Origin of the sequence: Micropruina sp., assembly GCF_047602085.1 — a bacterium.
Classification (GTDB): domain Bacteria; phylum Actinomycetota; class Actinomycetes; order Propionibacteriales; family Propionibacteriaceae; genus Micropruina.
Genome location: NZ_JASGID010000005.1, coordinates 113869 through 171539 on the forward strand (window position 1 = coordinate 113869; position 57671 = coordinate 171539).

Consider the following 57671-nt stretch of genomic DNA (forward strand, 5'->3'; position numbering starts at 1 on the left):
CCGTTGAACTCGAGGAAGCCGTCGAGCCGGGCGGCCCAGTCCTGCATCGACATCGGGATCTTGCGCATCGCCTGGAACTCCGCGAAGTCGAGGTACATCGAGACGAGGCGGTTCAAGAACTGAAGCTCGTCTTCGCTGAGATAGTTTTTCGCGATCGACACATCGGACTTCACGATCTTGCCGCCCGGGGCCGATGCCCATGTGGTGAGCCCCATATGGGGCACGTCAGCGTCGGCGCGCTCCACGATCAGCTCGGCCGCCGTGTGACGATGAACCGCCCAGTGCAGCTTGTTCTGGACCATCGCGAAGAAGTCACGCGTGGTGCGAGCCGACGCGTCGTAGTCGAACGCCGTCGCGTAGATGTCGGTTACCTTCTGGTAGAACAGGCGCTCCGACGCGCGAATCTCGCGTACCAGATCGAGCTGTCGAGCGAAGTACTGGTCGGTGAACAGGTGACCGGCCTTCAGACGCTCGGCGTCCATGACCCAACCCTGGATCGTGTAGTCCTTGACGATCAGGTTCGCCCACTTGCGGAACTGCACGGCGCGTGGGTTGTTCACCTTGAAGCCGACGGCGATTGAGGCCTGCAGGTTGTAGTGGGCTACGGTCCGTGACACGTCGCGAGTACCTTCTCGTTGAACTATTAGAAAATCTCTAATAGTTGCCCCGTCGATCTCGCCATCCTCACGAAGAACCCGCAGGTGTCGGTTGATCGTCGCGACGGAGACACCGTAGAGCTCGGCCATCAGCTTCTGAGTCAGCCAGATGTTCTCGTCCTCGTAGCGCAACTCGACTGCATCACCGCCGTCGCCCGTGGCAGCGACGAAAGTCAAGTACTCCGCAGCGGACGATCGGACGAGCCCCCGGTGCTCGTCAGACTGCTGGCCCTTACTCATAGCGGCACCCTACTCACGACCGCCGACACTACGAGGTGCCCTCAAGATCGGCCACGATGGCGTCGATCGAGGTGCGCAGCTCGGCTTGGCGGGCGACGATGCGCGCGATCTCGGCGTTCAGCGCTCGGATGTCGATCACCTCGCGGGTGTCCTCCTGTTCGACATAAGAGGACACGGCGATGTTGTAGTCGTTCGCGGCGATGTCCTCGTTCGGCACGAGCTTGGCGACGTGGTCGACATTGTCCCGCGTGGTGAAGGTACCGAGGATGTGCTGCTGGTGCTGGGGCAGCAGCTTGTTCTTGTTGCCGACCCGGGTGAACTCGGCCGAGGCGTCGATGAACAGCACCGCGTTGTCGGTCTTCGACTTCTTCAGCACGATGATGCAGGTCGCGATCGTCGTGCCGAAGAACAGGTCGGGCGGCAGCTGGATCACGGCGTCCACGTAGTTGTTGTCGATCAGGTACTGGCGGATCTTTCGCTCGGCACCGCCCCGGTACAGCACGCCGGGGAACTCGACGATAGCGGCCGTTCCGTTCACGGCCAGCCACGAGAGGATGTGCATCGTGAAGGCTAGGTCGGCCTTCGATTTCGGCGCCAGCACACCCGCCGGTGCGTAACGCTCATCGTTGATCAGCAGCGGGTTCGCGTCGCCCTCCCATTTGATCGAGTAAGGCGGGTTGGAGACGATCGCCTCGAACGGTTCGTCATCCCAGTGCTGCGGATCGACGAGCGTGTCGCCGTGCGCGATGTTGAACTTCTCGTAGTTCACGTCGTGCAGGAACATGTTGATGCGGGCGAGGTTGTAGGTGGTCAGGTTGATCTCCTGACCGAAGAAGCCGCCGACGTTGTCACGTCCGAGCACCTTCGCAAACTTCAGCAGCAGCGACCCCGATCCGGCGGCTGGGTCATAGACCTTGTTCACCCGGGTCTTGCCGACAACGGTGATCTTCGCGAGCACCTCGGAGACTTCCTGCGGCGTGTAGTACTCGCCGCCGGACTTGCCTGCCTGTGAGGCGTACATCTGCATCAGGTATTCGTAGGCGTCACCGAACAGGTCGATCGCGTTGTCTTCGAAGTCTCCCAGCGGCAGATCGCCGATCGCATCGAGCAGCTTCACGAGCTTCTCGTTGCGCCTGGCGACCGTGTTGCCGAGCTTGGAACTGTTGACGTCGAGGTCGTCGAACAGGCCCTTCAGATCGTCCTCGCTGTCCGTGCCGACCGCCGATGCCTCGATGTTGTTGAAGACCCGCTCCAGTGTCTCGTTGAGGTTCGCGTCCCGAGGCGCACGCTCGCGCACGTTCTGGAACAACTCGGACGGGTAGATGAAGAAGCCCTTCTCCGCCACCAGTTCTGCACGAGCCACCTCGGCCTCTCGGTTGGACAAGAGCGGATAGTCAAACTCGAGGTTGCCCGCCTCGTGCTCGCCCCGGTTGACGTAGGAGGTGAGGTTCTCGGAGATGAAGCGGTAGAACAGTGTGCCGAGCACGTAGGTCTTGAAGTCCCACCCGTCGACGCTGCCGCGCAGGTCGTTCGCGATGCGCCAGATCGTCTTGTGCAACTCGGCGCGCTGGGCCTCTTTGGTAGTCGGTGTCATGTGGTTCGTCTCCTGCGCCGAGGGGCGTCTTCAGTTGTGCCCTGAGGACGCGCCCTACGCTATCGATGACCTCTGACACCGCTTGGATACCGCGCCGGGACGGTCTGCAAGCATCTCGCAGGCGGGACGAGGACGCCGCAAGCACTCAGATCTCTCGCTACGCCTAACGCCTTCTCCCCGTTAACAGTCTTGCGTCGGCGGTCCCTCATCTTGAAGAGATCTCGGAGCGCTGGCCCATGATCCACCGAGTACCCGGATGCGGCCCAGCGCGCCATCACCCGCCGCTGGCAGTTCGGGCAGCGAAACGACGACCGGTTCATGAACGGCTCTCGTTTGATCGGATGTCCGCGGCGCAGGCAGGGCATGCCCTCGCGGCCGTACGCAGCCAGGGAGCGCTCGAAGTAGCCCGACTCGCCCAGCCATCTGCATCCACCAACTGCGAGTCGAGTCGCAACTCGACTCGCAGGCATACAAGCTGTTGATACGCACTCGGAGTGCGATTGAAGCGGACGTAGGGCTGTTCACCAGGCTGCAGGCCCAAGGGTTGACGCTTGGATACGTCTGAGTCGCGTGCCACGGAGGTCGCGTTCTCAACCAGCGGGCACTACGGAGTATGCATTGCGCAGCCACGTGCGCATCTCGGTCGCGATGGAGGCTTCGAGCATCTCCTTGAACGGCCCGGACAGGAGAGGCCACAAGCAATGCCTAATGACTTCCGGATGCCTATCGGGATCGGGGCACGTGATCGCGCCGATCAGGCGAAGATGCTTGAACACAGCTTCTTCGCCGATCTCCTTGATGGCTGTCGTGACCGCGCGAACCGCCTTCTTGATCAGTGCCACCAGGAACGCGTACTCGGCGACTTCGAACGCCGCGACGATCCGGTACCGGTGCTGGTAGATGTCCCGAGGCTGACTCTCCTCGCCCCTGTCGGTCGAAATGTCTTCTCGCAGGGCCTTCATGATGTTCTCGACGAAATCATCAAGGGCCCCGTTGACGAGGTTGATTCCGTGGTCGTAGAGGCGGCAGAGTGTCGCCAGTACGACGCACCAGAGGTGCCGGGAGCTGCGATGGTCAGGGCCACCGCCGTCGAGATGCCGTTCGAACTCGTCGCCGATCTCGTCGGAGATCTGGTGCGCCAGTGCAGCGACGGCGTCGACCTCGCCGTCGGTGCGGGCCTGTTCGACGAGGGTGATCACCAATTCGCTGACGATTCCTGTCACCGCGGGATGGCGGTCGGCGACTCGGTCTTTGATCGTCGTCGCCCGCGTCGCCTCCGGCAAACGAATCCAACGGCGAGGCTCGGCCCAATTGGTGGCCTCGACCTGGTTTGCCGGGTCAGAAGTGGCGATGCCCCTGATCAGGATCGCGCCATGTCGTGCCCCTCCGCAGGGGCACACGCAGGTGTACGTCTTCGCGGTCTCGCAGTTGGTGGCGTGTCCCATGGTGAGTTCACGCTCCTTGTCGATCCTGACGGGTGCTCTGGTCGAGGGCTGCGGCAAGCTGGTTGAAGTAGTGGTGCTTGGCCCAGGCGGACTGGTCTCCGATGACGTAGAGGCGTCGCTTGGCACGGCTGGCGGCGACGTTGACGAGGTTGACCGTGGCCGCCGCCCACGCTTTCGCCCCGGGCGCTGTCGGGTCGCCGCCAAGGACGAGGAAGACGACGTCGGCCTCACGGCCTTGCGCGGTGTGGATCGTGCCGGCCCTGAGCCCTGGGTAGTCCTGGTCGAGTCGTCCGAGGTGGTCGGCGACCTCTCGGAATGGCGAGATGGCGATCATCTCGTCAGCCGCGATTCCGTCGTCTCTGAGTGCCTCGATCTGCCGCCGCAGGCGGGCGATCTGGTTGCGCTGAAGATGGGTGCCAGCAGTCGTCGCAGCCTCGTCCAGCCAACGGCTCGCCGGGATGCGCGCACCGTTCGGGCTGTCGAAATGGTCGGGTCGGCGGGTGACGCCGCTGACCATGATGCCGTTGTAAGCGATGTCATTGAACAGGCTAAACATCGGCTCGTCGCAACGGCGGTGCACAGTCAGCGGGGCGCTGACTCAAACCGTCTCCTCGCCGTGGCGTAGTCGAGTCCCATGCGGAGAAACACGATCCGCCAAGGTCTGCACGGACGCGCGCGGAGGGATCCACGTGTCCGAGACGCTATATGCGGACGCGATGTCGCGCTGGGCCTTGGCCGGGATCGTCACGACCGGCTGCAGTTGCAGCGGGGCGAAGGGGGTCTTCGGCACCTACAAGGCCCTCGCCGTCATCGCCCATCTCTTACCATCCATCGAACCCGGCAGCGACTGGGCGGAGCAGATGGCTGCGCTGCTGCGCGACTTCCCGGCCTCTCATGTCCTGACAATCGAGTCGATCGGCGCGCCTCGGAACTGGGAGTCGCTCGACCTCTGGCGCGGCTGACTCCCTGGCGCCGATCCACGTCTCGCAACGCAGTTTGGCTGAGCACCAGGCCAACGAGACAGTGTTCCCAGACCCACCCTCATGCGTGATCGCCGCGGTGACGCCCCGTCGCGTCTAGGAGGCGCCTACGAGATCCCTGCCGACACGTCGCTCGTGCTGCTGATCGGCACGTCGATCCGGTCCCGTGCAACCACCACCTCGTCCTTGACCACGAAGCACTCGACGACGTGCCCCTTTCCCCCGGAGGTGGTGCACCCCTTCCGGACGTTTGGCTTGCTCGAGCCGATGATCTGCCCGCGGACGTTGTTCCGGCGTTCGGCCTCCGGTCCGCGGTTCAGCACCTTCCACCTCACCTCGTATAGGTGCGCGACCGTGCAGGACGTCACCGTGAACCTGAGATCCTTGTTTGGCATGAGCAGAGCATTGCCGCGCAGTATCTCCCGCAGAGAGGCCGGACGCCATCCGGCCTGCGCGACCCGGATGCCGCTGCACGTTCACGTACAGCGAGTGGACGCGGGCATTTGTCGAGGCTATGTTCACGCCTTCCCCGCGGTAGCGATCACCGTGTTCATCCGCGGTTCGATCGACTCGGCCATCATCGTGATCTCCTGCTCGCGGACACCGTTTCTCCGAGCGGCGTCGCGCCACCCGGCGACCGCTCCGGCCACGCGCGCCATACGCTCGCGGGCCTGGGCGGGCGAGAGGCTGCACTCTTCCGCGAGAGCGAGCAGCGCCTCGGCCTCGTCGGGTGGGGCGTCGGCTCCCATGATCGTGGTCGAGCGGGCCCGCTGCGGGTCGGGGTTCGGGTTCACGTCGAACACAGCGCTCAGCGTCCAGGAGCCGCGATCGGCAAGGAAGCCGTGGTTGCGCAGATGGTCGTCCGTGTTGCCTAAGACGACGGATGCGACGACACGGTCGAAGAGCTCGTGATGGTCAGCCTTGGGCGACCAGGACAGGTCTCGTATCGCTTCGGCAATCTCGACATAGTCGCGGTCTTCTCCGTCGGCCGCGCTCAGCGCGGTCATCGCGCTGATGTAGCCGATCCGGTGCCCTTCGCCGGTCCGGTCGAACCTGCTCAGGATCAGCACGCTGCGCTGCCCCACCCTGGTGAGCCGCCGCCGCGGCGTCCTGATCCCGGCGGCCTCCAGCAGGTCGAGCGCCGTCGCCTCCCAGGCCATGGCGTCCCACCGGTCGCTGCCGTGCGGGAACTTCGCGATCGCCAGTGAGCCATCCTCGAGGCGCACCGAGGCCTTGGGCCGCGCGCCTCCCAGGCCAGTCGTGCCGGTGTCCAGCAGCTGCTTCACCGCAGCAGCGGGGTCCTCGTCGGAGACCAGCTCGTCCGATGCGCGCAGCAGCTCTGGCAGCGAAACCAGCCGCGGGACGGTCGCGGGCTTGCCGAGGAACGCCCGTCCTCCCGGTAGCCGGTAGCGCAGCGCGCCCTGCCGCGTGTCGTCGCTGACGCCCAGGAGGAAGTCGAGGTCGTCCAGCCGGCGCGGCCCGCGGCCCTCGTCGCGGGCACGCGCGCGCTCCGCCTTCTCGACGAGGTTGCGGCCCCAGCGATCGGGAGCGCTGTCAGCGAAGGCGCGCACCAGCCCGGACTGGTGCTGCGCGCCCGAGACCAGCGGCAGGGCGGGGTCGATGCTCGTGCCGTCGCTCGACAGGTAGTCCGGGTCGTAGAGGAACGTGGTGGAGATCTGGCCACGCTGCCTGGTGAAGTGCGCCTGGCCCACCACGCGCGCGCCGCCCGCCACGTCGACGAGGACCTCGATGGTGGTCATCGCGCGCGCTTCTTCGCAAGATTCCCAGCGCGCAGGCGACCGATGTCACTGTTCAGCGGATCCACGGCACTGACGACCTGGTCGAGCACGCCGAGAGCGCGCAGCACCTGCGCGACATTGCCGAAGCCCGCGCTCGGGTCGCCGTTCTCGATCTTGCGCAGGGTGTCGCGGGTGATGCCGGCGCGCTCGGACACCTGCTGCGCCGTCAGGCCCAGCACCATGCGCCAGCCCCGCACGTGCTCGCCGAATTCGGCAAGCTGTCGGTCGATCTTGTACCCGGCCATGCGCGCACTCCCTTCAGATATGACAATCGCAATATCCCGATAATGATGATATGACGAGCATGATAGTCATATCATGGGATGCAGATGCTCCGAATGTGCAGCTCTCACCTCCGCAGAGCGTGCCCGTCCGGCGACGATCAGAGCGGAACGGCCGGCACAGCGCCATCCCCGGCTCCCATGGCCAGATCCAACATCGAGAACGCCTGCTGCGAGGCATCGCCGCACTGCCGCCGGCGCCGACCTATCACCGCCCGGTCAGAGAGTTGAACAGCAGGCTCGTCCGTGTGTCCGTCACGCCGGGGACGGCGCGGATGCGCTCGAGTGCCGCGTCGAACTCAGACAGGCTGACCGCTCGCAGGTGGACGACGAGGTCCCATTCTCCGATCGTGGAGTGCAGCTGCTCGACCTCGGGGAACCCGCGGACGGTCCGCACGACATCCTTCCCCCGGTTCGGCGCGATTGAGAGCATCGACACCCCGCGGATCGCGTCGCGATCGACGTCGTTGCCCACCCGCACGGTGAACGCCTCGATCACCCCGTCGGCGACCATTCGCTCGATCCTCGCCGAGACCGTCGAGCGGTTCACCCCGACCTGCCGCGCGAGTTCCGCGAGCGGCGTGCGCGCATCCGCCCTCAGCAGGGCGAGCAATCGGTGGTCAGTGTCGTCGAGCACGGCACATAGCCTATCGCAGGCCAGCAGATCGCTGGATGCCACCGCAAAACGGTAGCTTTATGCCAGTTGATTCACCAACTCGCTGAATCGTAGCGTGGTTGATGACCACGCAGAACGAATATCTCAGGAGCAGAGCATGAATGACCGGGCAGCCGTCGGAGCGAGCGTCGCCGTCACTCACTTCGCCGGGCGCGCAGGCGACCACAACGACCGGGCGATGGCCGCTTCGCCGCGCCTGGCCCGTGCGCTGGCCGACCGCTTCGGCGCAGCGCCGACAGTCATCGGCTCGCCCCGCCCAGCCCTGTCGACCGGCTGGGAAATCGAGCTCGACGCCGCGCGCCCGGAGCTGGAGCGGCTGGCGGCGCACTACCGGGACCTGTTCGAGCGCGGCGAGACACCAGTCACCGCGCTGGGGCGGTGTGCCGTCGCCCTGGCCACACTCCCCGTCGTCGCACACCACCGCCCGGACGCCGTCGTGGTCTGGTTCGACGCCCACGCCGACGTCAACACACCCGAGAGCACCACCACCGGCTACCTCGGCGGCCTCGCACTATCCGGGCCTCTCGGTGCATGGGAGTCTGGCCTCGGCGCGGAGGTGGCGACGGAGAACGTCATCCTCGCCGGCGTCCGCGACATCGACCCGCCGGAGACCGAGTTCGTCGGCTGGTCCAGGCTGCTCCTCGTCGCTCCCGGCCCCGACTTCGGCCCGCGCCTCGGCGACGCCGTCGCGGGCCGACCGGTGTACGTCCACGTCGACTGCGACGTCCTGGAGCCTGGCATCGTGCCCACCGACTACAACGTCCGGGACGGGATCAGTCTGGCGGAGCTGCACGACGCGGCGACCGCGCTCGCGCGCAGCGAGATCGTAGGGATCGAGATCGGAGAACTGGAGACCATCACCGGCGACGAAGCGCTCTCGCCGCTGCTCGACGCCCTCGGCCCCGTGTTCGACTCCCTCGGGTGACCCGGAGCCGCCCCGCATCCCACAAGATCCGTGGTTGTGATGGCGGCCGGTGCTGACGAATCGAGGTGGGCACACCTCATCGCCGCGGTCTGGGCTGGCACCGCGGACAGAAGTACGACGAGCGATTCATGAACGGCTCGCGCACGATCAGAGCGCCGCAGCGGAAGCAGGGCTCGCCAGCGCGGGAATATGAGCGTAGAAGACGTGAGAAGTAGCCCGAGGAGCCGTTGACGTTCACGTAGAGCGAGTCGAAGGACGTGCCGCCCTGGGCCAGGGCGTCGGCCATCACGTCGCGGGCGTGGCCGAGTAGTTCGCGGACCTTGGCGGCGGTGAGGGTGTCGGCCGGACGGTCGTAGTGCAGCCGGGCCCGCCACAACGCTTCGTCGGCGTAGATATTGCCGATGCCCGAAACCACCGTCTGGTCGAGGAGCACCCGCTTGATGGCGCTGCGCTTGGCACGGATCCGGGCGACCGCGGCGGCGAGATCGAACTGTGGGTCGAAGGGGTCGCGTCCGATGTGGCGGAGTTCGGCGGGCAGGTCGGCGCCGTCCGGGCTGAGCGAGAGTCCGCCGAACATGCGCTGATCGATGAACCTGAGCTGCGTTGCGCGGGTCGCGCTTGTCGAGACCCGATCGGCTGGGTCGGCTGGCGACGTGGTTTCGACAGGCTCAACCACCGGGTCGGACGACGGGCCCAGATCGAACAGCACCCGGGTGTTCCGCAGCAGCGGGGCGTCCGAGCAATCGAACCGGAACTGGCCGCTCATGCCGAGGTGTGCCAAGAGGGCGTCGCCGTCGGTGAAGGGCAGCCACAGGTACTTGCCGCGTCGCCGGGGCTCGGCGAAGGTGCGGCCGGCGAGGGTGGCGGCGAAGTCGTCCGGACCGCCGGGGTGACGGCGCACCGGCCGCGGATGCAGCACGGTGACCGCGGCGATGCGGCGTCCGGTGATGAGGCCGGCCAGGCCGGCGCGGACGGTCTCGACTTCGGGAAGCTCGGGCACCCGGCGATTCTGCCACTCCGCCCGGCGCTACTCGGCGGTCGTCACCGCCAACTCCGGCTCGGACGGCGTCCGCTTCGACGGACTGGCGAACGGGACCCGGGACAACACGACCAGGGCGCCGATCATCATGACCAGGCCGAGCCAGTACGGCAGCGCGTGAGCCACGCTCGCGTAGAGCACGCCCGCCAGAACCGGCGCGAGCACATTGACACCAGTGTTGAGCGACTGCATGACGCCCGCGATCCAGCCCTGCTCGTCGTCACCGGCCTGGGTCGAGATGATGCCGTCCATCGCGGCGGTCGCCGGGCCCTGGCCGGCACCGAGCGCCAGCGTGCCGACGATCAGCAGCCAGGGTTGCGCCAGCACCGAGGCGACGATTGCGAGCGCCAGCAGGCCGAACGCCTGGGTCGCGACACCGGCGACGATGACGCCGCGCTCGCCGATCCGGGGCAACAACAGCTGCATCAGCCCGCCCTGGATGATGATGTCCAACACGCCGATGGCCGCGGTGAGCAGGCCGATCTGGGTCGCGCTCCACTGCACCTCATCGATGGCGAGCACGCTGAAGTTGTTCACGAACATGGAGAACGGCACGCCGATCAGGATCAGGGCGGTGAGCAGGCCACGCAGGTTCGGCCGGGCGAACGCGGTACGGAACACCTGCACCGGATGGAGTTGCTCGAGCTGCAGGGTGGGCGTCCGATTCTCGGGCTTGAGGCTTTCGGGAAGGAAGAAGAGGCAGAGGACGGCGACCAGCAGCGCGATGCCGGCGGTGACGAAGACCGGCAGGTCGATGTCGATCGCGGCCAGCAGCCCGCCGAGCGCGGGACCGATCATGAACCCGATGCCGGAGAGTGCGCCGAGCAGCCCGAACCGCTTGGCGCGTTCCTCGGCCGGGGTGATGTCGGCAGCGTAGGCGAACAGGGCGGGCATGTCGCCGGCGGTGACGCCTTGGATGATCCGGCCGGCCAGCAGCACCCAGATCGAGCCGCCGATGCCGAAGGTGGCGAAGCCGATCGCCGCCCCGAACGCCGCCAGCACGATGACCGGACGGCGTCCGTACCGGTCGGAGAGGCCGCCGAACAACGGGGCGACCAGGAAGGCGCACAGCGCGTTGATCGTCTCGAGGACGCCGACCCAGACCGCGAGCTGGGACTGGTCGGGCACGTAGCGGGCGACGACGAAGGGCAGCACCGGCAGCACGACGGTCATGCCGATGACGTTGAGCATGGTGATCGCGATCAGCATCACCCAGGCGCGGCGCGATCCCGCTGCCTGAGGAGTCCGGTTAACTGAAGTCACACCATAACTGTACTTACACCAGTTTTGAAGTCAACCCAGTTGTGTAGTCGTACCGCTATGGTGGATGTGTGAGTACGATTCCCAGCCCCCAAGGCCGGCGCGAGCGGAAGAAGGCCGCCACTCGCAAGGCAATCTCGAACGCGGCCACGCTGCTCTTCCTCGAGCGCGGCTTCGACAACGTCAGCATCCGCGAGGTCGCCGAGAAGGCGGACGTATCGCCGACCACCGTTTTCGCCCACTTCCCACAGAAGGAGGCGCTCGTCTTCGACGAGGACGACGAGCAGCGCGAGCAACTGGTGGCGGTGGTGCGTGACCGTCCGGCGGGGACGTCGATCTCGGCCGCCCTGCTCGACTACTACCGCGCCGAGCTGCTGCCCCCCTTCGACCACGACGGGGCGCAGCGCCGCGAGTTTCTGGCGTTCATCGATCGGACGCCTGCGCTCGGCGACTACGCCGCCCGGATGTGGCTGCGGCACGAGGACGCGCTGGCCGCGGTCATCGCGGCCGAGCACGGCGAGCCCGAGCCCAGTGACGAGGTACGGGCCTACGCCCGCTTCGTGCTGCAGATCCAGCTGCTGGTCAGCGGCAGCGAGAACCCGATCCCCATGCTGGAAGCGGGATTCCGCATCCTCGATCAGGGCTGGGAGCACTACGAGGCCGAACTGAACGGCTGATTGGAGTCAGCCGCTGACCGTCATTGGTCCAGCTCATCGAGACCTTGGGAGATCCGGCGCTGGCAAGGTGTTTCGACGTACGCAGCCAGCGGCGGTTGCGTTGATCAGTGCTTCCCTGAGCGTCGTTGGTCGAGCATGTCGAGACCCTTGCTCACGTTGACAACGATTCCGACGCGCTCAGCCCGCCGTGATGCCTCAATCAGCACTCCCCTCACCAGCGGTTGGTGCGTTGAGCGTCTTAGCCGGCGAGCGACTCGAAGGCCGCCTTGGCGGCCCCCTGTTCGGCCTGCTTCTTGCTGCGGCCACCCGCGGCGGCGAAGACCAGGTCACCGATCACCGCAACCGCCTCGAAGCGCTTGTCGTGGTCGGGCCCCGATTCGCTGACCGCATAGCTCGGGGCCACGAGTTCCAGGGTGGCGCAGAGTTCTTGCAGCGAGGTCTTCCAGTCCAGACCTGCACCCAGCCCGTCCGCGGCTTCGACGAGGTCGTCGAAGAGCGTGTGAACGAAACGGTCGGCGGCGTCGCGTCCGGCCGAGAGGAACAGCGCCCCCAGCAAGGCCTCGAACGCGTCGGCGAGAATCGAGGACTTGTCGGCCCCACCGCTGATCAGCTCGCCCTTGCCGAGTTTGAGCAGCGCGCCGAGTTCGAGACCCCGGGCCACGTCGGCCAGCGCGTTGGCATTCACCACGGCGGCCCGCAGCTTCGCCAGCCGTCCCTCGGGGTAGTCGGGAAACCGCAGGTACAGATGAGCGGTGATCACCAGACCCAGCACCGAGTCGCCGAGAAACTCAAGCCGCTCATTGTGCGGAATGGCCCCGTTCTCGTAGGCGTAGCTGCGATGGACGAGGGCAAGCTCGAAAAGCTGGGGATCGATGACGATCCCCAGCTCGCCGAGTTGGTCGTGAATGCGGCTCATCGCCGCTGATGTCAGGGTTCGAGAATCTGACGCCGGGCGGCACGCGGGCCGTACTGGCCGCACGCGGGGCATGCGGTGTGCGGCAGGTGCTTCTCGCGGCAGGCTGCATTGGCGCAGGTGACCAGGGTGGGCACGGACGCCTTCCACTGGGAACGGCGGTGCCGGGTATTGCTCCGAGACATCTTCCGCTTGGGGACGGCCACGGCTCACTCCTTGTTCTCGGCCTGCAGCGAGGCCTGTTCGTCGTCTAGGTCTGTCGTCCACCCGGTCAGGCCGGCCCAGCGCGGGTCGACGCGATCGTCGTGCCGATGGTCGGGTGCTGCGTTGAGGTCGGCCCCACAGTCGGGGCACAGGCCTGCGCAGTCCGGCCGGCACAGTGGCGTGTACGGCAGGTCGAGCACCACCGTGTCGCGCAGCAGCGGCTCAAGATCGAGCAGCTCGCCGTCGAGGCGGCTGGCATCCTCGTCGTCGGGTTCCTTGTCGGGGTAGAGGTACAGCTCCTGAAGATCGACCTCCTCGTCAGAGGCGATTCGCTCCAGGCAACGCGCACACTGCCCCGTCAACGCAACCACGGCGGTTCCGGTGACCAGCACCCCTTCCACCACCGACTCGAGCCGAAGGTCGAGGTCGACGGGGGAACCGGGTGACACTCCGATCACATCCATGCCAATGCCGTCCGGCGCCTCAGCGATCCGTTGGATCTCTTTCATGGCTCCGACCCGTCGCCCCAACTCATGGGTGTCGATAACGAGCCCGGAGCGAGGATCTGGATGGCGATACATAGTCATGACCGAAGGGACACATTACCGGGCCTCGCGCGCGGGCGCCAATCGCAGACCTGTGGACGGTTTCCGCTGGCTCAGCGGGCGCCAATCGCGGGCACAGGGACCGTTCCCGCTTGGCTCAGTGGACGCTTGGCTCTGGTTCAGGGACGTTCCAGATGGTTCTTCCTCTTCCCCTCTGAAGCATCTGAAAACACCACCTGAACCATGCGGAACCGTCCCCTGAACCAAATCAGGCGGACGGCTCACCGTCCAAGCCGGAACGGGCAGCCAGACGGGCCCGCATGGTCTGGATCTGACTCAGGGTCTTCTGCAACCCCGCCTCCAGGGTGGCCATTCGTCCGTCGACGTAGACGTCGGCCTCGCGCCGCAGTCCGTCGGCCTCGGCGATCGCCTTCGACTCGAGTTCGCCGGCCCGCTCACGGGCAGTGGTAAGCACCGAAGCGGCCTCCACAAGCTGTTCAGCCTTGGCCTCGGCGGCCTGCACGATCTGTTCGGCTTCGACCCGTGCCCGCTGCAGGACCGGTGGACTGGCGTTGGCCTCGTCCTTGGCTGCGCTCAGCTCGTCTGCGTGTGACGTCAGGGCCTGCTCGATCAGGGCCAGCACTTCGGCCCGGTTGACCATGCACGTCGCCGACATGGGCACGGCCTTGGCCTGCTCGACCAGTGCCTGCAGGGCCAGCAGCCGGTTTTCGGTGGATTCAGCCATTCGCGGTGTTCCTCTTCTGTTCGATGCGTTCGGCGACCAGCTCGGGCACGAACGCGCTCACGTCACCGCCGAGGCCGGCGACCTCGCGAACCATCGTGGACGACAGCGTGCCCCACCGCGCCGAGGCGGGTAGCAGCACGGTCTCGAGACCGGTCAGGGAGTGGTTGATGTGCGCCATCTGCAGTTCGAAGTCGAAGTCGGACGCGAACCGCAACCCCTTCACGACGTAGCCGGCATCGCGGTCGCGGCAGAAATCGACCAGCAGACCGCTCAGCACCTCAACCCTCACTCCGGGCAGGTCGGCGACCGCGGCCCCGACCAGCTCGATGCGCTCGTCGGTGTCGAACAGGTACTTTTTGGCCGAGTTGCGGCCGACGGCGACGATCACCTCGCCGAACAGGGCAACGGCCCGGGTGATCACGTCGAGGTGACCGTGCGTGATCGGGTCGAAAGACCCGGGGCACACGGCTCTCATGCCTCCCCTTCCATGGCGAAGTACAGCGTCGTCTCACCGTAGCGACGATGCCAGCGATCCCCCAACCGCGCGGGCCATTCGAACTCGCCGCCGCGGCTGCTGCGTTCGACCACGACGATGCCGCCGGTCGTCAGCCAGTGGTCGGCGAGTCGTTCGACCACCCCCGCGACCGTCGTTCCGGGCACCGTGTAGGGCGGGTCGAGCCAGCACAGGGCGAACTCGCTCGGCGCACCGGCCAGGTACCGCTCCACGCTCGTGTTGACCACCCGCACCCCGAGCCGGGTGTCGGCCACGTTGCGGCGAATCACCTCCGCCGCCCGACGATCACTCTCAACCGCGACCACCGAGGCTGCCCCGCGGCTGGCGGCCTCGAGCGCCACGGCCCCCGAACCGGCATACAGATCGAGAAAGCCCTGGCCGCTGAGCATGACCGCCGGGTCACCCACCCGCCCCAGCTCGGACGCGAGCACCCCGAACGCCGCCTCACGCACCCGATCGGAGGTCGGACGGGTTGCGTCGCCGGCCGGGGTGTGCAGCCGATGGCCTTTGCGACTACCGGCGATGATGCGCGACATGGACTTGACCGTAGCCCACCCCGGGCCGTCCGCCGAGTGCGAGAATGGGATATGGCTCTTCACTCCCCGATCGTTGCGTTAACAGCCGACGAGGCCTGGCAATTGCTCGGCACGGTGTCGGTCGGACGACTGGCCACGGCGGTCGGCGGGCAGCCCGACATCTTCCCGGTCAATTTCGTGGTGCACGACGGTTCGATCGTGTTTCGCACCGCGGAGGGCTCAAAGCTGGTGCAGGTGATCCTCAACGCCGCTGTGGCCTTCGAGGCCGACAGTTGGAGCGGCGGCACCGGCTGGAGCGTAGTGGTCAAGGGCACGGCACACGAGGTGACCGGCAGCGACGAACTGGCCGAACTGGAGCGATTGCCGTTGCGGCCCTGGGTGCCGACGGTGAAGACGCACGTCATTGCGGTGGTAGCCGACGAGATCACCGGCCGCCGGTTCGCCTTCGGTGAAGAACCCGAAGCCGAGCCCGAGTACACCAGTTGAGCCCTGGTCGAGCTCGCCGAGACCTCCCCTGCCGAGGCCCAGTGCAGCAGGCTGAGCGCTGGTCGCGACCTCACCTGCCGAGCCCGAGCACAGCAGGCTGAGCGCTGGTCGAGCATGTCGAGAGCTCGCATATGGCCCTCCGGCAAGGGGTTTCAGCCTCGCTCAAGCAGCGGTGATCGCGTTGAGCAGCGCTTCCCTGAACGATCGGACCCGCTGGCGCTGGCCAGAGCGCTGCCACCCGAGAATGGCCGAGTAGCACTCAGAGCTCGTGAGTGCCTTGGTGAAACAGTTGCGTCCAGTCGCCATGGTCGCGCACCCACAACGAACTGCGCAGCGCTGAGCCGGACGCGCCGAACGAGCGCCAGAGCAGCAAAATCGCCTCAGGCGCCACGCGGGTGACCCGCACCACCTCGAGTTCCAGCGGCTGCCCCAAGGGTGCGATGTGCGCGAGCAGCTCGGGACGCGTCCAGAGCCGTCCTGACGCGCCGACCTCACGAAAATCGGGGTGCAGCAGTGCAGCCACTTCAGCGGGATCGCTGCGCACGGCATCGGTCAGCAGGGAGCGTTCCAGGGCGATGACGCGCTCCTCCTCGGTCGGTTCCGGCCCGCCAGCGGCAAATTCGTCGGCTGCGAACAGGTCATCTTGAACCGCCGAGTCACTACCTCCGCCAGTCGATCCCGACGAGGACCTGCCCCCGCCGGTCGAGGCCCTGCCCCCGCCGGTCGAGACCCCGCCGGTCGAGCTGGTCGAGACCCCGGGTGCGGCACACGCACCCGGCGACCCGATTTCGACGGGTTGATCCGGCGACCCAGTGCCGACCCGCTCGCCCGGCACAACCGAGAACCCCGGGCCTGGTTCGGGTTCCCGGCCCTGCTTGAACGCCACGGCGGCGCCGTTGGCCAGCCGGTCGGCCTCTTCATTCAGCGGGTGGCCCGAGTGACCCTTGACCCATTGGAACCGTACCCGGCGGTCGCGCATCGCCTCGTCGAGTTGCTTCATGATCTCGACGTTCAGCACGGGCTTGCCGTCGCCCTTGCGCCACCCTTTGCGCTTCCAACCCGGCATCCACTTGGTGATGGAGTTGATCGCATACACCGAGTCGCAGTAGATCAGCAGGTCGTCGTCGTGGCCCGCGGTCTGCCGCAACAAGTCGAGCACGGCGGTCAGCTCGCCCATGTTGTTGGTGCCGTGCGGCCAGCCACCGCACGCCCAGCGGTGCCCGTCGATGTACCAGGCCCAGCCGGCCGGGCCCGGGTTGCCGAGGGCAGATCCGTCGGCGGCAGCGATCAGGGTCACCGAGTCATCGTGCCAGACAGTGCCACCTGTTCGATCGATCGTTCAGCGGGCGCCGATCAAGACCACGACGGCCCAGGACGCGCTCAGCGCGCTGAGCGGAAGCCCTTAGGTCGAGTGCGTGGGTACGGGTCATCCGGCGCAGCCCCTGGAGGCGCGGTTCACCCGCCCGGTGCACCGCAGCCGGAGCATGCTCGACGAGCGCATCACTCAGGAGAGCTCAAGCCAGTCGCCGGCGGCCAATAATTCGATGGACGCCACCGCGTCGACGAACCCCGGCGTCGTGCGCTGTGGATCGCGCTCGACGGCCTGCGCTGCGATGGTCTTCGCCTGGGCGATCACGTCGGCGTGTTCGAGCACGCTGAGCAGCCGCAGGCTGGAGCGTCCGCCCGACTGCTCGGCACCCAGAACGTCACCTTCGCGGCGCTGAATCAGGTCGAGTTCGGCTAGTTCGAAGCCGTCGGTGGTGGCGGCGACCGCCTGTAACCGGTTGCTGACCGCCTCGTCTGCCAATGCCGACGAGATCAGCAGACAGACGCCGGCGTGCGCGCCCCGGCCGATCCGGCCGCGCAACTGGTGCAGTTGCGAGATGCCGAAGCGCTCGGCGTCGCAGATCACCATCATGGTGGCGTTCGGCACGTCGACACCCACCTCGATCACCGTGGTCGCCACTAGCACGTCGAGTTGGCCCGCGGCGAAGGCCGCCATGGTGGCGTCCTTGACCTCGGTGGGCAATTGGCCGTGCAGCATGCCGACCCGCAGCCCGGCGAGTTGCACCGCAGCGAGTTCGGCGGCCAGGTCGACCACTCCGATGCCCTCGTCACTGGACTTGATCCGCGGCACGACCACGAACGCCTGACGCCCCTGCGCCACCTCTTCGACCACCCGTTGCCAGGCCCGATCGACCCAGGCCGGCCGCAGCGCCGCGTCGACCACAACGGTGTTGATCGGCTGCCGCCCCGCCGGCAGCTCATCGAGGGTCGACACGTCGAGGTCGCCGAAGATGGTCATGGCCACCGAACGCGGAATCGGCGTGGCGGTGAGCACCAGCACGTGTGGACGGGCCGCCGCCTTGTCGGTGAGCACGCCGCGCTGCTCGACCCCGAACCGGTGCTGCTCGTCGATGACCACGAACCCCAACTCGGCGAACTGCACCGTGTTGTGCAGCAGGGCGTGGGTGCCGATCACGATGCCCGCCTCGCCCGAGGCCGCCCGCAGCAGCGCGTCACGCTTGGCGGCAGCCGGCATCGAGCCAGTGATCAGCACGACATCGGTGGCCACCTCGGGTGAGCCGAGCAGGCGCCCGCCGGCCAGATCGCCCATCAGCGCCCGAATGGTGGCGTAGTGCTGCTGAGCCAGCACCTCGGTGGGCGCCAGCAGCGCGCACTGCCCCCCGGCGTCGACCACCGCGAGCATCGCGCGCAACGCCACCACCGTCTTGCCCGAGCCCACCTCTCCCTGCAACAGCCGCTGCATCGGACGAGCCCGGTCGAGTTCGGCGAACAGGGTGTCGCTGACCGCGACCTGGCCGTCGGTGAGCACATAGGGCAGCAGGGCGTCGAGGGCGGCCAGCAGCCCGTCGGACGATGCCCGGCGCGGCACGGCGGTATGCGTCGACGCGTCGGCGCGCCGGTAGGCCATGGTCAGCTGGGTGGCGAATGCCTCGTCGAACCGCAGCCGTTGCGCGCCCGCCTGCGCCTCGCCCAGCGAGCGGGGCTGATGGACGGCCGCAAAAGCGTCGGCCATCGGCATCAGGTCGGCGGCCTCCAGCACCCAGTCGGGCCACGGGTCGTCGGCGCCGCTCAGCGTGGCCAGCGCGAGACGGCAGCATTCGGCGACCTTCCACGTGGGGAGCTTGGCGGTGGCCGGGTAGATGCCGACCAGGGCTGCGCTACGGCTCATGGTGGCGATCAACTGCTTCTTCTCCGACGACCCGACGATGGCCCCGGACGCGTCGAGCATGACGAACTCGGGGTGGGTGAGCTGAAGCTGATCGCGAAACCGGCCCACCTTGCCCACGAAGATGCCGCGCACCCCCTTGGCCAGCTCACGCTGCCAGTACTCGACCAAATGCTCGCGGCCGAAAAAGGTGACCGCCAGGTAGCCGTGCCCGTCGGTGAGGCTGACCTCGAGCCGGCTGGGCCGGGTTCGTCCGCCGCTGACAATGTTGGTGCTGCTCACTCTGGCCATCACCGCCACGTGGTCACCGGCCTCAAGCGTGGCCAGGTCGGTCAACTCGGTGCCCGACAGGTAGCGCCGGGGCAAGTGCCGCAGCAGGTCGCCGACGGTGTGGATGTGCAACTTCTCAAGGTCTTTGGCGGTGCGCGCGCCCAGCACGTCGGCCACCGGAGCGTTGAGCTCACCAAACGACTGAGTACGCCAGGTCACCATGCCCGAAGCCTATTGGGGGGCTCGGACACATTCTGAACGAGCCCTCGGTACACCTCGGGGCGGGGCCCGGACGATCGGCGCGGGTGCGATCATCGTGCCCCGGAGCGGGTCTCGACAAGCTCGACCGACCAAGCCCCCCGATGCTCCAGCGGAGCAGGTCTCGACAAGCCCGACCGACCAAGCCCGGCACAGCAAAAGGACCCGCCGCAGCGGGTCCTCAGCAGGCCGGTCGGGTCAGCGGGTGACCTTGCCCGACTTCAGGCACGACGTGCACACGTTGAGTCGCTTGGGGGCACCCTCGACCACGGCGCGGACGCGCTGGATGTTCGGGTTCCACCGACGGTTGGTCTTCTTCTTCGACCAGGGCACGTTGTGGCCAAAGCCTGGGCCCTTGGCGCAGATGTCACACACGGCAGCCACTGGTAACTCCTTGATTGCTTGGGATAGGCCCCACAAAGGGACCGTCCAACAATACCCGAGAGCCGTCCGAGAGACCTAATCGGCGTCGCGAATCCGCCATACAGGCGCTGGCCGCTGGGCGCAGACCCGCCGAACCCGACGCTCAGGACGACACCACCACCGGCAGGATCATCGGACGACGCCGGTAGGTGTTGTTGACCCAGCGACCCACCGTGCGGCGCACCACCTGCTGCAGTCCCTGCACGTTCTCTGACCCGTCGGCCATGGCCTGCTCGACGGCCCTGGCGATCTCGCCCCTGATGCCGTCGAACACCGAATCGTCCTCGACGAAGCCGCGGGCATGAATGTCGGGGCCGCTGACCAGCGTGCCCGAATGCAGGTTGACCACCACGACCACGCTGATGAAGCCGTCGGCGCCCAGAATCTTGCGGTCGCTCAACTCGGCGTCGCCGATGTCGCCGACAGTGGAGCCGTCGACGAAGATGTAGCCGCAGTCGAGCCGTCCGACCGCCTTGGCCCGCCCCTTGGCCAGGTCGACCACGCCGCCGTCCTCGACCACGATGGCCCGCTCGCGCGGCACGCCGGTGGCCACCGCCAGGTCGGCGTTGGCGATCAGGTGCCGAATCTCACCGTGCACCGGCATGGCGTTTCTGGGCTTGATCAGGTTGTAGCAGTAGAGCAACTCCCCCGCCGAGGCGTGCCCCGACACGTGCACCAGTGCGTTGCCCTTGTGCACCACGGTGACGCCGTTGCGGGTCAGCCCGTTGATCACCCGGTACACCGAGTTCTCGTTGCCGGGGATCAGCGATGAGGCCAGCAGCACCACGTCGCCCGGACCGGCCTTCACCACCGGGTGTTCATGGTTCGAGATCCGCGACAGCGCCGAGAGCGGCTCGCCCTGCGAACCGGTCGAGATCATCACGACCTTGTCGTCGGGGTAGTTGTCGAGCTGCTTGAGGTCGATCAGGGTGTTCGCAGGAACCCGCAGGTAGCCCAGTTCTTGCGCCACCGTCATATTGCGCACCATCGAGCGGCCGATGTACACGACCTTGCGGCCGTGCCGAACCGCCGCGTCCATCGCCTGCTGCACCCGGTGCACGTGCGAGGCGAAACAGGCCACGATCAGCTTCTGCTTGGCCGAGCCGAACACCCGTTCGATGGCGGGCTCGATGTCGCGCTCGTGGGTGGTGAAGCCGGGCGTCTCGGCGTTGGTCGAGTCGGCCATGAACAAGTCGACGCCCTCGTCGCCCAACCGGGCGAAGCCGCGCAGGTCGGTCAGCCGATGGTCGAGCGGCAACTGGTCCATCTTGAAGTCGCCGGTGTGCAGCACCAGCCCGGCAGCCGTGCGCATGGCGATGGCCAGCGCGTCGGGAATGGAGTGATTGACGGCGAGAAACTCCAAGTCGAACTCGCCGACCCTGATTCGGGTGCCCTCGCTGACCACCCGCAGGTCGACATCGCGCAGCCGGTGTTCCTTCAACTTCTCGCGCAGCAGTGCCAGGGTGAGTCGCGAGCCCAGCACGGGAATGTTTGGACGCCGGCGCAACAGGTAGGGCACGGCTCCGATGTGATCTTCGTGGCCGTGGGTCAGCACCAGCGCCTGCACGTCGTCGAGCCGGTCCTCGATCAGGTGCAGGCCGGGCAGAATCAGATCAACGCCGGGGTGGTCGTCAGAGGGGAACAGCACACCGCAGTCGATCATCAGCAACTGGCCGTTGATCTCGAAGCTGGTGCTGTTGCGCCCCACGTCACCGAGTCCGCCGAGCGGAATCACCCGCAGGGTGTCGGTGGGCAGCTTAGGGGGGGTCTTGAGCATCTCACGCACCCGTTCACCCTAGTGCCCGTCTGCGGCGAATGACTCACCACGCCGCCAGCCATCTACCATGATCCGGTGATCGCCGACTCGGTGCGCCTGGCACTGCCCGTGGAAGCACCGCAATTGGCCGCGATCCAGCGCCGGGCGTGGCTGCAGCGACTGCCGCAACCGGTGGCGGACGCCGTGCTGGCTCGGTTCGACCTGGCCGCGATGACCGATTCGTGGCATGCGGCGATCGTGCGTCCGCCGCTGGCCCAGTTTCGGGTACTGGTCGCGGTAAGCAACGACCGGGTGGCCGGCTTCGCCGTGGTGGGCCCCAGCGACGACCCGGACGCGGAGCCGGGCGTGGACGCCCTGGTGGCCGAGTTCGCCGTCGACCCCCAGGCACAGCGTCGCGGGCACGGCTCGCGGTTGCTCAACGCCTGCGTCGACACGCTGCGCGCAGACCGCTTCGAACGGGCCACCTGGTGGGTTCGCACCACCGACGACGTGTTGCGCCGGTTCTTGGTCGAAGCCGGCTGGGCTGCCGACGGCGGCCACCAGGAGGTGGGCGAGGCGGACACCCGGCTCAAGCTGGTACGACTGCACACCGACATCTCGGCCTAGCCGATTCTCGCTGGTCGAGCTTGTCGAGACCTCAGAAGGAGTGCTCTGACTGGGGATGGTCGAGCTTGCCGAGACCTCAGAAGGAAGTGCTCTGACTAGGGTTTCGACGCTCATCCAAGAGGACTCAGCCGGCACGCACTGCACGATGCAGACCGACGGCTCCAGCGGCGCCGCCGAGGGCGGTGAGGGCATCGCGAACATCGACTCGGCGAAGAAGACCATCACCACTGGTATGAGGACCTCGCCGGTGGCGCCCGTTCAACGCAACGGAAGCCACCGGCGCGCCCTGTGCCGCGACCGATCGCAGCCGGAGGGTGTCGCAACTCCGCCGGGATGCCTACGGTGGAGCCATGAACGACAGCACGGTGGACGGACCCGGCCCAGGTGGGGTCTACTCCAGCAAGGGCCGGGAGTTCGTTCGTGACACCCGCTACATCAACGACCGGATCGTCGCCGACCCGCAGGCGCCCCACGAGTGGCCGGCCGAACCGGGCCGGTACCGGCTGATCGCGGCCCGGGCGTGCCCGTGGGCGAACCGGGCGCTGATCGTCCGCCGGCTGCTCGGGCTCGAGGACGCCTTCTCGGTCGGCCTGCCCGAACCGACCCATGGCGCCGACTCGTGGACGTTCGGTCTCGACCCCCGCGGCGTCGACCCGGTGCTAGGCATCCACAAGCTGAAGGACGCCTACCTGAACCGCTTCCCCGACTATCCGCTGGGCATCACCGTGCCGGCGATGGTCGAGGTGGCGACCGTGCGGGTGGTGACCAACGACTTCGCCCAACTCACCGAAGACTTCGCGTCGCAGTGGAAGGCATACCACCGCGACGGCGCCCCCGACCTGTGGCCGACCGATCGGCTCGACGAGATGCTGTCGGTGATGCGGCGGGTCTACACCGAGGTGAATAACAGGGTGTACCGGTGCGGCTTCGCCGGCAGCCAGGAGAGCTACGACGCGGCCTACCAACGCCTCTGGACCGCCCTGGACTGGCTTGAGGAGCGCCTCACCGAGCGCCGCTACCTGATCGGTGAGGCGATCACCGAGGCCGATGTGCGGCTGTTCACCACCCTGGTGCGCTTCGACCCGGTCTACCACGGGCATTTCAAGTGCAATCGCAACAAGCTCACCGAAATGCCGGCGCTTTGGGGTTATGCCCGCGACCTGTACCAGACCCCCGGCTTCGGCGACACGGTCGACTTCGGGCAGATCAAGCAGCACTACTACATCGTTCATGCCGACCTGAACCCGCTCGGCATCGTGCCGGGAGGCCCGGACCTGTCGGCCTGGGTCACCCCGCACGGCCGCGAGGCACTGGGTGGACGGCCGTTCGGCGACGGCACGCCGCCCGGGCCCGTGCGTGCTGGCGAGGAGGTTCTCAACCCGCTCGTGGTCGGCTGAGGCCGCGCGCCCGAGGTCTCGACAGGCTCGACCGACGCTCACGTCACTGGTTGACTCGAAACCCCTGGTGAGCGCGGAACATGCCCGGCCTCGTCGCCCTGGCCCTGGCCCTGGCCCTCGCCCTCGCCCTCGCCCTCGCCCTCGCCCTCGCCCTCGCCCTCGCCCTCGCCCTCGCCCTCGCCCTCGCCCTCGCCCTCGCCCTCGCCCTCGCCCTCGCCCTCGCCCTCGCCCTCGCCCTCGCCCTCGCCCTCGCCCTCGCCCTCGCCCTCGCCCAGCGATGATCAGCCCTTCCCCGGGGGCATGCCGAGAAACGCGCGTATTGATTTGTGCCGCCTCCGCAGTTCGATCTCACCGCGCCGAAACGAGCTTTATGGCCCGGCGCGGAGGCCGGCATAACGCTCGTTTCGACGCGCGTGGCACCGCGGTGGGCTGCGGCCGTGGTGAAAACGCACGTATCGCCGCGTGCACCCGGCCGGGCGTAGGCACCTGACCTGTGACCCGGCACTGATCGGGCGGACCTCTTCTGCTCAGGCGACCTCGAACCGGCTCAATGCGCGCAACTTGTTGGTGGCGTCCAGCGCAGCCACCTTGTAAGCCTCTGACAGGGTCGGGTAGTTGAACACGGTGTCGACCAGGTAGTCCACTGTGCCGCCGCAGCCCATCACGGCCTGGCCGATGTGCACCAGATCGGTCGCACCCGTGCCGAACACATGCACACCCAGGAGCGTGCGGTCGACGCTGTGCACCAACAGCTTGAGCATGCCGTAGGAGTCACCTACGATCTGCCCCCGCGCCAGTTCCCGATACCGTGAAAGCCCGGTCTCGTACGGCACCGATTCACCCGTCAGTTCGTCTTCGCTCTTGCCGACATAGCTGATCTCGGGAATCGTGTAGATGCCGATCGGCTGCAACGGTGTGATGTGGCCCGGCTGTTCGCCCATGGCGTGCATGGCCGCCAGCCGGCCCTGCTCCATCGAGGTGGCTGCCAGGGCCGGAAACCCGATCACGTCGCCTACCGCATAGATGTGCGGCTGAGCTGTGCGGAAGTGCTCGTCGACGACGATCCGGCCGCGCTTGTCGGCCTCCAGGCCGGCGTTTTCGAGCAGCAGTGCGGCTGTGGCGCCCTGCCGTCCGGCGGAGTACATGACGGTCTCGGCCGGAACCCGCTTACCCGAACTGAGCGTGGTCACCGTGCCGTATTGGCTCTTCTCGACCTTCTCGACCGTCTCGCCGAACCGGAAGGTCACCGACAGGTCGCGCAGGTGAAAGCGCAGCGACTCGACGATCTCGGCGTCGCAGAAGTCGAGCATCGTCGGTCGCGCGTCGACCACCGTGACCCGAGTGCCCAGGGCGGCGAACATCGAGGCGTACTCGATGCCGATCACGCCGGCACCGACCACGACCATGGAACTGGGCACCTGTTGCAGGTCGAGGATGCCGTCGGAGTCGACCACGTTCACGTCGTCGAACTCCACGTGTGAGGGCCGGGCGGGCTGGGTGCCCGGCGCCAGCACGACCTTGGCGGCACTGACCGTGTGATCCTCCTGGCCTTCGATCCTCATCGTGTGGGGGTCGAGAAACGCGGCGTCGCCGCTGAAGAGAGTGACGTGGTTGCGGAGCAGTTGGTTGCGGATCACCTGCGTCTCGCGGCCGATCACGTGCTGGGTACGGGCAGTCAGGTCACCGATGGTGATCTCGTCCTTCACTCGGTACGACGCGCCGTACAGGTCGCGCTGTGCCATTCCGGTGAGGTACAACACCGCTTCGCGCAGGGTCTTCGACGGAATGGTTCCGGTGTTGATACAGACCCCACCCATCATCTGCTTGCGATCGACGATGGCCACGCGACGGCCCAGTTTCGCCGCGGCGATCGCGGCGCGTTGCCCGCCGGGGCCGCTGCCCACCACCAGCAAGTCGTAGTCGTACTTCATCTCGTCTCCGTCCGTGCGACCACCGCGATTATGTGCCGCGCGAAACCCGGACGGCAATGGACGACAAGGCACCGCAACCCGACCGCAACATACCCCTTGAGGCTCCGGCGACGATCAGCGCCGCACCGCCACATCGGTGGCGGTCAGCCCCACCACCAGCCCGTCGTCGGCGACGGTGATGGACGTGACCCGCACCCGATCGTCGACTGCCAACGAGATCGGCTTCACCACCCGGCTGATGATCTGCTGCGAGATGCCCTCGGTGAGGTCGATGCCGGCCACCTCGATGCGGGACTGTTCCAGCTCGACCTGCTGACTGGCCAGGTTCAGCACCGGAACGGCCGAGATGCCGATCTGCAGGTCGTGCAGGCCCAGCACGTCGACGGTGTAAGTGACCAACACCCGTCCAGCGCGACCCTGGGTGACCGGCAGCCCGGCGAGTTCGCTCAACCCGGCGTAGTCCAGCGTGCCGCTGAGCCTCAGATCGCCGATGACCGCCGCGTTGAGGCCGACCAGGCGAATGTCGCCGGCCTGAAAGCTCAGCGCCCGCACCGTGACCTCGTGCTCCTCGAACGGAACCACCGCCGAGGAGGCGGTTCCCGACACGTCGACGAAGCGGCCACGGGCCAGCGCGAACACCAGCGAGCCGCCGTCCAGGGTCAGCGTCGGCTGTTCGAGATCGAGGTCGGCGCCGGCGATCGCCTGCCGGGCCTGGGACTGCACCAGAGCCCTGATGCCGAACTCGGCAGCCACGAGCAGGGCGAGGACGACGCCCAGCACAACCAGCACCGTGCGCCATCTCTTCATCGGGTCAGCTTCCGGGGCCGAGGCACTCAGAGCCCGAGGATGGATTCGATGCCGACGGTAAGGCCGGGCAGGCCGGGCACGGCCCGCACGGCTGCGATCACGCCCGGCATGAATGAGACCCGGTCGAGCGAGTCGTGCCGAATGGTCAGGGTCTCCCCCGGGCCGCCGAACAGCACCTCCTGGTGTGCGATCAGGCCGCGCAGCCGCACACTGTGCACGTGAATACCGTTCACCTGAGCCCCGCGAGCCCCCTCCAGACCTGACGTGGTGGCGTCGGGGACCGGGCCGAGACCGGCCTCGGCCCTGGCCGCGGCGATCTTGCCGGCCGTGGTGGCTGAGGTTCCGGACGGAGCGTCGGCCTTGTTGGGGTGGTGCAGTTCGATGACCTCGACCGACTCGAAGAAGCGGGCCGCCTGCACGCTGACGTGCATCATCAGCACCGCGCCGATGGAGAAATTGGACGCCACCAGCACCCCGGCCCCACCCTGTTCGGCCAGCCGCCGGGCCTCGTCGAGGCGTTCGGGAGTGAAACCGGTGGTGCCCACCACCACGTTGATGCCGCGCCCGGTACACCACGCGATGTTGCCCATCACCGCATCCGGGTGGGTGAAGTCGACCACCACCTCGGCCTGCTCGACGGCGCTGCGATCGTCACCGGCGTCCACCGCGGCGACCAGTTCGAGGCCCTCGGCTGTTTCGACGGCGCGCACCACCTCGGCCCCCATGCGTCCACGGGCTCCGAACACGGCTACCTTCATCGATCCTCCTGCTGTGCTGAGTGCCCCAGCCTACCGATGGGCCGCGACCGGACCCGCCACGATCTGTCGTGGGGCGACACACTCGCCTGCGCCCAACCCGACCGGCGAGAACGAGACTGGCGAAGCGCCGATTCTCGCTGGTCGAGCTTGTCGAGGCCCTCGGGTGATGCCCCTCGGACGCCGAGATTCGCCGAATCTTGCCATCCCGACCCCCGGGCGAAACCGAAGCGCGTCGCTGACAAGGGGTTTCGACGTAACTCAACCAGCGCAGCGCTTCCCCATGGCCGCATCCGGGCGGACGGCACCGACGCGGCCCACGACAACGCCCGGCCCCGGATGAACCGGAACCGGGCGTTGCTCTGGCAGGGATCGCTGCGAAGGATCAGGCGTCTGCCGGAACCTTCTCTTCGACGACCGGAATCAGCGACAGCTTGCCGCGATCGTCGATGTCAGAAATCTCGACCTGGATCTTCTGACCGACGCTGACCACGTCCTCGACGTTCTCGACCCGCTGGCCGTTGTTCAGTGCACGCAGCTTGGTGACGTGCAGCAGGCCGTCCTTGCCGGGCAGCAGCGAGACGAAGGCGCCGAAGTTCATCACCTTGACGACAGTGCCGAGGTAGCGCTCGCCGCGCTCCGGCATGGTCGGGTTGGCGATGGCGTTGATCATCGAGCGGGCGGCGTCCGCGGCCTCACCGTTGTCGGCACCGATGTAGATGGTGCCGTCGTCCTCGATCGAGATGTTGGCGCCGGTGTCGTCCTGGATCTGGTTGATCATCTTGCCCTTGGGGCCGATCACCTCGCCGATCTTGTCGACCGGGATCTTGATGGTGATGATCCGCGGTGCGAACGGCGACATCTCGTCCGGGGTGTCGATGGCCTCGCCCATCACGTCCAGCAGGGTGTGCCGGGCGTCCCGGGCCTGCTGCAGGGCACCCGCGAGCACGTCGGACGGGATGCCGTCGAGCTTGGTGTCGAGCTGCAGGGCGGTGACGAAGTCACGGGTGCCGGCAACCTTGAAGTCCATGTCGCCCAGGGCGTCCTCGGCGCCGAGAATGTCGGTCAGCGCCAGGTAGCGCATCTGGCCGTCGATCTCGTCGCTCATCAGGCCCATCGCGATGCCCGCGACCGGCGCCTTCAGCGGCACGCCGGCGTTCAGCAATGCCAGGGACGACGCACACACCGAGCCCATCGACGTCGAACCGTTCGAGCCGAGTGCCTCGGACACCTGGCGGATCGCGTAGGGGAACTCCTCGCGCTTGGGCAGCACCGGCACCAGGGCTCGCTCGGCGAGCGCACCATGGCCGATCTCGCGCCGCTTCGGCGAACCGACCCGGCCGGTCTCACCGGTCGAGTAGGGCGGGAAGTTGTAGTTGTGCATGTAGCGCTTGGTGGTCTCGGGCGCCAGCGAATCGATCTTCTGCTCCATGTCGAGCATGTTCAGCGTGCTCACGCCCAGGATCTGGGTCTCGCCGCGCATGAACAGCGCCGAGCCGTGGACGCGCGGGAGCACGCCGACCTCGGCGGAGAGCGTCCGGATGTCGCGCGGCCCACGGCCGTCGATCCGGATGCCGTCGGTCAGCGTCTTGGTGCGGACGACCTTCTTGGTGAGCGCCCGGAAAGCACCGGTGATCTCTTTCTCGCGGCCCTCGAAGGCACCGTCGAGCTCGGTGTGCAGATCGGCCAAAAGTGCCTCGGTGGCAACCTCGCGCTCGTGCTTGCCGACGATCGACATCACCTGCTGCAAACGCTCGGTGCCGGCGACGACCGCGTCGAACACGTCGGGCTGGTAGTCGAGGAACAGCGGCAGGCTTGCGGTTGACTTGGGGAATTTCGCAGCCAGCTCGACCTGCGCGTCACACAGCGCCTTGATGAACGGCTTGGCAGCCTCAAGACCTGCTGCGACGACCTCTTCGGTCGGCGCGGTACGCCCGGAGCGGACCAGATCCCACGTCTGCTCGGTCGACTCGGCTTCGACCATCATGATCGCCACGTCGCCGTCGGGTAGCACGCGGCCGGCCACGACCATGTCGAAGGTGGCATCCTCAAGCTGCTTCACGGTCGGGAAGCCGACCCAGTCGTCACCGATCAGGGCGACCCGGACGCCGCCGACCGGGCCGGTGAACGGCAGGCCGGCCAGCGTGGTCGACGCCGAGCCGGCGTTGATCGCCAGCACGTCGTAGAGCACCTCGGGGTTCAGCGCCATCACCGTGATGACGACTTGGACCTCGTTGCGCAGCCCCTTCACGAAGCACGGGCGCAGCGGACGGTCGGTCAGCCGGCAGGCCAGGATCGCGGCCTCGCCGGGGCGTCCTTCGCGGCGGAAGAACGAGCCGGGAATGCGACCGGCGGCGTACATCCGCTCTTCGACGTCGACGGTCAGCGGAAAGAAGTCGACGCCATCGCGCGGGTTCTTCGACGCGGTGGTGGCGGCGAGCAGCATGGTGTCGCCGTCCAGGTAGACGCTGGCCGAACCGTTGGCCTGACGGGCCAGCAGGCCCGACTCGAAACGGACGACGCGCTTGCCGTGCGAGCCGTTGTCGATGACGGCTTCGGTGTACTGCAGATCGGGTCCCTCCACGGGACCTCCTTTCGGGTTGGACCACCGCCGCGGCGACACGGCCGCTCTTCAGCTATATACCTGGGGCGGCGCCTGAACCCGGTCTTCGATCGAGGCCCGCGGGGTCATAGACCCGAAAGCCACTACCGAGGACCGAGGATTCACGTGACGAACGCGCGCGGTGGACGGTGGTTGATTCTTTGTTCAGTTGTGGGTCGAAGGCCCCGCTGGTTGAGCTTGTCGAAACCCGTTGACGGAGCTTGTCCAAACCCTGCCGGAGCCCGGAGATGCCGTGAGGGGAGCGGCCGGAGCCACTCCCCTCACCCAGTCAGCGGCGCAGGCCGAGCCGCGCGATCAGTGCGCGGTAGTGCTCGACGTCCTGCTTGGCGACGTAGTTCAGCAGCCGGCGGCGCTGGCCGACCAGCAGCATCAGGCCACGGCGGCTGTGGTGGTCGCCCTTATGCACCTTGAGGTGCTCGGTCAGGTGGGCGATGCGGCGGGTGAGCAGAGCGATCTGCACGTCCGGCGAACCCGTATCACCCGGCTTGGTGGCGAATTCTTCGATGGTCTTCTTCTTCAGTTCAGCGTCCATGAAGGCTGCTGCTCTCCTCTCGGTTTCCCGTTGCGCGGCGCTGCCCTACCGATGGCACGATTTCATGAGAGATCGCTGGGCTGCTCTGACGAGTCCGCGGGCGTCCTGACGCCAACCATGGACTCTACCAGCACCCATCCCCCGAGCCGAATCCTCCAGGTTCCACCCCCGCCCCCAGCCGCATCCGCCGGCGACGGCCCGACCTTTCCGGGTTTCGGCGTCCTTTCACCGGTTTGAACACCGGAAGCGTCGCCGAAGCCCGGAAACGTCACGAGGTCAGCGATTCAGTAGCGGTAGGCGTCCGGCTTGAACGGGCCTCCGGGCCGGACGCCGAGGTAGTCGGCCTGGGCCGGGGTCAACTCGGTGAGCCGGACCCCGAGAGCCGCCAGATGCAGCCGGGCGACCTCTTCGTCCAGTTCCTTGGGCAGGGTGTAGACCCCGACCGGGTACTCCGCCGGCTTGGTGAACAACTCGATCTGGGCCAGCACCTGATTGGTGAACGAGTTGCTCATCACGAAGGACGGGTGCCCGGTCGCGTTGCCCAGGTTCAGCAGCCGTCCCTCCGAGAGCACCAGGATCGAATGGCCGTCGGGGAACGTCCAGCGGTCGACCTGCGGCTTGATCACCGTGCGATCGATGCCCGGGTAGCCCTCCAGTCCGGCCATGTCGATCTCGTTGTCGAAGTGGCCGATGTTGCCGACGATCGCCAGGTGCTTCATCCGGGCCATCTGGTCGGCGGTCACCACGTCGCGATTGCCGGTGCAGGTGATGATGATGTCGGCCACACCCAACACGTCGTCGAGTCGGGCCACCTGGTAGCCGTCCATCGCGGCCTGCAGCGCGCAGATCGGGTCGATCTCGGTGACGATCACCCGGGCACCCTGCCCGGCCAGCGACTCCGCGGCACCCTTGCCGACGTCGCCGTAGCCGCACACCACGGCAGTCTTGCCGCCGATCAGCACGTCGGTGCCGCGGTTGATCCCATCGATCAGCGAATGCCGGATGCCGTACTTATTGTCGAATTTGCTCTTGGTGACCGAGTCGTTGACGTTGATCGCCGGGAACAGCAGCGAACCCTGCTTCGCCATCTCGTACAGCCGGTGGACGCCGGTCGTGGTCTCCTCCGTGACGCCGCGGAGCTCGTTCGAGATCGCCACCCAGTCCAGCGTCGAGGCCCGCAACTGCTGCAGCACCACCGCGTACTCGGCCGAGTCACCCGGGCCCGTCTCGGGCACCGCACCTGCTTTGGCGAACTCGACGCCCTTATGCACCAGTAGGGTGGCGTCACCGCCGTCGTCCAGGATCATATTCGGCGTGCGGTCGCCCCAGTCGAGGATCTGCTCGGCGCAGGCCCAGTACTCGGCCAAGGTCTCGCCCTTCCAGGCGAACACAGCAACGCCCCGGGGATCGTCGGGCGTGCCGTCGGGGCCGACCACCACTGCCGCTGCCGCGTGGTCTTGGGTGCTGAAGATGTTGCAGGACGCCCAGCGCACCTCGGCCCCCAGCGCCACCAGGGTCTCGATCAGCACCGCGGTCTGCACCGTCATATGCAGCGACCCGGCGATGCGGGCTCCGAGGAGGGGTTTCGAGTCGCCATAGCGCTCCCGCATCGCCATCAGGCCAGGCATCTCATGCTCGGCGAGCGTGATCTCCTTGCGTCCGAAATCGGCCAGGTTCAGGTCAGCGACGCGATAATCCACCGCAACAGCGTAGTGGGCGCGCGATGGAGCGGGCAGCACGGGCGCCCCTTTGTCGGTTGGGCTGGCCGACACCCCAGTCTCGGCGGAACTCTCCGCGACCTCGACACCCTGCATCGAGACACCCCGCACCGACGATGTTCGGTGCAGGGGAAACACTGATTCTTCGGGCGCTGATTCTTCGTTGGTCGAGCCTGTCGAGACCCCCGGCATGCACTCCGGCACGGGTTTCGACAAGATGACCAGCGACGGTTGCCTTGATCGGCGCTTCCCTTGCTCAGGGCAACCCCGCCGGCGCCTTCGTCGGGCATCGCCGGACCCCCTGCCCAACCGGCTCATGCCCACCGTCGCAGCGAGGCCGAGGTGTGCTGCATCATCATCCTGACGATTCGTCTGACAACGAGGGCCGATCCGGGTTGGATGGATAGTCGGATCATCATCACGAAGGAGTAACGCGCCATGGGCTTCGTTCTCGGCATTCCGGCCAGCGCCGACCCGGCTGAGCGGCGCACCCCGATCGTGCCGGACGTCGCGATCAAGCTGCGCGCGCTGGGCGCCACCCTGCTGATCGAATCCGGGGCAACCCGCAGCGCCAACGTCACCGAGCACGACCTCGGCGAGGTCACCTGGGTGCCGTCCACCCGCGAGGTAATGGCCGGCTCCGACGTGGTCTGGACGATCGGACCGCCGGACGCCGAGGCGCTTGCCGCGCTGCGTCCGGGCAGCATTCTGATCGGCACGCTGGCGCCGTTCGCGGACGCCGGACGGGTGCGGCAGCTCGCCTCGGACGGCGTCAACTCGTTCGCCCTGGAACTGCTCCCCCGGATCTCCCGCGCCCAGTCGATGGACGTATTGTCCAGCCAGGGCGCGGCGTCGGGCTACCAGTGTGCGCTCATCGCGGCTGCCCGCTGCCCCAAATTCTTCCCGATGCTCACCTACGCCGCCGGCACCGTCCGGCCGGCCCGGGTGCTGGTGATCGGCGCCGGCGTCGCCGGGCTGCAGGCGATCGCCACAGCGAAGCGGCTGGGCGCCATCGTCGAGGGCTACGACGTGCGCCCCGAGACCAAGGAGCAGATCGAGTCGCTGGGCGCCAAATTCGTAGACACCGGCGTGGCCGCGGTCGGCGAGGGCGGCTACGCCCGCGAACTGACCGAGGCCGAGCGCGAAGCCCAGGAGGCGAAGCTCGGCAAGGCGATCGCCCAGTGCGACGTGCTGATCACCACGGCCGCGGTGCCCGGAAAGCAGGCGCCACTGATCGTCAGCGAGATGGTGGTCAACGCCATGCGGCCCGGCGCGGTGGTGGTCGACATGGCAGCCGAGCAGGGCGGCAACGTATTCGGCACCGTGGCCGGCCGTGAGGTGCGGGTCGGCCCGGCCCACGTGGTGGGTCCGGTCAACCTGCCCAGCCGGATGCCGGCGCACACCTCGGAGATGTTCGCCAAGAATCTGTACAACTTCACCGCGCCGCTGGTGAGCGAGGGGGTACTCGCGATCGACACCTCAGACGAGGTGCTCGCGGGCACCGCCCTCACCCTCGACGGCACGGTGGCGCACCCGCTGGTGCGCCGGGTGCTCGACCTGGAGAACCCCCCGCCACCACCACCGGCGGACCTACCCACCACGAGTTCAGAGCCCGCCGCGAGCGAGCAACCCGCCGAGGCGCAAGGAGAGGCCTGACGCCATGACCGATCTGCTCTATCTCTACATCTTCATGCTGGCGGCTTTCGTCGGCTACGAGGTGATCTCGCGGGTGCCGGTGATTCTGCACACGCCACTGATGTCGGGTTCGAATTTCGTGCACGGCGTGGTGCTGGTCGGCGCGATGTACGCGCTGGGCCATGCCGAGACTCCGCTGCAGATCGTGCTCGGCTTCTTGGCCGTCCTGCTCGGTGCCGCCAACGCCGCCGGCGGCTACGTGGTGACCGAACGGATGCTGGCCATGTTCGCGCCCAAGAAGAAGCAGCTCCCGACCGGCGAGCGGGAGGCCTGATCACCGTGGAATGGCTGGTCAACGGGGCATATCTGCTTGTCGCGGTGCTCTTCATCTTCGGCCTGAAGGCGATGTCGTCGCCGGTCAAGGCGCGCAGCGGCATCGCTTGGGCGGGGGTCGGCATGGTGCTGGCCACCGGCGTGACCTTTCTGGTACCCGGCATGCGCAACCTGGGGCTGATCGTCGTCGCCATCGTGGTCGGCGGCGGTGTCGCCTGGTGGGCCGGACGGGTGGTCAAGATGACCGACATGCCGCAGATGGTCGCCATCTACAACGGCATGGGCGGCGGCGCGGCGGCCCTGATCGCCGCCGTCGAGTTCGCCCGCGCCGAGGTGCACGGCCCGATCGTCGGCACCCTGGCGGTGCTTGGCTCACTGATCGGCTCGGTCGCCTTCAGCGGTTCGGTGGTCGCCTTCCTGAAGCTGCAGGGGGTGATGAAGAAGGCGGTCCGGCTGCCCGCGCAGAACCTGGTCAACATCGTTCTCGCCCTGGTCACGGTGGCCCTGGGGGCCTGGGTCGTGGCGGCGTCGTCCGGCACCGGCTCGGCCGAACCGTGGCTGTTGGTGTCGCTCTTCGTTCTTTCGCTGGCCCTCGGCGCGGTGCTCACGATGCCGATCGGCGGTGCCGACATGCCTGTGGTGATCTCACTGCTGAACGCCTTCACCGGCCTGGCTGTCGGCTTCGAGGGCTACGTGTTGGGCAACCCCACGCTGATCATCGCCGGCATCGTTGTGGGCGCGTCCGGCACCCTGCTCACCCAGTTGATGGCCAAGGCGATGAACCGGCCCATTCTCGGCGTGCTGTTCACGCCGATCACCGGCGAGGCGCAAACCGGCAGCGCCATCGAGGGCCGGATGAAGGAGCTGAGCGCCACCGACGCCGCGGCACTGATGCGCTACTCCGAGAAGGTCATCATCGTGCCCGGCTACGGCATGGCAGTCGCCGGCGCCCAGCACAAGGTGTGGGAGATGGCGAAGCTGCTCGAAGCCGGCGGCGTCGAGGTGTCGTTCGCGATTCATCCGGTGGCCGGACGGATGCCGGGCCACATGAACGTGCTGCTGGCCGAGGCCGGGGTGCCGTACGAGAAGATCTTCGATCTCGACGAGATCAACGCCGAGTTTCCGCTGACCGACGTGGCCCTGGTGATCGGCGCCAACGACGTGGTCAACCCGGTGGCCCGCACCGACAAGTCGTCCCCGATCTACGGCATGCCGATTCTCGACGCCGACGCCGCGCGCAACTGCATCGTGATCAAACGTGGCCGCGGCGCGGGCTACTCGGGCATCGAGAACGCCCTGTTCTACGCCGACAACACCTCGATGCTGTACGGCAGCGCACAGCAGGCCGTGGCCGACGTCATCACGCAGTTGAAGGAACTGGACTGAGTCGGGCCCGTCCGGCCATTGTTCTGCGCACCGCACACCCCATGAGGGGTGTGGCCGGGTGGGTGGGTAGGACTACGATGAGAGCACTCACCCCGGGCGTGGGCGGGTGTCGGCGGGCGGTCGTAGGCTTGCGACGTCCGGCAGCGTGAGGCCGTCTGCAACGCCTGGCAGCACAGTGGAACACCCCAAGGAGCGGGAGGTACCAATGACGGAGCCCATTCTGGTGCGGCTGTGCACAGCGGACGACCTTCCGGCCCTCAGCCGACGCGAACCGCACCCGAATGCGCGCTACGCGCAGGGCCACTTCGAACACCAACTCGAGGGTGGTTACCTGTTCGCCATCGCGCTGCGCGGCGAAGAGCAGTTGGGCACGAGCGTGCTCGACTGCCGCGACGACAACCTGCTGCAACCCGAGTTGAAGAGCCTCTGGGTGTACCCGGAGTTCCGTCGGCTGGGTGCGGCTCGGGCCCTCACCCAGTTTCTCGAAGACCGGGCCATCGACCTGGGCTTCGACGAGATCTTTCTGCGGGTCGACCCGCAGAACGCCGCCGCCATACCGATGTACATCTCGCTCGACTACACCCCCACCGGCGACCACAAGCTGACCACGTACCACTACGTCGACGGCCTGGGCAACACCCACTCCCGCGAAGAGATGGACGCCATCTACCGCAAATCCCTCCGGCTGTTGCGCCAGTAGTCAGTCGGCCTGGTCGAGGCCGACGGCCAGCACACTCACCCGACCGCGGTTCCAGTTCAAGTCGAGCACCACATTGCTGTTTTCGGCGCGATAGTCCGACACCCACACCTTCTCGGTGATCGCCGTCACCGCGAGTTGCCCCAGGTCGCCCACCTGGCGGGCGCGCACCTGCACCGTGGTGCCGTCGGCGAAGCAGATCCGGGCCAGTCCGCGAGCCGGGCCGGGCCGCACCGAACGCAACGGCACATTGCGGCGGGTCACGATGCCCAGCCGGTCGAGCAGGATCTGCACCGGGGCCACACCGAACTCCTGCTCCATGCGACGCCCGAGTTCGGCCAGCTCCCGAACATCCTGCTCGGCGAGGTTCAGTGAGGGTGGCAGTGCGAACCACTCGTCACGATCGACCGGACGCCGCGATGGTCTCGGGCGCCGAAAGAACAGGGCGGTGAGCGCCATGAGCGCACCCACGGCGGCGACCGCCACCAGCCACGACATGGTGCAACTGTGCGCCACCGAACGAACCCGCGCAAGACCTGGGCTGCTACTGAGAGCTTCCGCAGGCAGGGCTGTCGAGTTGGGGCAGGGCTGTCGAGTTGGGCGTCGTTGGGGTGCTCGCCTGAGCGCCACAGCCAAGCGAGCGCTGATTCACCCTTGAGGGAACTGCCGATCTTCGCTGGCCGAGCGTGTCGAGACCTTGCATATGCCGCTGCGGCAAGGGGATTTCGACACACTCAACCGGCGGTGGCTGCGTTGGTCAGTGCTTCCTCAGCTCAGGTGCCAAGAAGCTCGTGGCAGCGTCGCACGTCGTCGCGCATCTGCTGCACCAGGGCCTCGATACCGCTGAAACGCACCTGGCCACGAATGCGAGCGATGAACTCCACCGCGATCGGCGCCCCATACAGCTCTAGGTCAACACGGTCGAGAACGTACGACTCCACCCGGCGCTGCACACCGTCGAAGGTGGGGTTGGTGCCCACCGAGATGGCGGCCGGCCAGCGCTCCGCAGTCCCCCCGTCCGGCAGGGGGACGCCGTGCGCGTCGCGGGCGTCCAACCGGTGCAACCATCCGGCATAGACCCCGTCGGCAGGGCAGGCGAGCTCACCCGGGACGGGCAGGTTGGCGGTCGGAAAGCCCAGCTCGCGACCGCGATGGTCGCCGTGCCGGACCACCCCGCTGAACCGGAACGGACGTCCGAGGTGCTCGGCTGCATGCTCGACGTCGCCGTCGGCCAACGCCTGGCGGATCACGGTCGAGCAGGTCTCTTCGTCGCCGAACCGCACCAGCGTGAGCCCCTCGACCTTGAACCGGCCGGCACCCAGTTCGCGCAGGGTCTGCACGGTGCCGGCGGCCCGGTGCCCGAAGCGGAAGTTCTCGCCCACCACGATCAGTGCCGGCTCGAGCGGCAGCAGCACCCGCTGCACGAACTGAGCGGGGCTCAGCCGGGCGAAGTCGGGGGTGAAGTCGATCACCTCCACCCGATCGGCGCCGGCCCGCTTCAGCAGGTCGATGCGCTCCTCTAGCCCGGTGAGCAGCATCGCACCCAGCTCGGGCCGGAGCACGCTGATCGGGTGCGGCCAGAACGTGACCACGACCAGCGGCAGATCGGGACGCCGGGCATGCGCCCGCTGCACCACCTCGACATGCCCCGGGTGCACGCCATCGAAGTTGCCGATGACAACCACGGTTTCGCTCACGGTGGACCACCCTAGTGCCCAGAGTCGGGCTCTCCTGCGCAGCCTGGTCGAGACCGCTGGTTGTGACGCCGCCGGCGGGGCCCAGAGCGTGCTCGGACGACGTTGGCGTCGGGCCGGTCGCGGGTGATCGCTGCCGCCCTCGGCGATTGCGGTGGCCAGTGATCCCGTGCGGGCCCGACCACCGCAGATCGAACAGCGCCCACCCCGATGTCGCCGGCTCAAGAAGATTCCAACCAGCGCCGGGCGAACCTGTTGAAACGCCCTGCCTTGGCCGCATAACGGAGGTCTCGACAGGCTCGACCAACGTGACCCACCAGCGCCGGGCGAACCCGTCGAAACCCCATGCCTTGGCCGCATAACGGAGGTCTCGACAGGCTCGACCAACGTGACCCACCACCGCCGGGCGAACCTGTTGAAACGCCCTGCCTTGGCCGCATAACGGAGGTCTCGACAGGCTCGACCAACGTGACCCACCAGCGCCGGGCGAACCCGTCGAAACCCCATGCCTCGGCCGCACAACAGAGGTCTCGACAGGCTCGACCAACGTGACCCACCACCGCCGGGCGAGCCCGTCGAAACGCCCTGCCTTGGCCGCATAACGGAGGTCTCGACAGGCTCGACCAACGTGACCAACCAGCGATTGAACGTCGGGGGCCGTGGGTACTTCTGCGTAGTCACTGAGCCCGCCGAATCGGGCCGCTGCCGCACTCCTTGGGGTGATCGCACAGCGAGGAGCGCGCTTCCATGACCGAAACTCTTTTCACCAGGCTCGACACCCGGCTGTCACTTCAGACGCCGATCACCCGGGCTGAACCGGTGACGGCCCTGCGTTCGGCCAAGTGGCTCGACCCGCACCTGGGTGAGCTGCTGGCCCAGATCAAACCGCAGCCCGGCCTGCCGCGGACCCAGCAGACCGTGCCGATCGCCCCGAGCGACGCCCTCGACGACGCGATGCTCTTCGAGGCACCGGCGAACCCCGGCCAGCGGTTCTACCTGCCCCGCTACTCTCTCGCCACCCAGCTCACCGACCGGGGCACCCAGGTACGCGTCCGGTTGACCCGGCAGGACCCCGGCGCCCGGATCAGCGTCGTCGTCCAGACGTCGATGCCCCCGGAACTCGCCGCCGTTGCCCCTGACGCCACTCCCCTGGCCCACGAGGTCACCGGCGTGTTGAGCTTCGAGGTGCCTGGGGGCGGGATGAAGCGCGAATGGGTATGCACCGACCGGCACGACCTGCCCGACGGCATTGAGCTGTCCGTCGTGGTTCCCACGGTGAGTGACCTGGGCGAGGTCTACAACGCCCTCACCGACGCCTCCGCAGGCTGCAGCTTCACCGTCCGGCGGACGATCACGGTCGCGATCCCCACCGGTACCGCGCCGGTGGAGCAGGGGCAACGGCCCCGCTTCCCCGTCGATGTTCCGGTGCATGTGCCACCGGTGACGGGCGACAGCGGCGTCGTCGAACCCGAGGTGGTCAACTGGCGGCGTCCGCCGATCAGGATTCCGCTGCACCAGCCCTCGATCGAGCAGCCCGAGGGGGCGATCGCCGGTGTGCGGTTGGCCAGCCACACCCTCCGCCCGGGCGGCCCCCGGTGGCACCCGATCGACGAAGACCCCGGGCCGCAAACAAGCCCCGGCGAGACCCTGTTCCGGGCCACCACCCGCAGCCTCGACCAGATGCTGACCCCGACACCGTTCGTCTTCTCCAAAGACCTACACCCCTACATCTACGGCGACATCACCGGAGCCGGAACCCAGGGCGGACTGGTGCTCGAGCAAATCGCCTTCGGTGACCGGCATCACTCCTACTACTTCGCCGCCGACCGTCCCGAGGTGGCCTACTACCTGCCCGACGCCTTCAAGCTGGCCCGGACGCCGGAGGCGCCGCACCCGCCCATGATGTCGGTGACCTTCGACAGCAGCGACGGCACCGCCGCCACCACCAGCACCACCGTGGTCTTCGCCGCCTCTGCGGTGGCATCGCCGGCCCGGCTGCTGGACGCCGCGACACAGCTCGCCGCCCGGGCCGGAGTCGCAGCGCCGGCCATGGAGCTGCAACCGTTCATGGCCGACTCGTCCAGGCTCACACTGCGGGTGTCGCTACCGGGAGCAGCCGGGTCGAGCACCGTCCTGGAGGACGCGCGCATCGACCTGCGGACGGCGTTGAGCGCCGGCTTCAAGCTGCCGCTGGCCGCCTTCCAATCCATGTTCGACCGGCTCAACGGCGCCGACCCGCGGCTCTTCGACGGCGAGGTGGAGGTGCGGCTGGACCGTCCCGACCGGGCTGCCGAGAAGGTTCCGGTGGTGGTGAACATGGCCGACCTGGCCGGGGCGCTGGTCGACGTCACCCCGGTGCGGCAGCCGGCTGACCCGCGCTACCAGGTCACCATCGCCAACGCGATCGAGTCGCCGGTGCGACTCGACACGCTGGTCGCGCGGCTGCCGCAGTCGACCGGCCCGCTGGCCGCCGCGTTGCAGCCGTCGCCGGCCGGCGAGACTCTCGCCCCCGGCGGATCACTGACCGCGACCGTCACCCCCGAACGGACTCCGGACGAGCCGGAGGTGCTACCCGAGGTCAGCGTCGTGGACGCCACCGTGACGCCGGACGCCGGCGCCCTCTGGGACGCGATCTGCGACGACACCACCTCGTACCTGACCCGCGAGGTCACGGTGAAGGCACCGGCGCAGCTCTTCACCCCCGGCGACGACGGCAGCCGGATTCTGGCCCTGGTGATCGAGTTGGGCGGGCTGACCGGCGGGCTCACCAAGACCGTCGAACTCAGCGCTGAGACGCTGAGCGCCCTGGCCACCATCAACGCGCCGATCGCCGACCTGGTGCTCAGGACGACCGACCCCGGCCAGTACCGCTACCGGGTCTCGACCGTGCGTGCCGACCGGGTCACCGACGGCCAGTGGCACGAACGGTCGGCGGAGATCCTCTGGATCGTCTCGGCGGACGTGACATGATGCGCGGCCTGCCCGACTTCGGCGCCCCCCTGGACGCCACCTGCTTCGCCGGCTTCGACCAGCCCGGCGTCGTGGCCCTGCCCGACGCTCTGGCCCTGGCCACCGACCCCGCGGGAGTGCCGCGGCTCGTCCTGGAACGCTTCCGGGACGCCGGCTTCGGGGCGAATGCCCAAGCGTACGGCCTGATCAGCGCCTGGTTCGTGGCCGGTTGGCCGGATCGCGCCGGGGAGCATGCGGTGACCGCCCGGGCGATTCCGGACGCCGGAGTGCTGACCGTCCGGCTCGATCGGGTGGACGGCGACCCCGAGGTGATCGGCGAGCCGATGGACTGGGACGGCTCGCTGGCCGCACCCTGGGGCGCCCGAGTCAGCCCGCAAGCGATCACCTGGATGATCGAGGCGCTCCGGATGCGGCTGCTCTCGCTGCATGCCGAGGCGGTGCTGAGCGTCCGCGGGGTCGCCCCACGAGTGCCCGTCCGGCTCGAGGTGGACGCCGCACGACTGCTGGCGCTCGTGCCGAGCCCAGACCCGTCCGGGTTGACCGCCCTGACCGCGGAGCTGACCACCTCGACCGGCGCGCTGCGCATAGCCGATGGCGAAGCGCCCGCCGAGCGGATCGCTGCGGTGGTGCTCGACCGGCTCAATGCCGACCTGCCGACGCCGGTGGGCAGCCAACTGTGGGATCTGGCCCAGCCGTTCGTCACGCGCCGCCGGGTGACGGTCTCCCGCCTGCTGCGCGACCTGATCGCCGACGCCCCGATCGACGAGGCCGTGATGGTTCCGTCCGGCGTTGAACTGCCCGCCCTGGAGCTGGGCTGGAGCACGCTGGACGTGCTCAGCAACCTGCCCGTCCAGCGGCCCGGGGTGCTGGCCTGCGGGGTCAACCTACTCGCCCCGCCGCGCCCGCCGGCCCGCCCGCAGGCGGCCATCGCGGGCTGCGAGCTCACCCCTGAGCAGCCCCGGCAGCGGCTCACCCTGCGGCTGGCGCCCGGTGAGCGACTGGACTACCTGAGCGAGGCCTGGCTGGTGGTCGACGGACCGACCGGAATCCGCGAGGTGCAGGGCCGACAGCAGGGCCATACCTCGCAGCGGCTGATCGTCGCGGCGGCCGACTTCGGGGTCCGGTTCGCCCACGTGTCGGCCGACGCCGCGCTGCTCGGCCTGGCCACCGCGGAGGTCAGCCTGCGCCAGGGATCGTGGACCGGCCCGAGCGTCGTGCTGGACCCCGCCACGCCCGAGGCCGCGCTGGTGGTCACCGACGACAGCCCGGACGGAACCGAACCACGGTTGTCGATCACGGTGCGCGCCCTCACCGGCGAGGCCGCCATCGAACTGCCCGAGCTACCGGCCGAGCATCTCGCCCTCGGGCTTTCGGCGGTGCCGGGGTGGGGGCCGCACCGGCTGACCGTCCACAACGCCGGCACCGAGCCGCAGGCGATCGAACTGGCCGACGAGGCCGGAACCAGCTCGGCCATGGTCAACCTGGCACCCGCCGAGACCCGAGCGTGGACCTGGTTCGCGGCCGATCCATTCCGGCCCGGCTTTCGCTACCGGCTGCGTCCGGTCGGCGAGCCCGGTGCGTGGCACGGCCCGCTGACCGATCCGGCGCTCACCATCCCGCCGCTTACCCTCACCACCGCCACGAACGGAGCACCGAGATGACCGCCATCGCACTGCCCGGCGGGGGCTACGGCGTGTTCGTCGCCGACACCGACGCGATCGATCTGATCCCCGGACGTCCGGCGCCGGAGGCTCCCGGCGGGGGGCCGTCGGTCAGGCTGTTCGACGACGGACGGCTCACCCACGTCTCACTGGGTGCCTGCTGGCCGGTACCTGAGCAGTGGCTGCGCACCCGACTGCCCGGGCTGGGGCTGTCCCGGCGGTTCACCGGCCGGGCCTCCCAGCTGCGGGTGGCGGTCGCCGGCACACCCACGCTGACCCTGGCGGTGGCGTCGGTGCCGGGCGCGGAACCCAGCCCGCTGATCACCGTCACCACCTCGGGGTATCCGCCGTTCAACGCCATTCTCGGCGTCCCGGCCGGCCCGGACGCCGCCGCGGCGCTGCGGGCGGCCGCGTCCGGCGAACCGGGCCGGGCCTTTGTCAGCATCACCGCCCGGGTGCCTGCCGACCTCGAGCTCGACCCGGCCGTCCTGGCCACCACGGCGCTCACCATCACCGATCGAACCGTCACTGTCACGACCGACCTGGCCGACTGGCAGCACACCCCGAACACCAACTGAAAGGACTCAGGCCATGCTCAAGTGGGACAAGGTCGAAACCATCAACGGATTGTCCGTCTACGCCGACGACACCGACGCCAACACCTGGTACGCGCTGCCGCAGACACCGCGGTTCCGGATCGACAACGGCAAGCCGGTGTTCCGGTTCATCAAATACAAATTCCCGATCGAGCACTCCTCGGGCAAGAAGGGCGGCGGCTTTCTGATCTGCGATGTCGAGTTCGGCATGACCCCGTCCGAGGAGCAGGCGCTGCGCGAGGTGCTGCAGGAGCGGGTCACCACCCGCTGGTTCGGTGCCGGCGACCCGCCCAAGGCGAAGATCGGGCAGCTCAGCTTCACCCGAGGTGCAGCCTCGGTGCAGATCGTGGACGCGGGCGGCGAACTGGTGCAGAAGGTGACCAACCCGGCCTCGCCGTCGCTGTACGGGAAGATGGTGCTGCCGATCACCGTCGAGCTGTCCCCCGAGGGTGCCACCCTGCTGGAACAGGCGCTGCAGGGCGACGGCGGCATCGTCCAGGTCGCCTACGACCTGTGGACGCCGGTCAAACTGCCCGACGTCAGCGCCCACGTCTGGTTCGACCTGAGCAAGACCATGCACTTCCACCAGCACATCGACGTGGAGGAACGGATCTGCGCCGAGGACGACTACAGCGAGGCGATCACCCAGATCATCACCTCCAGCGACTCCGGCGAGATCACGATCATTCCGGGCGCCGGCACCGACGCCAAGGCGATCGATGCGGTCACCGCCTGGGCCACCAAGACGATGGCCGACGCCGCCACCCGAATGGTGCTGGGGGACGCGCCGCTGCAGAGCCCGGAGGAGATCCGCAAGCTCTACACCGAACAGGACTTCGAGAACATCGACGTCGACTTCTTCGACCACCGCAACGCCCACTTCGACCAGTGGTTCAGGGTCGGCCAGGTCATGGAGTGGAACCCGGCCCCGCGGGGCACCCTGCCGAACATCACCTCGATGAAGGGGCCGGACGGAAAGGCGTACGAATGGAAGAACTTCTCCACCACTGTCGACCTCAACGACCCGTTCTTCCGCACCATGAAGGTGTCGATGCGGGTGAACGCCGACTTCGAGAAGCTGCCCCTGCACAGCGTCGAGCTCAAAGTGGCCTACGACCCCGCCGGCCAGAACATCGTCGTCGAGCCGGTATTCACCGACGCCGACGGTTCGGAGTCGATGGAGGCGTTCATCGCCAACAACAACCGGTTCTACAGCTACAGCTACCAGGTCAACTACAAGGGTGAGACGCGGCCGTACATGTCTGCCGAGAAGACCAGCAACGACCCGTCGCTGGTGATCAACGTCGGCGACCTGGGCATCTTGCACCTCGACGTGTCCCCCGGCGACCTGAACTTCGACCAGGTCTCCGCCGCCCAGGTGCGGCTGTGGTACGGCGAGGGGACGGACCGGATCGAGACCTCGATGTCGCTGACCAATGACGACCCGAAGCACAACTGGACCAAGGTGATCTTTGCCGAGCGGCGCGCACCGGTGCACTACCAGGTGAAGTACTTCATGGCGGACGGCCGCGAGTTCGACGGCCCCGAACTCACCACCGGCGCCAACGAATTGCCGATCAACGACCCGTTCGCGTCGACCCGGACGATCAACATTCGTGGGTTCGGCGACTTCGCGGGCCGGATCGACACGATCTTCGTCGACCTGACCTACACCGACTCGATCAACAACTACAGCCAGACCAAGTCGGTCGCCCTGAACGCCGGCTCCACCTTCGACGAATGGTCGTTCCCGGCGATCCTGCCCGACGGCGGCGAACTGAGCTACGTGGTCAACATCCGGTACAAAGACGGCACGGTCGAGACCCATCCGGCCGCCCCCATCATCGGCACCACGGTGATGGTCGGCGACGTGCAACTGATGCAGAAGGTGGACGTGATGGCCGACCTGATCGACTTCACCGCCGTCCGGCTGGTGAAGGTGACGCTGCGGACCACCGAGCCGGGCGTCACCGCCGCGACCGACCTGGTGTTCAAGAGCGGCGGGTTGACCACCCAATCGTGGGAGTACCCCTACGAGGACGCCGGCCAGCGCAAGCTCGACTACACGATCATGTACTTCGCGGCCGACGGCACGTCGGCCTCGAAGACCGTCACCGGATCGGTGGAGACCACGATCGTGCTCCCGCCGAACGCGAACTGAGCCGGCCATGCTCTACCTCGACGCACCCTTCCACACCATCGACGGGGTCGCCGTCTTCGGCGACCACGCCGACCGGCAGCAGTGGTACTACCTGCCGGGGGTGCCCCGGATCGCGACGGTGAACGGCCTGCCGCAACTGTCGCTGATCAAATTCAAGGGCACTGCCGGCACCGGCGGATTCTTGAACGTCGATGTCGACCTGGGCCTCGACCCGGACGTCGTCGACGAGTTGGCCGGCCGGATCGCCGCCATCGAGAACCTGCCCGAGCCGCCGCGACTGGCCCAGTTGCCGGTGATCGACGGCACCGTGCGGATGATGCTGTTCGATGCCGAGACTCCGGTTCCGGTGCCGCCGGGCGGCGCACAGCCGCAGCCGGCGCCGGTGGATCCGGACGCCCTGAAGTTCGTGCTGAAGCTCAGCCATGCGGCCAAGCCGGCACTCTACGGCGACAACCGGGCGGCTTTCTCGGTGCAGCTCACCCATGAGGGCATCACCACCCTGGAACAGGCGATGCGCGGGGTTCTGTCGCCGATCGGCATCGTCTACAGCCTCGACTTCCTCGGCATGCGGCCCGCGTATCACGTCAGCGTGCACGCCGACTGGGATCTGATCCAGAAGCACCTCGAAGAGCACGAGGAGTTCTCGCTGCCACTGGTCTACCAGTCCTCGATCGACAAATTCGTCGACTCCCTGGTCGAGTCGCGGGCGATCGAGATCAAGGCCGACACGTTCGTGCTGGAGGAGGACGGCTCGGCCGTGATCGCCCGCCGCGACCAGGCCATGGACGACATTCGCGACATGATCACCGAGACGTTCTTCGAGCCGACGCTTGACCCGATCGACTCCTCCGACGCCGCCGACAAGGGCGTCCGGACGGCCGGCCGGATCATGCAGGCGATCGCGTCGGCGGGGGCGTCGGAGAATTGCATGTTCCGCCGCCGAGAGGTCGACGTCACGCGGATCGAGTCCAAGCGGCTCGACGTGACGATGAGCGAGCGGATCACGATCAAGCGGACGGTGTACCCGCAGGGGCACCTGTCGGGGCTGTTCCGCACGCTGACCGACCAGGGGTTGCCCCTGGATCAGTTCGTCACCGAGGTCGACCTGGACGACCCCTGGTTCGAGCGGCGCCGGCTGAAGGTGATCGCCCGCGCCGAATGGGCATCCGACCAGGTGCGCTCGATCAGCGTGCTGATGAGCTACGGCGGCGAGGTGCAGTCGCTGCTGCTGACCAGCGCCCAGCCCGAAGCCGAGGTGTCGTGGTCGAGCCGGCTGGTCGGCGGCGGAATGGCCCGCGAGGTCGAACTGACCTACACCGTCAACTTCGCCGGAGTGGACGGCACCGAACGGCCGATCAGCCTCACCTCGCAGCCCCAGACGGTGCTGGTGGACGCGATCGAGATCGATCCCCGCGAGCTCTACTCGATCTCGCCGGTGCCGGTGGTGGCGCTCAGCTACCCCTGGGACCGCTACCCGAACGTGGAGGTCGAGCTCAGCTACGCCGACCCCGCCGAGGGCATCGCCCAGGACGACGTGCTGCTGCTGAACTCCACCGCGACCGAACAGACCTGGCCGATGTTCGTCCGCAACCCCGAACTGGCCACGGGACGCTTCCGGGTCACCCACCGGGCCGTCGACCAGCGCGACCTGGTCGGCCAGTGGGGCGACATCGAGAGCGAGCGGATCATCGTCCGCGACCCCTACCCGAACGGGCTGATCCTAGACGTCGTGCCGGTGCTCAACTGGACGGTGGTGAAGCGGGCCTTCGTCGACCTGTCGTACACCGACCTGGAGCACAACATCGTCGAGCAGGAGTCCTTCGAGTTCAGCGCCACCGCCGAGGCCACCCAGCAGTTCAAGGTCCGGCTGGCCGACGTCACCCGGCGCGACGTGGACTACCGGGTGACCTTCGTCAACGCCGACGGCAGCGTGGTCGAGGTGCCGCCGTCGGTCACGGCGGGTCGGCGAATCACCGTCCGGGCCGACATGTTGGGGCACCGGCTGGTCCGCGTCCGCAGCGCCCCCGACGCCGACTTCGCCGGCGCCAAAGTGCGCGAGCTGACCGTCGAACTGCGCTACACCGACACCGCCGCTGGCATCGAGGTGGCCGACCGGGTCCAGTTTCACGCCGCCGGCGAGAGCGACGCCTTCGAGTTCGACTACGTCGACGCCACCCGGACCGGCTTCGAGTACCGGGTCACCACCACCTTCACCAACAACCTGTCCCGCACCCGCGACTGGGCACCCAGCGACGAGAGCGATCTCGTCGTCGGGGTCCGCTAGCCACCAGGAGGAATCATGCTGCTACTCGGTAGTCGCACCATCACCGTCGAAGGCGTCACCGTCTTTCCCGATCACGCCGACCCCGACCAGTTCTGGTACCTGCCGGGACCGGTCCAACTGGCCCGCCGTCCCGACGGCGACCAGGCATTCACCTTCATCAAGTACAAGCCGGCCGCGGTGGCCGCCGGCGCCAAGGGCGGCGGCTTCCTGATGTTCCAGGTCGACCTGCGCCTCGAACCCGACCTGGAGCGCCGGATCGTCGCCCGGCTGCGCTCGATCGCGAAGGGACGGCCCCGGCTCACCGTGGTGCCGTTCGACGAGGGGACGGTGCAGGCCATCGCGCTGAACCTGCAGGGCAGCGGCGGGACGTCGGCCCAGCCGGCACCGGAGGGATCGTTCCGGGCGGTCGAGCAGATTCTCGGGGCGAGCACCCCGTCGCTGCAGGGCAACAACACCGCGGCGTTCAGCCTGACCCTCTCGCAGGAGGGCGCGATCATTCTGGAGAAGGCCTTCGAACAGGGCACGGCGCCGGTCGGCGTGCTGTACGACTTGAAGTTCACCGGCATGCGGCCCGCCCTGCACGTCGAGATCAACGCCGACCTGGAACGCGTCTACAACCAGTTCGGCGCCGCCCTGGACGCCCAGGTCTACTTCGTCCAAGCCGGCATCGACGCGGCCTTCGAGAAGCTGGTGCAGAACGGCGCGATCCAGATCAAGGTGATCGACTTCGTCGGCGGCGACGATCAGGCCGACAAAGAGAAGTGGGCGCTCGACTTCTTCAAGGAGAACCTGCTCCGGCAGTGGTTCGAGCCGACCCTGACCCCCGGCCAGGTGGCCGGCGGACGGGTGACCGCCGAGCCGCTGTCGGCGGTGCTGGCCCGCGGCAACGCGCTGCGGCCGCCGACCACGCCCGCCCCGGCGCGTCCGGCCACCGGGGCCCCGGGCGCGGGTGCCCCGGCCGCCGCACCGCCGCGCGCGGCTCCACCGACGGCGAACACCGGCAGCGAAGACCCCACCGAGGGCCACAACCCGGTGGCACCCCCGGCCGATCCGACCGGCACCACCGCACCCACCGAGGGCACCGGGACGCCGCCGGCCAGCTCGCTGGCGGCCGCCGCGGCGGCGGTCGGGGCGCCCCGGGTCACGCCGCCCTCGCAGCCCGCCACCACGCCGCCCAACGGCTTGTCCCAGCCCCCGGCAGGGGGCGGTTCGTCCGCGGTGGTGTCGTTTCGGCTGCGAGCCGTCCACCAGGAGGAACGCAAGCGGATCAAGGTGGTCTACGACCGCTCCGAGGCCACCCAGCGCAGCTACGCGCCGCAGGGTTTCTTCGGCGTCCTGGTGGCCGGCCTCGACCGCTCGCGGCACTTCGTCGAGGTCGATCTCGATGACGCCTTCTTCCGGGTGTTCCAGATCGTCGTCGACCCGCCGGACGACTTCGCCGGCATCGGGCTGCGCAGCGCGCAGGTGGCGCTCGACTACGGCGATCCGGCCAAGCCGGCCGAACTGAAGCACAAGGACCTGCGTTTCGAGCCGGGAGCCACCCCTCCGTCGGCCCAGACCATGGAGGTCTTCCTCAACTCGGCCCTCGACCTGGACTACCGGCAGTCGGTGCAGTACCACTTCGCCACCACCTCGGGCTGGGAGGGCAGCAAATTCTCCTACGAGCTGCCGGCCAGCAGCACCGAGGATCGCACCCTGGTGCTGGTGCCACACGAGCACATCGGCTTTCTCAGCGTGGACGCCGTGGCCACCCGGGTGGACTGGTCGGTGGTCGATTCCATCGACGTTCACCTGCGCCACGAGTCGGGCGGCGAGGTGCTCGAGAAGCAGTTGCTGCTCACCGCGGCCACACCGAGCGCCACCTGGAAGGTCCGCACGTCGGCGCCGAACGCCCGCGACTACACCTGGCGGCTGGTGCACCACCTGGCCGACGGCACCACCAAGGAGACCGTCGGAACCGAGCCGTCCCGGGCCTCGCTGTTGCCGGTCGACGACCCGTTCCCGGGTTCCATCACGTTGTCGTTCCTGCCGCTGCTCGACCCGGCCAAGACCCGGTTGGCCTTCGTCGACATCGAGTACCACGACGAGGAGGGCAACTACCACCGCGAGGAGCGGCTGACCATGAAGCCGTCCGACACCGACCCGCAAGAGAAGCAGATCGCGGTGATGGACCTGAAGAAGAAGTCCTACACCTACCAGATCACCCTGGTCGGCACGAACAACTCGATGACCCGGCTGCCACCGGTGACCACCTCCGACGACCTGATCGCCGTCTCTGAACCACTACCCGCCTGAAGGAACAGCCATGACCAAAAGAGCCGTTGTCGTCGGCATCAACGACTATTCCGTGCAGGGCTTCGGCAACCTGAGCGGCTGCGTCCGCGACGCCAGCTCGATGTACCACACCCTGATCGACGCGTTCGGGTTCGACGAGACGCAGGTCTACTGCTACCTCGACCGGCAGGCGAGCAGCAGCCGCATTCTGCAGGCGCTGAACTGGATTCTGCGCTGCTCCGAACCCGGTGACGTGGCCTGCCTCTACTACGCCGGGCACGGCGGCCTGCACCCCACCAGCACCCCGGGGGCGTTCTACCAGACGATCATTCCGCACTCGGGCCGGTTCATCACCGACTGGGATCTATGGCAGGCGGCGGCGCAATTGGAGCCGTCGGTCTGCAACTTCACGGTGATCCTCGACAGTTGCCACTCCGGCGGCATGGTCGACCCGACCGAGGCCACCAGCGACGTCCGCACCATCGTCAACGGGCAGGCGTTCCTGGCTGTTCTGACCGAGGCGATGAACACCGTCATCCCGTTCGGGGTGACCGCCCCCGACCTGGCCACCTGGTCGAACAACGTGCATCAGGTGCAGGCGGCCCCGCGGGCCACCGTCTGCTACACCGAGGCGGCGAACCGCGAGTTCACCACGTCGGCGAAGGCAACCCTGCTGGCGGCGTCCCGCTGGGACGAGTACGCCGGCGAAACCTCGAACCACGGGTTTCTGACCGAAGCGATCCTGCAGACCGTCAACTCCAGCAACTTCACCATCAGCCACCAAGACCTGCACGCGGCGCTGACGCCCATCGTCCACGAGGCAGCCGGCCATGAACAGCACCCAGTGCTGCGCGGCCAGGCCAACCGGATGGACGGCATCTTCCTCGAGGGCTTCAGCGACTCGCGCTGAGAAAGGACATCAGACATGACCAAGAGAGCCGTCGTCATCGGCATCAACGACTACTCCCGGCAGTTGCACTGGCCGGACGGATCGGTGATGTGGCCGAATCTGAGCTACTGCCGCGCGGATGCCGACGCGATGTACCACATCGTGTTGGACGCCTTCGATTTCGACCCCGCCGGGATCACCCTGCTCACCGACCAGGCCGCCAGCTCGGCGAACATCCGCCGAGCGGTTGCCTACATGCTGGCTAGTTCCGATCCGGGCGATGTGGCGATGCTGTACTACAGCGGCCATGGCGGCCTGCACCCGGGCGGCTCGTCCGGCACCTATTACCAGACCATCGTCCCGGCCACCGGGCGCTGGATCACCGACTGGGATCTGTGGCAGGCAGCCGACCAATTGCAGCCGTCCGAGGTGAACTTCACCGTCGTGATGGACTCCTGCCACTCCGGCGGCATGGGCGACCCGCGACCAGACGGCACGGCGGCCAAGACCGCCGCGGTGACCCAGGAAATGATCGCCACCATGGTGGCGGCGATGAAGACCGTGGTGCCGTTCGGCATCACACTGCCCGACATCGAGACACTGTCGAACAACATCCAGTCGGTCTCGGAGGCGCCGGGACCGGTCGCTTGCTACCCGGAGGAGTCCAACCAGGAGCTGGCGCCGTCGGCGAAGGCGACACTGATCTCGGCGGCCCGCTGGGACGAATCGGCGCTGGAGTCGTCGGCAGTCGGGCACGGCTACCTGACCAAGGCGATCATCGACACGGTCAACGCCTGCCCGTTCGTGATCAGCAACCGGGATCTGCACTCCAAGCTGCACGCCCGCGTGCATGAGCTGTCCGGTGAGCAGCAATCCCCGGTGCTGCGGGTGCAGGCCAACCGGGCCGACCAGGTCTTCCTGGGTGGGTTCAGCGACTCCCGCTGACGGCCCTCGATCGATCGGCGATCGCTGGTTGAGCCTGTCGAAACCCGTAGCCAGAGGTCTCGACAAGCTCGACCGACGAAGCAGCTTCCTACCCGCTCAGCACGGCGATCGGGACAGCACGGTCGCCGTCCGGCCGATACAGGGCCAACAGTTCATCGGCATGCAGCAGCGCAGTCGGGTCGGCCGGCACCGGCAGGGTCAGCGGACGTCCGTAGCCGACGTCGCGGGCCTGTCCGGCGTCCAGTTCGACGCAGCGAAAGCTGCGCCGGGCCACCGCGGCGAGGCCGAGCAGTTTCGGCGTCCGGGGCGGGTCGGCGGTGAGCGCCTCGGGCGTCAGCGCGCCGTCCAGGTCGAAGCCGCCGACCCGGGTGCGGCGCAGCGCAGTGAGGTGTCCCCCGGTGCCCAGCGCGGCGCCCAGGTCGCGGGCCAGTGCCCGGATGTAGGTGCCGGACGAACAGTCGACGATCACGTCCAGGTCGGTGACGGCGGTGCCGTCGGCGTGGCTGTCCCGGCGCTGCACGACGTGGAAGCGGGAGACCGTGACCGGACGGCCCTGCAGCACGACGTCCTCGCCGCGACGGGCTCGGGCATAGGCCCGCTGGCCGTCGATCTTGATCGCCGACACCGTGGACGGCACCTGGACGATCGCACCGCGCAGCGGCGCCATGGCTACCTCGATCGCTTCGTCGGTCAGCCCGGACGCGCCTGCGGCGGCGGTCACCGAACCGTCGGCATCGTCGGTGTCGGTGGCGAGGCCGAGCCGGATGGTGGCGGTGTAGGTCTTGCTGGTCAGCGCCAGGTGGCCCAGCAACCGGGTCGCCCGGTTAACCCCGACGACCAGCACGCCGGTAGCCATCGGGTCGAGGGTGCCCGCGTGCCCGACCTTGCGGGTGCCGAGCAGCCGCCGGCAGCGGCCGACCACCTGGTGCGAGGTCCAGCCCGGCGGCTTGTCGACCACCAGGATTCCCGACTCGGGCATCGTGCTCCTTGGGCTAGCTGATCAGTGCGAACGCCGCTGGTCGAGCTCGTCGAAACCCGCTTGCCAAAGGGCCATAGCTGAGGTCTCGACAAGCTCGACCAACGAAAGTTCGACCGACGAAAGCTCGACCAGCGTTGCACTGGCGAGCGAGCCGACTCAGGCCTCGGGGTCGTCCGCCTTCTTGTAGGGGTCGGCATCACCCGCGTACGACGCGGTGGCAGCCTGGGCCGCCACCGCCTCGTCCAGCGCCTTGGCCCTGGCCAGCATCTCTTCGAGCTGAGCGGCCGTCTCGGGCACCGCATCGAGCACGAAGGCGATCGTGGGCGTGAACTTCATGCCCAACTGCTTGCCGACCTTCGACCGGATCAGCCCCCGAGCCGACTCGAGCGCAGCCGCGGTGTCGTCACGGGCCTGCTCGTCACCCAGCACCGTGTAGAACACGGTGGCCTCACGGCCGTCACCGGTGAGCCGGACGTCGGTGACGGTGACGAAGCCCAAGCGGGGATCCTTGATCCGCCGCTCCAGCAGCTCGGCCACGATCACCTTGATCTGCTCGGCGACCTTGATGTAGCGCGGGTTGCCCATTTCAGTCCCTCGGCTTCTCGACCAGCTCGAACGTCTCGATCACATCGTCGATCTTGATGTCGGAGTAGTTGGCCAGCGTCATGCCGCACTCGTAACCCTCGCGCACCTCGGTGACGTCGTCCTTCTCACGCCGCAGCGACGCAATGGAGGTTTCGTTCACCACGACTCCGTCGCGAATCAGGCGCGCCTTGCTGTTGCGCCGGATCGTTCCGTCGATCACCATGCAGCCCGCGATCGTGCCGAACTTGGACGAGCGGAAGATCTCGCGAATCTGGGCCTGGCCGGTGATCGACTCGACGAAGATCGGCTTCAGCATGCCCTTCAGCGCGGCCTCCACGTCGTCGATCGCCGCGTAGATCACCGAGTAGTAGCGGATGTCCACGCCCGCCGAGTCGGCGTGCTGGGTGGCCTTGCCTTGCGGCCGGCACGTTGAAGCCGATGATCACCGCGTCGGACGCCTCGGCGAGCGACACGTTGGTCTCGGTGATCGCACCGACACCGCGATCGATGACCCGCAGGCTGACCTCGTCGCCGATGTCGATGTTGGCCAGCGCGTCCTCCAGCGCTTCGACCGAACCGGCCGAATCGCCCTTGAGGATGAGCTTGAGCTCCTGGGTCTCGCCCTTCTCGAGCTGCTCGAACAGCTGGTCGAGGGTCTTGCGCCGGGTGGTCTTGGCCAGCAGCGCGGCCCGCTGCCGGGCCTCCCGCTTGTCGGCGATCTGACGCGCCATCCGGTCGTCGTCGACGACCAGGAAGTTGTCGCCGGCTCCCGGCACCGAGGTGAGGCCCAGCACCTGAACCGGCATCGACGGCGGCGCCTCGGTGACCTGCTCGCCCTGATCGTTGATCATGGCGCGCACCCGGCCGTGGGCCGAACCGGCCACGATCGAGTCGCCGGTGCGCAGCGTGCCGCGGTGCACCAGAACGGTGGCGACCGGGCCGCGGCCCTTGTCGAGATGCGCCTCGATGGCCACGCCCTGGGCCGACATGTCGGGGTTGGCCCGCAGGTCGAGCGACGCGTCGGCGGTCAGCACCACTGCCTCGAGCAGTTCGTCCAGACCCAGCCGGGCGGTGGCCGACACGTCGACGAACATCGTGTCGCCGCCGTACTCCTCGGGCACCAGGCCGTACTCGGTGAGTTGGCCGCGCACCTTGGTCGGGTCGGCGGTCTCTTTGTCGACCTTGTTCACCGCCACCACGATCGGCACTTCGGCCGCCTTGGCGTGGTTCAACGCCTCGATAGTCTGCGGCATCACACCGTCGTCGGCAGCCACCACCAACACGGCGATGTCGGTCGACTTGGCACCACGGGCACGCATGGCGGTGAACGCCTCGTGACCCGGGGTGTCGATGAAGGTGATCTTGCGTTCGGTGCCGTCCACCTCGGTGGCCACCTGGTAGGCGCCGATGGCCTGCGTGATGCCACCGGCTTCACCGGCCACCACGTTGGTGTTGCGAATGGCGTCCAGCAGCTTGGTCTTGCCGTGGTCGACGTGACCCATCACGGTGACCGCCGGCGGGCGCGGCGCGAGGTCGTCCTCGCCACCCTCGTCCTCGCCGAACTCGATGTCGAAGCTCTCCAACAGCTCGCGGTCCTCGTCCTCGGGGGAGACGACCTCGATGGTGTAGTTCAGCTCGGCACCCAGCACTTGCAGGGTGTCGTCGGCCACCGACTGGGTGGCGTTGACCATCTCGCCCAGGTTGAACAACACCTGCACCAGCGACGCGGGATCGACGCCGATCTTCTCGGCGAGGTCGGTCAGCGAGGCGCCGCGACGCAGCCGGACGGTGGAACCGTCACCCGGACGGATCCGCACGCCGCCAATCGTCGGCGCCTCCATCTGGTCGAATTCCTGCCTGCGCTGCTTCTTGCTCTTGCGCCCACGCTTGGCCGGCCCTCCGGCGCGACCGAACGCACCCTGGGTGCCAGAACCGCCGCGACCACCACGGCCGCGACCGCCACCACCGGTGGGCGGGCCGCCGGGGGCACCACGACCGGGGCCGGCGTTGGCCCCGAAGCCGCCGGGACGTCCGCCGCCACCGGGGCGACCGCCGGCGTAACCACCGGGGCGACCCCCGCCACCGGTGCGGGCCGGGCCACCGCCGAGGCCGGGGTTAGCTTGGCGAGGCATCATCGCCGGGTTCGGCCGCGGCATGCCGGGAACGCCGGGACGGGCCGCACCACCCGGACGGGGCGCTCCGGTACGGGCATCGGGACGTCCGCCCTGTGCGGTGCCGGCGCCTTCGGGCCGCGGGCGACGCACGCCCATGCCTTGGCTCGACGAGAACGGGTTGTTACCCGGACGCGGGGTGCCGGTGCGGCGCGCCGCATTGGCACCAGGAAGGCCGCCGCTGCCACCGGGGCGCGGCATCGGACGCGGGGTCGCACCCGGCCGCGGCGTCGCGGTACCGCCAGTGGCGGGCCGGGACTGCTGCGGTGCGCTGGGCCGCGGCTGGGGTGTGCCTCCCGGCCGCGGGGTGGCGGTGGTCGACGGAGGCTGCGTGGGTGCAGCCGGCTGCGCGGAAGCCGCCGGCCGCGCGGGTGTCACGGACGGCGCTGACGATGCCGCCGACTGCGCGGGGGCCGCCGGTGCGGGAGCCGCCGGTGCGGGAGCCGCCGACACGGGAGCCGCCGGTGCGGGGGCCGACTGCGCGGGGGCCGTCGACGCGGGCTGGGCCGGAGCAGCGCTCGGCGTTGCGGGACGGACGCCCGGGCGGGCCGCGGGACGCGGGCCGGGTGCTCCGGGGCGGGCGGCTGAGGACTTGGACGCCGCGGGCGCGGACGATGCGCCGGACTTCTCGGCGTTCATGCGCTCGCTCAACCGCCGGACGACCGGCGGCTCGATGGTGGAAGAAGCCGAACGGACGAACTCGCCCATGTCGTTCAGCTTCTTCAGAAGATCTTTGCTTTCGAGTCCGAGCTCTTTGGCGAGCTCGTAGACGCGGACCTTGGCCACTACTCTCCTTCAGGTCCGCAGGCGCGCGGACCAGCTAGTTGTTGTTGCTCATTTCGAGGTACTCATCGAGTGGTCATGAGCGTTAGCCCACTTTCTGGTTGGGAACCGCCGGGAGTCGGCGGAGGCGCACGGACGAGTGTATCGCCGTCAGCCTCGATTCACCCAACCGGCAGCGTGCTGAGCACCCTTCGCACCGCGGCGCCGTCGATCGGACGGCGCAGCCCGCGGGCCAAGGCGCGGGCCCTGAGGGCTCGTTCGGCGCAGCCGGCGTGCAGGTAGACGCCCCGGCCGGGCAGCCGCTGCAGCCGGTCGACGATGACCGACTCGGCACCGTCCCAGACCAGTCGCACCAGCGCGGTCTTGTCGGCGCGGGCGCGGCAGCCGGCGCACATCCGTTGAGGCATGGTCATAGCGGGTTCAGATTACCGACTGGGGACCGCCTCATAGCGACGCCACAGTCGCGCGCCAGAGACCACCCAGCAACGGCCGGTTTAGTAGTGGACATGGAAGCCAACCCAAGCACCACGGTGCAGGACGGAGGTCATCACTGACAGGAACGATTGAATGACTCCTCTCCCCCCAGCCCGGCCGTCCCCCTGGACGGCCGGGCGAGTCACGTCCGGGCCACGGGCAGGTGGCGACGAGGGCGATGGGGACGGACGCGGGGCGCTGGGGCAGACCCGCCGCAGGCATCGATCGGTTGGTGATGGCGCCGGACTGGGAGCGCCTCTCGGCGCGTGGCCGCTCGCGGCGGCAAGTGTTGGAGCCCGGGGCTACCGCAGTCCGGCGCCGGGCACGAATATAGGCGGCGCAGGCGCCTGACCCAAACCCCGAGGGCGTGTCGGGCGACCCCGGTGGCATACGAACAACAGCCAGCCCGGCCGCCCAGGCAAACGCTGACTCTCGCTGGTCGAGCTTGTCGAGAACTCGGATACCGCTCTGGCAAGGGTTTCGATCAGATCAACCAGGGGGGATGCGTTGGTCAGCGTCCATCCAGCAGCCGGATCGCGCCGCCCGGGCATCGTCCAGAATCTCACGCAACGGCGTCAGGGCGTCCGGGCAGGGTGAGTAGTAGACCCAGGTGCCGCAACCGCACCGGATCGCCCAGCGCCTTGAACACCGGGGCCAGCCGTTCAGCGGCCGACACGTTCAGCCCCGAGACGGGAGCCGGGCAGCAGTCGGTGGACGCGTTCGCCAGCTTCATGCTCCCAGCTTGATGTATTCATCTGCGAAGTCGACAATGCCGGGCCGACCGTTAAGCTCAGCCGCGGCGGCAAGTCCCTCGTCGGCCTGCGACCCGATGGTTGTGAGGCATCGAACCTGTACAGCGGCGAAAGCACGCCCATCGGCGAAGGCGGCCCGGCCGAGCTGGTCATCGAAACTGCGCCCGGCACTCGCTTTGCACTCGTGGTGGAGGAGGTTGCGGTTCGCCGATCAGTTCAGTGAACCCGCTCGCCAGAGCCGGGCGCACACGGTCAGGTCGTCCGCCATCTCTTGCAATTTGGCCGCCCGAGCCAGCGGCTCCATGCCGGCAAATTCGGCGCTGCCGGCCGAGGTGACCCGGCAGAACGCGGCGGCCCGCTCCAGCGCCACCGCGAAGTCGCCGACGAAGACCCCGCGCATCAGGTCGTCCGCGACACGCCGGACATCCGCAGGGCTGGGCGGCTCGATGCCGGCCACCACGTGGTTCGGCTCGGTGAACCGGACCCCGGACGAGTAGCAGCGCGCCACCCCGTGCGAATCGATGCGCATCCATTCCCGCAGGAAGTACAGCCGCCACAGCGCGCCTGGCAGCGTCCGAGCCGGACGGGTGGACCACA

Annotated in this window: 52 protein-coding genes and 2 pseudogenes (2 of these 54 only partly in view); 19 read left to right on the plus strand and 35 right to left on the minus strand. The window is 68.0% G+C overall.

The window, feature by feature from the left end; genetic code table 11:
• The 5 genes and pseudogenes from rhuM to QM721_RS09440 form a co-directional block, all read right to left on the minus strand.
• Positions 1-896, minus strand: the 5' portion of a protein-coding gene (rhuM, locus tag QM721_RS09420) for a RhuM family protein (protein WP_415121260.1). 166 nt of this gene lie to the left of the window's left edge; 896 of the gene's 1062 nt are visible here — the first part of the coding sequence; its start codon is at positions 894-896; its stop codon lies off the left edge, out of view.
• 28 nt (positions 897-924) lie between these two features.
• Positions 925-2490: a type I restriction-modification system subunit M gene (locus QM721_RS09425; protein WP_415121262.1), complete on the minus strand. Its 1566-nt coding sequence runs from the start codon at positions 2488-2490 to the stop codon at positions 925-927.
• A gap of 281 nt (positions 2491-2771) precedes the next feature.
• Positions 2772-2906 (minus strand): annotated as a pseudogene (locus tag QM721_RS09430) (DNA-formamidopyrimidine glycosylase); the annotation flags it as partial.
• A gap of 174 nt (positions 2907-3080) precedes the next feature.
• Positions 3081-3935 carry a hypothetical protein gene (locus QM721_RS09435; RefSeq protein ID WP_415121264.1) on the minus strand — a complete coding sequence of 285 codons (855 nt, stop codon included), beginning with the start codon at positions 3933-3935 and terminating at the stop codon, positions 3081-3083.
• 7 nt (positions 3936-3942) lie between these two features.
• Positions 3943-4491, minus strand: a complete 549-nt coding sequence (locus QM721_RS09440; RefSeq protein WP_415121266.1) for an AAA domain-containing protein — start codon at positions 4489-4491, stop codon at positions 3943-3945.
• Between the two features lie 133 nt (positions 4492-4624).
• On the opposite strand from QM721_RS09440, the gene QM721_RS09445 reads away from it, so the two are divergent.
• Positions 4625-4897, plus strand: coding sequence for a hypothetical protein (locus tag QM721_RS09445; protein WP_415121268.1), 273 nt, complete (start codon positions 4625-4627; stop codon positions 4895-4897).
• Between the two features lie 125 nt (positions 4898-5022).
• On the opposite strand, the gene QM721_RS09450 is transcribed toward QM721_RS09445, so the two are convergent.
• The 4 genes from QM721_RS09450 to QM721_RS09465 all read right to left on the minus strand — a co-directional run bounded on the left by QM721_RS09450 (position 5023) and on the right by QM721_RS09465 (position 7632).
• Positions 5023-5379: a nucleotide-binding domain-containing protein gene (locus QM721_RS09450; protein ID WP_415122068.1), complete on the minus strand. Its 357-nt coding sequence runs from the start codon at positions 5377-5379 to the stop codon at positions 5023-5025.
• 54 nt (positions 5380-5433) lie between these two features.
• Positions 5434-6675 carry a type II toxin-antitoxin system HipA family toxin gene (locus tag QM721_RS09455; RefSeq protein ID WP_415121270.1) on the minus strand — a complete coding sequence of 414 codons (1242 nt, stop codon included), beginning with the start codon at positions 6673-6675 and terminating at the stop codon, positions 5434-5436.
• Positions 6672-6959, minus strand: coding sequence for a helix-turn-helix domain-containing protein (locus tag QM721_RS09460; RefSeq protein ID WP_415121272.1), 288 nt, complete (start codon positions 6957-6959; stop codon positions 6672-6674). Before QM721_RS09460 ends, QM721_RS09455 begins: the two co-directional genes overlap by 4 nt.
• Before the next feature lie 244 nt (positions 6960-7203).
• On the minus strand, positions 7204-7632 hold the full coding sequence (locus tag QM721_RS09465; protein WP_415121274.1) for an Lrp/AsnC family transcriptional regulator: 429 nt from the start codon (positions 7630-7632) through the stop codon (positions 7204-7206).
• Positions 7633-7768: 136 nt separating this feature from the next.
• Here QM721_RS09465 and QM721_RS09470 point away from each other — a divergent pair, with 136 nt between their 5' ends.
• Positions 7769-8596: an arginase family protein gene (locus tag QM721_RS09470; protein ID WP_415121276.1), complete on the plus strand. Its 828-nt coding sequence runs from the start codon at positions 7769-7771 to the stop codon at positions 8594-8596.
• Between the two features lie 76 nt (positions 8597-8672).
• Here QM721_RS09470 and mutM read toward each other — a convergent pair whose 3' ends face one another.
• Both mutM and QM721_RS09480 read right to left on the minus strand, forming a co-directional pair.
• Positions 8673-9596 carry a bifunctional DNA-formamidopyrimidine glycosylase/DNA-(apurinic or apyrimidinic site) lyase gene (mutM, locus tag QM721_RS09475; protein ID WP_415121278.1) on the minus strand — a complete coding sequence of 308 codons (924 nt, stop codon included), beginning with the start codon at positions 9594-9596 and terminating at the stop codon, positions 8673-8675.
• A 27-nt stretch (positions 9597-9623) separates the two neighbouring features.
• The gene (locus tag QM721_RS09480) at positions 9624-10898 is read right to left on the minus strand and encodes an MFS transporter (protein ID WP_415121280.1); all 1275 of its coding nucleotides are present in this window, start codon (positions 10896-10898) and stop codon (positions 9624-9626) included.
• 68 nt (positions 10899-10966) lie between these two features.
• Here QM721_RS09480 and QM721_RS09485 point away from each other — a divergent pair, with 68 nt between their 5' ends.
• A complete protein-coding gene (locus tag QM721_RS09485) occupies positions 10967-11572 on the plus strand; it encodes a TetR/AcrR family transcriptional regulator (RefSeq protein ID WP_415121282.1) in 606 nt (201 codons plus the stop codon).
• A 238-nt stretch (positions 11573-11810) separates the two neighbouring features.
• Here QM721_RS09485 and rnc read toward each other — a convergent pair whose 3' ends face one another.
• The 6 genes from rnc to QM721_RS09515 form a co-directional block, all read right to left on the minus strand.
• Positions 11811-12488: a ribonuclease III gene (gene rnc / locus QM721_RS09490; protein ID WP_415121284.1), complete on the minus strand. Its 678-nt coding sequence runs from the start codon at positions 12486-12488 to the stop codon at positions 11811-11813.
• Between the two features lie 11 nt (positions 12489-12499).
• Positions 12500-12691, minus strand: coding sequence for a 50S ribosomal protein L32 (gene rpmF, locus QM721_RS09495; protein ID WP_415121286.1), 192 nt, complete (start codon positions 12689-12691; stop codon positions 12500-12502).
• Between the two features lie 3 nt (positions 12692-12694).
• On the minus strand, positions 12695-13276 hold the full coding sequence (locus QM721_RS09500) for a YceD family protein (protein ID WP_415121288.1): 582 nt from the start codon (positions 13274-13276) through the stop codon (positions 12695-12697).
• Between the two features lie 226 nt (positions 13277-13502).
• The gene (locus QM721_RS09505; RefSeq protein ID WP_415121290.1) at positions 13503-13979 is read right to left on the minus strand and encodes a hypothetical protein; all 477 of its coding nucleotides are present in this window, start codon (positions 13977-13979) and stop codon (positions 13503-13505) included.
• A complete protein-coding gene (coaD, locus tag QM721_RS09510) occupies positions 13972-14454 on the minus strand; it encodes a pantetheine-phosphate adenylyltransferase (protein ID WP_415121292.1) in 483 nt (160 codons plus the stop codon). The genes QM721_RS09505 and coaD overlap by 8 nt, the downstream gene beginning before the upstream one ends.
• Positions 14451-15029 carry an RsmD family RNA methyltransferase gene (locus tag QM721_RS09515; protein WP_415121294.1) on the minus strand — a complete coding sequence of 193 codons (579 nt, stop codon included), beginning with the start codon at positions 15027-15029 and terminating at the stop codon, positions 14451-14453. The genes coaD and QM721_RS09515 overlap by 4 nt, the downstream gene beginning before the upstream one ends.
• Before the next feature lie 51 nt (positions 15030-15080).
• On the opposite strand from QM721_RS09515, the gene QM721_RS09520 reads away from it, so the two are divergent.
• A complete protein-coding gene (locus QM721_RS09520) occupies positions 15081-15515 on the plus strand; it encodes a pyridoxamine 5'-phosphate oxidase family protein (protein ID WP_415121296.1) in 435 nt (144 codons plus the stop codon).
• A gap of 259 nt (positions 15516-15774) precedes the next feature.
• Here the strand turns inward: QM721_RS09520 and QM721_RS09525 are convergent, their stop codons facing one another.
• From QM721_RS09525 to QM721_RS09540, 4 genes are all read right to left on the minus strand, one after another.
• On the minus strand, positions 15775-16812 hold the full coding sequence (locus QM721_RS09525; protein ID WP_415121298.1) for an RNase H family protein: 1038 nt from the start codon (positions 16810-16812) through the stop codon (positions 15775-15777).
• 207 nt (positions 16813-17019) lie between these two features.
• Positions 17020-19200, minus strand: coding sequence for an ATP-dependent DNA helicase RecG (locus tag QM721_RS09530; RefSeq protein ID WP_415121300.1), 2181 nt, complete (start codon positions 19198-19200; stop codon positions 17020-17022).
• A 234-nt stretch (positions 19201-19434) separates the two neighbouring features.
• A complete protein-coding gene (gene rpmB, locus QM721_RS09535; RefSeq protein WP_105185784.1) occupies positions 19435-19620 on the minus strand; it encodes a 50S ribosomal protein L28 in 186 nt (61 codons plus the stop codon).
• A gap of 142 nt (positions 19621-19762) precedes the next feature.
• Positions 19763-21436 carry a ribonuclease J gene (locus QM721_RS09540; protein ID WP_415122070.1) on the minus strand — a complete coding sequence of 558 codons (1674 nt, stop codon included), beginning with the start codon at positions 21434-21436 and terminating at the stop codon, positions 19763-19765.
• 75 nt (positions 21437-21511) lie between these two features.
• On the opposite strand from QM721_RS09540, the gene QM721_RS09545 reads away from it, so the two are divergent.
• The 3 genes from QM721_RS09545 (at position 21512) to QM721_RS09555 (ending at position 23720) form a co-directional block, all read left to right on the plus strand.
• A complete protein-coding gene (locus QM721_RS09545) occupies positions 21512-22042 on the plus strand; it encodes a GNAT family N-acetyltransferase (RefSeq protein WP_415121303.1) in 531 nt (176 codons plus the stop codon).
• Between the two features lie 350 nt (positions 22043-22392).
• Positions 22393-23439, plus strand: a complete 1047-nt coding sequence (locus tag QM721_RS09550) for a glutathione S-transferase family protein (RefSeq protein WP_415121305.1) — start codon at positions 22393-22395, stop codon at positions 23437-23439.
• Positions 23440-23519: 80 nt separating this feature from the next.
• Complete coding sequence (locus QM721_RS09555; protein WP_415121307.1) at positions 23520-23720, plus strand: hypothetical protein; 201 nt, start codon at positions 23520-23522, stop codon at positions 23718-23720.
• A gap of 246 nt (positions 23721-23966) precedes the next feature.
• Here QM721_RS09555 and sthA read toward each other — a convergent pair whose 3' ends face one another.
• The 6 genes from sthA to ahcY all read right to left on the minus strand — a co-directional run bounded on the left by sthA (position 23967) and on the right by ahcY (position 31787).
• Positions 23967-25370: a Si-specific NAD(P)(+) transhydrogenase gene (sthA, locus tag QM721_RS09560; protein WP_415121309.1), complete on the minus strand. Its 1404-nt coding sequence runs from the start codon at positions 25368-25370 to the stop codon at positions 23967-23969.
• A gap of 114 nt (positions 25371-25484) precedes the next feature.
• Entirely contained in the window at positions 25485-26177 is a 693-nt protein-coding gene (locus QM721_RS09565; RefSeq protein WP_415121311.1) for an LmeA family phospholipid-binding protein, read from the minus strand.
• 26 nt (positions 26178-26203) lie between these two features.
• Entirely contained in the window at positions 26204-26935 is a 732-nt protein-coding gene (dapB, locus tag QM721_RS09570; protein ID WP_415121313.1) for a 4-hydroxy-tetrahydrodipicolinate reductase, read from the minus strand.
• Between the two features lie 382 nt (positions 26936-27317).
• Complete coding sequence (locus tag QM721_RS09575; protein ID WP_415121315.1) at positions 27318-29516, minus strand: polyribonucleotide nucleotidyltransferase; 2199 nt, start codon at positions 29514-29516, stop codon at positions 27318-27320.
• Between the two features lie 307 nt (positions 29517-29823).
• Positions 29824-30087: a 30S ribosomal protein S15 gene (gene rpsO / locus QM721_RS09580; protein ID WP_415121317.1), complete on the minus strand. Its 264-nt coding sequence runs from the start codon at positions 30085-30087 to the stop codon at positions 29824-29826.
• Positions 30088-30371: 284 nt separating this feature from the next.
• Positions 30372-31787 (minus strand): adenosylhomocysteinase, encoded by a 1416-nt coding sequence (ahcY, locus tag QM721_RS09585; protein ID WP_415121319.1) that lies wholly within the window; start codon positions 31785-31787, stop codon positions 30372-30374.
• Positions 31788-32243: 456 nt separating this feature from the next.
• On the opposite strand from ahcY, the gene QM721_RS09590 reads away from it, so the two are divergent.
• The 4 genes from QM721_RS09590 to QM721_RS09605 all read left to right on the plus strand — a co-directional run bounded on the left by QM721_RS09590 (position 32244) and on the right by QM721_RS09605 (position 35859).
• Positions 32244-33461 carry an NAD(P) transhydrogenase subunit alpha gene (locus QM721_RS09590; RefSeq protein WP_415121321.1) on the plus strand — a complete coding sequence of 406 codons (1218 nt, stop codon included), beginning with the start codon at positions 32244-32246 and terminating at the stop codon, positions 33459-33461.
• Positions 33462-33465: 4 nt separating this feature from the next.
• Positions 33466-33774, plus strand: a complete 309-nt coding sequence (locus QM721_RS09595; RefSeq protein ID WP_415121323.1) for an NAD(P) transhydrogenase subunit alpha — start codon at positions 33466-33468, stop codon at positions 33772-33774.
• Between the two features lie 5 nt (positions 33775-33779).
• Entirely contained in the window at positions 33780-35159 is a 1380-nt protein-coding gene (locus tag QM721_RS09600) for an NAD(P)(+) transhydrogenase (Re/Si-specific) subunit beta (protein WP_415121325.1), read from the plus strand.
• A gap of 205 nt (positions 35160-35364) precedes the next feature.
• Positions 35365-35859: a GNAT family N-acetyltransferase gene (locus QM721_RS09605; RefSeq protein ID WP_415121327.1), complete on the plus strand. Its 495-nt coding sequence runs from the start codon at positions 35365-35367 to the stop codon at positions 35857-35859.
• Here QM721_RS09605 and QM721_RS09610 read toward each other — a convergent pair whose 3' ends face one another.
• Together QM721_RS09610 and QM721_RS09615 are read right to left on the minus strand one after the other, a co-directional pair.
• A complete protein-coding gene (locus QM721_RS09610) occupies positions 35860-36354 on the minus strand; it encodes a hypothetical protein (RefSeq protein ID WP_415121334.1) in 495 nt (164 codons plus the stop codon). It lies immediately after the preceding gene.
• A gap of 275 nt (positions 36355-36629) precedes the next feature.
• Entirely contained in the window at positions 36630-37553 is a 924-nt protein-coding gene (locus QM721_RS09615) for a bifunctional riboflavin kinase/FAD synthetase (RefSeq protein WP_415121338.1), read from the minus strand.
• Between the two features lie 744 nt (positions 37554-38297).
• On the opposite strand from QM721_RS09615, the gene QM721_RS09620 reads away from it, so the two are divergent.
• The 8 genes from QM721_RS09620 to QM721_RS09655 are packed head-to-tail and all read left to right on the plus strand — an operon-like array spanning position 38298 to position 51330.
• Positions 38298-40520, plus strand: a complete 2223-nt coding sequence (locus QM721_RS09620) for a hypothetical protein (protein ID WP_415121340.1) — start codon at positions 38298-38300, stop codon at positions 40518-40520.
• Positions 40520-42181 (plus strand): hypothetical protein, encoded by a 1662-nt coding sequence (locus QM721_RS09625; protein ID WP_415121342.1) that lies wholly within the window; start codon positions 40520-40522, stop codon positions 42179-42181. Before QM721_RS09620 ends, QM721_RS09625 begins: the two co-directional genes overlap by 1 nt.
• Entirely contained in the window at positions 42178-42759 is a 582-nt protein-coding gene (locus QM721_RS09630; protein ID WP_415121344.1) for a hypothetical protein, read from the plus strand. Before QM721_RS09625 ends, QM721_RS09630 begins: the two co-directional genes overlap by 4 nt.
• 13 nt (positions 42760-42772) lie before the next feature.
• Positions 42773-44938 (plus strand): hypothetical protein, encoded by a 2166-nt coding sequence (locus tag QM721_RS09635; RefSeq protein WP_415121346.1) that lies wholly within the window; start codon positions 42773-42775, stop codon positions 44936-44938.
• A gap of 7 nt (positions 44939-44945) precedes the next feature.
• Positions 44946-47222 carry a hypothetical protein gene (locus tag QM721_RS09640; protein WP_415121348.1) on the plus strand — a complete coding sequence of 759 codons (2277 nt, stop codon included), beginning with the start codon at positions 44946-44948 and terminating at the stop codon, positions 47220-47222.
• Between the two features lie 15 nt (positions 47223-47237).
• Positions 47238-49517, plus strand: coding sequence for a hypothetical protein (locus tag QM721_RS09645; protein WP_415121350.1), 2280 nt, complete (start codon positions 47238-47240; stop codon positions 49515-49517).
• 10 nt (positions 49518-49527) lie between these two features.
• Entirely contained in the window at positions 49528-50406 is an 879-nt protein-coding gene (locus tag QM721_RS09650; RefSeq protein ID WP_415121352.1) for a caspase family protein, read from the plus strand.
• 15 nt (positions 50407-50421) lie between these two features.
• Positions 50422-51330 (plus strand): caspase family protein, encoded by a 909-nt coding sequence (locus tag QM721_RS09655; protein ID WP_415121354.1) that lies wholly within the window; start codon positions 50422-50424, stop codon positions 51328-51330.
• Positions 51331-51418: 88 nt separating this feature from the next.
• On the opposite strand, the gene truB is transcribed toward QM721_RS09655, so the two are convergent.
• The 6 genes and pseudogenes from truB to QM721_RS09685 form a co-directional block, all read right to left on the minus strand.
• A complete protein-coding gene (gene truB, locus QM721_RS09660; protein ID WP_415121356.1) occupies positions 51419-52309 on the minus strand; it encodes a tRNA pseudouridine(55) synthase TruB in 891 nt (296 codons plus the stop codon).
• Between the two features lie 156 nt (positions 52310-52465).
• Positions 52466-52894 carry a 30S ribosome-binding factor RbfA gene (gene rbfA, locus QM721_RS09665; protein WP_415121358.1) on the minus strand — a complete coding sequence of 143 codons (429 nt, stop codon included), beginning with the start codon at positions 52892-52894 and terminating at the stop codon, positions 52466-52468.
• 1 nt (position 52895) lies between these two features.
• Positions 52896-55851, minus strand: a pseudogene (gene infB, locus QM721_RS09670) (translation initiation factor IF-2).
• Positions 55852-56009: 158 nt separating this feature from the next.
• On the minus strand, positions 56010-56261 hold the full coding sequence (locus QM721_RS09675) for a YlxR family protein (RefSeq protein ID WP_415121360.1): 252 nt from the start codon (positions 56259-56261) through the stop codon (positions 56010-56012).
• 623 nt (positions 56262-56884) lie between these two features.
• Positions 56885-57055, minus strand: a complete 171-nt coding sequence (locus tag QM721_RS09680) for a hypothetical protein (protein WP_415121362.1) — start codon at positions 57053-57055, stop codon at positions 56885-56887.
• A 230-nt stretch (positions 57056-57285) separates the two neighbouring features.
• A protein-coding gene (locus QM721_RS09685) for a hypothetical protein (RefSeq protein ID WP_415121364.1) crosses the window boundary here: on the minus strand, positions 57286-57671 show its 3' portion. The gene runs 217 nt beyond the window's last position; only the last 386 of its 603 coding nucleotides appear in the window; its start codon lies off the right edge, out of view; its stop codon occupies positions 57286-57288.

Excerpts from the sequence above, each read along its gene's own strand:
- QM721_RS09425 (WP_415121262.1), bottom strand. The coding sequence starts at position 2,490 with ATGACACCGACTACCAAAGAGGCCCAGCGCGCCGAGTTGCACAAGACG.
- QM721_RS09435 (WP_415121264.1), bottom strand. The coding sequence starts at position 3,935 with ATGGGACACGCCACCAACTGCGAGACCGCGAAGACGTACACCTGCGTG.
- QM721_RS09440 (WP_415121266.1), bottom strand. The coding sequence starts at position 4,491 with ATGTTTAGCCTGTTCAATGACATCGCTTACAACGGCATCATGGTCAGC.
- QM721_RS09455 (WP_415121270.1), bottom strand. The coding sequence starts at position 6,675 with ATGACCACCATCGAGGTCCTCGTCGACGTGGCGGGCGGCGCGCGCGTG.
- QM721_RS09460 (WP_415121272.1), bottom strand. The coding sequence starts at position 6,959 with ATGGCCGGGTACAAGATCGACCGACAGCTTGCCGAATTCGGCGAGCAC.
- QM721_RS09470 (WP_415121276.1), top strand. The coding sequence starts at position 7,769 with ATGAATGACCGGGCAGCCGTCGGAGCGAGCGTCGCCGTCACTCACTTC.
- rnc (WP_415121284.1), bottom strand. The coding sequence starts at position 12,488 with ATGAGCCGCATTCACGACCAACTCGGCGAGCTGGGGATCGTCATCGAT.
- QM721_RS09500 (WP_415121288.1), bottom strand. The coding sequence starts at position 13,276 with ATGACTATGTATCGCCATCCAGATCCTCGCTCCGGGCTCGTTATCGAC.
- QM721_RS09505 (WP_415121290.1), bottom strand. The coding sequence starts at position 13,979 with ATGGCTGAATCCACCGAAAACCGGCTGCTGGCCCTGCAGGCACTGGTC.
- coaD (WP_415121292.1), bottom strand. The coding sequence starts at position 14,454 with ATGAGAGCCGTGTGCCCCGGGTCTTTCGACCCGATCACGCACGGTCAC.
- QM721_RS09515 (WP_415121294.1), bottom strand. The coding sequence starts at position 15,029 with ATGTCGCGCATCATCGCCGGTAGTCGCAAAGGCCATCGGCTGCACACC.
- QM721_RS09520 (WP_415121296.1), top strand. The coding sequence starts at position 15,081 with ATGGCTCTTCACTCCCCGATCGTTGCGTTAACAGCCGACGAGGCCTGG.
- QM721_RS09530 (WP_415121300.1), bottom strand. The coding sequence starts at position 19,200 with ATGGTGACCTGGCGTACTCAGTCGTTTGGTGAGCTCAACGCTCCGGTG.
- QM721_RS09540 (WP_415122070.1), bottom strand. The coding sequence starts at position 21,436 with ATGCTCAAGACCCCCCCTAAGCTGCCCACCGACACCCTGCGGGTGATT.
- QM721_RS09550 (WP_415121305.1), top strand. The coding sequence starts at position 22,393 with ATGAACGACAGCACGGTGGACGGACCCGGCCCAGGTGGGGTCTACTCC.
- QM721_RS09555 (WP_415121307.1), top strand. The coding sequence starts at position 23,520 with ATGCCCGGCCTCGTCGCCCTGGCCCTGGCCCTGGCCCTCGCCCTCGCC.
- sthA (WP_415121309.1), bottom strand. The coding sequence starts at position 25,370 with ATGAAGTACGACTACGACTTGCTGGTGGTGGGCAGCGGCCCCGGCGGG.
- QM721_RS09565 (WP_415121311.1), bottom strand. The coding sequence starts at position 26,177 with ATGAAGAGATGGCGCACGGTGCTGGTTGTGCTGGGCGTCGTCCTCGCC.
- dapB (WP_415121313.1), bottom strand. The coding sequence starts at position 26,935 with ATGAAGGTAGCCGTGTTCGGAGCCCGTGGACGCATGGGGGCCGAGGTG.
- rpsO (WP_415121317.1), bottom strand. The coding sequence starts at position 30,087 with ATGGACGCTGAACTGAAGAAGAAGACCATCGAAGAATTCGCCACCAAG.
- QM721_RS09590 (WP_415121321.1), top strand. The coding sequence starts at position 32,244 with ATGGGCTTCGTTCTCGGCATTCCGGCCAGCGCCGACCCGGCTGAGCGG.
- QM721_RS09595 (WP_415121323.1), top strand. The coding sequence starts at position 33,466 with ATGACCGATCTGCTCTATCTCTACATCTTCATGCTGGCGGCTTTCGTC.
- QM721_RS09605 (WP_415121327.1), top strand. The coding sequence starts at position 35,365 with ATGACGGAGCCCATTCTGGTGCGGCTGTGCACAGCGGACGACCTTCCG.
- QM721_RS09610 (WP_415121334.1), bottom strand. The coding sequence starts at position 36,354 with ATGTCGTGGCTGGTGGCGGTCGCCGCCGTGGGTGCGCTCATGGCGCTC.
- QM721_RS09620 (WP_415121340.1), top strand. The coding sequence starts at position 38,298 with ATGACCGAAACTCTTTTCACCAGGCTCGACACCCGGCTGTCACTTCAG.
- QM721_RS09625 (WP_415121342.1), top strand. The coding sequence starts at position 40,520 with ATGCGCGGCCTGCCCGACTTCGGCGCCCCCCTGGACGCCACCTGCTTC.
- QM721_RS09630 (WP_415121344.1), top strand. The coding sequence starts at position 42,178 with ATGACCGCCATCGCACTGCCCGGCGGGGGCTACGGCGTGTTCGTCGCC.
- QM721_RS09635 (WP_415121346.1), top strand. The coding sequence starts at position 42,773 with ATGCTCAAGTGGGACAAGGTCGAAACCATCAACGGATTGTCCGTCTAC.
- QM721_RS09640 (WP_415121348.1), top strand. The coding sequence starts at position 44,946 with ATGCTCTACCTCGACGCACCCTTCCACACCATCGACGGGGTCGCCGTC.
- QM721_RS09645 (WP_415121350.1), top strand. The coding sequence starts at position 47,238 with ATGCTGCTACTCGGTAGTCGCACCATCACCGTCGAAGGCGTCACCGTC.
- QM721_RS09650 (WP_415121352.1), top strand. The coding sequence starts at position 49,528 with ATGACCAAAAGAGCCGTTGTCGTCGGCATCAACGACTATTCCGTGCAG.
- QM721_RS09655 (WP_415121354.1), top strand. The coding sequence starts at position 50,422 with ATGACCAAGAGAGCCGTCGTCATCGGCATCAACGACTACTCCCGGCAG.
- truB (WP_415121356.1), bottom strand. The coding sequence starts at position 52,309 with ATGCCCGAGTCGGGAATCCTGGTGGTCGACAAGCCGCCGGGCTGGACC.
- rbfA (WP_415121358.1), bottom strand. The coding sequence starts at position 52,894 with ATGGGCAACCCGCGCTACATCAAGGTCGCCGAGCAGATCAAGGTGATC.
- QM721_RS09675 (WP_415121360.1), bottom strand. The coding sequence starts at position 56,261 with ATGACCATGCCTCAACGGATGTGCGCCGGCTGCCGCGCCCGCGCCGAC.
- QM721_RS09680 (WP_415121362.1), bottom strand. The coding sequence starts at position 57,055 with ATGAAGCTGGCGAACGCGTCCACCGACTGCTGCCCGGCTCCCGTCTCG.